Raw genomic sequence first — 57,671 nt, 5'->3', positions numbered from 1 at the left:
GGGTATGGGGTAGCACCACATCGCCATCAAGCTAAAAAATTGTATCCATAAAACGAAAAAAACGCTATTCTTTTTGTAGAAATATACAGAAAGGATAGCGTTTTTGATGAATCCTATCATTTCAAATGAACTGAATCTTTTCGCACAAGAGCTACAATACTTTTTATCTCCAGTATTCCTACAAGATATCGCCAAACAAGTTGGCTTTGTACAGCGATCTAGCAAGTATCAAGCCAACGAAATCATTGCCCTTTGCGTATGGATCAGCCAAGAAATTGCTAGCACATCACTTACACAATTGTGCAGTCAGTTAGAAGTTTTCACTGGGGTACTTATGAGCTCAGAAGGACTGAATCAACGCTTTAATCCAGCAGCTGTCGCATTTCTTCGAGAAGTCTTTACTTCTCTTCTCACACAAAAACTCTGTTCAAATCACTCACTTTCTGCACACGTGATCTCTACTTTCAATCGTATCCGTATTTTAGATGCAACAGTGTTTCAACTGCCTGACCATTTCGCCACTGACTATCAAGGTTCAGGTGGGAGTAGTAATACCGCAGGCGTGAAAATCCAATTGGAATATGATTTACTTAGTGGTCAATTTCTTAACGTGCAGCTTGGACCAGGAAAGAATAATGATAAAACATACGGTACTATCTGCCTTGAAACCGTAGAAGCGGGCGATTTGTGTTTACGTGATCTTGGTTACTTCGATTTAGGAGACTTACAAACCATTCATGATAAAAAGGCTTATTATATCTCGAGGTTGAAGTTGAATACACGCATTTATATCAAGAACCCTGAACCAGAATACTTCAACAATGGTACGTTAAAAAAGCAGACAGAATATATCCAACTTGATATGACACAAATGATGTCTGGTCTAATCCCTGGTGAAACGATAGAAATCCCCGAGGTATACATTGGCCAAAACCAGAAACTTCCAGTATATGTTATTATCCATCGTTTAACCGATGATCAAACGCAAACACGCCTGAAAAACCAAGCGATACGTGAAAAGAAGAAAGGCATTGTCATGAAGGATAAAAGTAAACGTTTAATGGGCATGAATGTATATATCACGAACACGTCGCTAGAAGAAGTACCGACGAACTACGTGCATTCATTATATTCACTTCGTTGGCAGATTGAAATTTTGTTTAAAACGTGGAAGTCATTCTTTGAAATTGATGAATGTAAAAATATTAAAAGAGAACGCCTAGAGTGCCATTTATATGGACAACTCATGGGCATTCTCCTCTGTTCTTCTACAATGTTTCAAATGCGACAGTTTCTGCTTGAAAAGAAAAAGCAGGAGCTGAGTGAATACAAAGCGATTTATATGATTAAAGATTACTTCCCTTTACTGTTTCAAGCGATAGCCGTTGGCACAGAAGAGCTTTTAAAAATTCTGCATCGCCTTTATCAGCTACTCAAAAAAAACGGTCGTAAATGTCATAGGTATAAGAAGATGACCGTCTTTGATATTCTAGGGATTGTGTATAAAACGACGGTGAAGCATAGACAAGCTGCCTAGCGAAAAAATCGCATTTTAATAGGCTTCTTTAGCATGCCTACTTTTTTATCACTTGCTAGTTTTGAAACAAGAATCATTTCGTATCTAGTAATTTACTTGGTTAGCTTGATGGGCATGTGGTGCTCCCCCATTATGTTGAAAAGGAAAAGAACATCTGTGGAACTAGTGGTGACAATAGAGTTGTTCCACAAATGAGACAGAAGAATAGTGTGCCCTATCTGAGAAAATTGGAATATTATGATTTTAGAAACTGTAGCTATTGAAAATAGAACAAATAAAAGCTAAATAACAATAATATAATCTCTTTTCTAGATATGCCTTTATCAAGAATCAAAAAACTTAATACCACTTAGTACAAAAGCATCAGAACTTGGGCTATAACCAACTAACTTTCTTGTTCCTTCAATATCAATTCGTTTAAACCTGTTGTTAGATACACCATGTAAAATTGAAAATGGAGGTAAGTTCTTTGCCGTCATCGACTTTAAGAGAAGGTCCATAAAATCTTCTGGGCTTAAGTATGCACTCATATCTCTAGCTGTTAGTGGTTTACCATATGGATTATAATCATCATATGCACCTATACGAATAGCAAGACTTTGTAACCCTTCTTCATAAGCAAAATAAGAAGCAACAGCCTCTGCAAAACACTTACTTACCCCGTACATATTTTTGGGTCTCGTGGGTGAATAAGCATGTGGTTGATAATCCAAAGGATAGCCTTCAATTGTTTGAGCACTGGAAGCAACTATCACTTTGGATACATTATTATCGCTAGCAGCTCTAAAAATATTATAGGTTCCCTTTATATGATTTTCTAATAAGGAGCCATAAAAATCAGCATTTGGCGAAGGATTACCTGCCAAGTGTATAACTATATCTATACCTTTCGTAAATTCTTGACAAGCAGCTAAATCAGAAACATCTAAATATACGATTTCATGATTTGTATCTTTAAAAGTTTCTAAAGCAGATAAGTTAATATCTGCTAGCCGTAACTGGTAATTCCCTTGCTTATCTAGGAATCTTGTAACATCTTGGCCAATTTTACCTGCAGCACCTGTAACTAAAATTTTTTGCATTTCACTTCATCCTTCCATAAAAAATACATCCCTTGTCAAGGGTCATATAATAGAGCATGCACTTATTGTATGTTGGTAATGGCATTAAATAAAACGAAGAAATATAATGGAGACATGAATAAAATTCATGAGGAGGACCATAGTGACTTTAACAAAATATGAAATATTTAACAAAGTGGCAGAACTCAATAGTTTTACAAAAGCTGCAGGAGTGTTAGGTTTCACCCAATCTGCTGTAAGTCATGCAATTAGCAGTTTGGAAAAAGAGTTTTCCTTTCCTTTATTTATTCGTAATCACTCTACTTTAACATTGACCAAAAATGCAGAGGAGCTTTTAATTACCGTTCGGAAAATTTTATACTATAACAACATGCTGAAGCAGGAAGTAGCCGCTATCAATGGGTTCCAAAAAGGAACAGTAAGAGTGGGGGTTTTTTCGAGTATTTCTAAAAACTGGATTCCTGGTATTCTTAAAAAAATGGAGGAAAAGTTTCCAAATATTGAAATCGAATTACTGGAAGGAAACTATGCTGAGGTTGAGAATTGGTTACAAAACGGGAGATTAGATTGTGGATTTATTAATAATGATACTTACTTTGAATCCTTTGAAAAATCCTTTGACATCGTACAATTGAAGAGGGATCGACTTTTATGTGTTGTATCTAACCAATCCCCATTATGTAAGGAAAACCAAGTATCAATGCAACAAATAGAAAATGTACCTTTTATTATGCCAACATATCAGTGTTATGATGATATTCAAAAAATATTTAGGGAGAATAAAGTTAGCCCCAATATTCGATTCGAAAATATGAATGAATACTCAGTGATCTCCATGGTGGAGAATAATCTAGGAATTAGTATATTGCCAGAAATGATTATACCGACATCAAAAATTTCTTTTGCAGCCATTCCACTTGAAAGTGATAGCTATCGAACTATTGGATTAGCTATAAGAAAACCAACCTCACTCGCGACTAAGAAATTTTCTGAGATTACTAAAAGGTGGGTATCATTTGAATCAATTTAATTTTGCCAAAATCTGAGTTATTTAAACTGATAGGGTTCTTCTTGAACGGAGCAGATTAGTTCAATAAGCAATGAGAAAAAGTTATATATTATGTGTTGATGTAGAACTATAATATAAAAAAATCAGGAGGTAATTATATGGTAATATATAAATTATACGACAGAATACCCTAATAACTTTGACTAATTACTAAACCTATATGAATCTTGATGGTGGAATTCACTTAAATTAACAAGTATTGATTTGGAACGAATGTGCAATCAAAGTTGATACGCCATTTACGCATTTGATGAAAAATAATTAGTGGGTATGGGGCGTGTTATTTCAGATGGTGTAATTACTGGAGTAGTTTGGGGAATATGCGTTCTACCAATCTATCTGTCCGAAGGAATCGCCGCCATGTAAAAATAGCGCTGGGCAATTGAATCATTTTTCCGCTGGATTTAGCTGAATTTGAACGTTTCCGTATTGTTTGGCACAACATCCAATGCGTTGTTCAATCAGTTATTCACAGCTATAATTAATTGCCTATGCTTTGCTGAAATTTCTTCGTGCACAAGGCCAAAAGACAAAATAAACGCTTGTCATTTGCAGGTTTCACACGCCTGTTTCTTTGTGAAGCCTTGTCAATTGAGTGGCAAATTAGTTTGAAAGAAACACTTGAATTCTACAGGTCGATAAATCAAGAAACTGTATTACTTTGGTTAATCAACATACGTGTTAATTTATAGTATAATGATTGCTTGAAATAATGCGGTGGAAAACAGGGGGAAGAGGGAACCGATGCCTACTATACTAGTTGCTGACGACGATGCGAACATTCGCGAGCTCGTCTGTTTATTTCTACGCAACGATGGATTCGCAACAGCTGAAGCAGCGGATGGCAAGGAAGCACTGGCCGTCTACATCTCAACGAATGTCGATCTTGTCGTACTTGACATTATGATGCCGATTATGGATGGTTGGACGTTAAGCAAGGAGCTCCGAAGAGCCAATCCTGATCTACCTTTACTTATGCTGACTGCGAGAGGAGAAACATGGGAGAAAGTGAAAGGTTTCGAACTTGGGACGGACGATTATTTAACCAAACCATTCGATCCGTTAGAGTTGACGGTTCGTGTTAGGGCACTACTCAAACGATACAAGATTGGCTCCACGCAGACGATCCATTTAGGGAACGTCATCCTTGATCGACAGACCTATAAGGTGATGAAAGGGACGGAGTCGCTTACGTTGCCGCTAAAGGAGTTCGAATTGCTGTATAAGCTCGCTGGAACACCCGGACAAGTCTATACGCGCGTGCAGTTGATCGATCAGATTTGGGGTATCGATTACGCCGGAGATGATCGAACGGTAGACGTACATATTAAACGGCTGCGTGAACGGTTCGCGACAACACCCGATTTTCGGATCGAAACGGTGCGCGGGCTTGGGTATCGGCTTGAGGTTTATGAATGATCAGATCCTTATATATACGTGTTGTCCTGACATTTTTAGTCTCCATCATCGGGGGCACGATCATTTCTTTTTTGGTGTCAACTTGGATATTCGAAGATAAATTGAACGAAAACGCTCAAATCAACTCACGTAACTTTGGCCAAGACATCGTCCGGATTTACAAGACCTTTCCGTTACGTGAAGCGGACTTGTTCGTAAGTGAAATGAAGCAGCTCGATTCTTATTATATTCGAATTTACGAAGCAACGGGTCAGTTCAAGTCTTACGGTAAACTTCACGGACACAAACCTGCGCCTGTGACGATGGAGCAACTAAAGAAAGTATTAGATGGAGGTGTTGTTCAGGACACTCCTAATGGTATTGCCACGGTCCTCTTAGGGTTGCCGTTGAAAACGGAAATGGGAACGAAAGCGATATTTTTGGAAGCGCTCGCCCCTCCTTCAGCCTCTTTTGTCACAAAGTGGGCATTGGTCTTTGCAACATGTTCGTTGATTGCAGGAAGCTTATTGATTCTAGTTGCCTCTGTATTCCTGGTAAGACCGATAAAAAAGCTGACAAAAGCGACCAGGCGGATAGCATCTGGAGATTTCAACGTCAAGTTGAATATTAAGCAAACGAGTGAGCTGGGTACTTTGGCTCGCAGCTTCGAAGAAATGATGCACGATCTGCAGCAACTTGAGCAAATGCGCAGGGAATTCGTAACGAACGTGTCGCACGAGGTTCAGTCTCCGCTCACTTCGATATCCGGCTATGCTCTAGTGCTTAAGCAAGTTGACCTTTCAGAATACGAACGAAGCCGTTATCTTGATATTATCATCGCTGAAGCGAAAAGGATGTCCAAAATGAGCGATAACCTGTTAAAGCTGAGTTTTCTTGAATCGCAGTCAAAGCAACTGCGGCTCGTCACGCTCAGCCTCGATGAACAAATCCGACGGATAATTGTGGCGCTCCAGCCACAATGGTCTGCTCGCGATATACATTTCGAGCTTGATTTACAGACAGTTAAAGTAACGGCTGATCATGACCTGTTAAATCAGGTATGGACGAATATCCTCAGAAATAGCATCAAATTTTCCGAGGATACCGGCGTGATTAACGTAAGCATCAAACAAGATATCAAAAACGTCACAATCCTAATATCCGACACTGGTATTGGTATTCACCTTGACGACCAGAAGCGTATATTCGAGCGTTTTTTTAAGGCCGATCGTTCCCACAGTCGTAAGTATGACGGAAGTGGTATGGGACTCGCTATCGTTAAACAGATCGTGTCGCTTCATCAAGGTGAGATCCGAGTGAAAAGTGAACTTGGTCAAGGAACGACCTTCATTGTCACCTTGCCAATCACTACACCAACAGATTAGTTAGATTCATTCTCTATGCTACGACTCATATGCAAGCTTACTTGTATATAGAGCCGTAGCATTTTTTTTGGCAGTTCATATTCAGTTCATATTGTCGTCATGGTGAGTACATCTTCATTGGTTAAGTTTTCATTACAGGCACATGAAGGAAGGCAAACAGATCAGGACAGGAGAAGATGACAGTGACACAACAAGAGGAAAAGAAAACGCTGAGTGGAATGAAAATAAAGAAAGTGCGAAACATCTTACTTAAAATCATAGGAGCAATCGTTCTAGCCATTGTACTTTTTTTAGGTATTGTTTATATCGTAAATGTGATGAGTAGTCATTCGGAGCAAAAACGAATAGTGCCCTACGGTCAGCACGTATCTGTAGACGGGAAAAACATGAATGTGTTAATTCAAGGCGAGGGCGAGGAAACGATCGTGCTCCTGCCTGGTTATGGAACAGCTACTCCAGGGCTTGATTTTAAGCTTCTTATCGATGAATTATCTCCATTTTACAAAGTTGTTGCGGTAGAGCCTTTCGGTTATGGATTAAGTGATGAAACTGTAAAAGAGCGAACCACGGAGAATATGGTAAGTGAAGTTCATGAAGCTCTACAGCAGCTTAATATTAACAGATACATGCTCATGGGCCACTCCATTACAGGTATTTATGGAATTGATTATGTGAACAAATATCCAAACGAGGTGACTGCATTTGTCGGAATCGATAGCAGTGTTGCAACACAACCGGGTATGGATATCAATTTTCCATTAAAAACGTTTGCATATCTCAAAAAATCAGGCCTCTTAAGATTGGCTATGAAAATCAGTGCTGACCCCTATGCTGGACTGGCATTTGATGAAAAAACCGTAGAGCAAATGAAAATGATTTCGAATAAAAACATGTATAATGACACAACCTTGAATGAGATGGACCATATTTCGTCTAATTTTAAAGGGGCTCAAGGTTTAATCTTCCCTAAATATCTTCCACTTCTTCTCTTTGTACAAGCGAATAGTGAAGATGTAGCAGGATGGATACCTCTGCATGAAGGGCAGATCAAAGACTCGGTACATGGAAAAGTAGTAACCATGGATGGATCACATTATTTACACCATACCAAATTCAAAGAAATCGCTGAAAACGTTAGACTATTTATGAAAGAAGTAAAGTAAGTGTTCAGAGAAATGTTCATCCGTTATTTTATGCATTTGTCTACAGTCTGCAAGACCATCATTTCGATGGTCTTTTTTATGTCCAAACAGTTGTATATTTCCAAACCAAGATTATACTTTCGCCTGAAAGACATTGGGTTTCATTTTCATATTAACTAACGAGGCAGGTGTGCGGCCAAGCCTAGGTCGTATCATATAACGGGTGGGATTCCCGTCGAGTAAGAACTAGCCATTCGCTCGTAGCGAGTCTTGGAGGGCTAAAGGTAACTTTAGTCTTTAAGCGTAGACAGTTAGGTGGCGGATTTGCTTTACTGATCGTTCTATTCATCCTGTTAATCATTATAGGATGTAGTTGTTGGGGCGGCGGTAGCGGCGGATTCGGTTACTAAAAAAAGGGGCACTCATAAGAGTGTCTTTTTTCTCAATATAAGAACTCTAAGAATATGATATTATTTTAATGCAAATTCCCTTTTGTGCAATGAGATAGTAATGCCCAACAAAAAACCCACCTATTTCCGTAGGTGGGCCTTATCTTTATTACACAATATCAAAGTATACTCTCTTTTTCTCGTAAATTTTATGTAATTATACATATTTGTAAAAATTACATAAAATAAATATTACATGTAGTAAAATATAAATTGTGGACACGTTCTATAAAGCTGATTCTCCGATTAGAAGGCGTAACACATCTCAACCATATAGGTGTGGCGTTGCTTTAATCTAGCCAAACAAACGATCTCGATTCTCTTGTATTTGTACACTAACAATCTGTTGAAAATAAATGATTCTGTTTTATAGGACGTGTTTACTTAATGTCCAATACATATTATTAAATTAAAGTGGTTCAAGTCGGAGGAAGGCACCGGCACCTTAGGGTGTCTTTTTTTTATGTAATAATGCATAGAATATTAAATTTAACAGATATTATGATATACTCTCAAGGTGTGATACATACTTTCTTTAAATTGGAAAACTAAACCTTATCTACCCAATTGTGGGGGACGCCTTATGGCGTCTTTTTTTTAGGACCTGCTCAATTCAGGCGTAAAAACATAAGGTAAAGTGAACCCGTTAAAATACATGGAATGAACCCTAGTTTCACCCTCTTATCTAAAGGAGGAAATATTATTATGGGATATGGTGGTAGTTGCGGCGAAGGCTGCGGTTTTGCTGGAGGATTTGCTTTACTTGTTGTATTATTTATTTTATTAATCATTATCGGATGCAGTTGCTTCTGCTAAAAAACTATTGGAAAAGACACTCTTATATGGGTGTCTTTTCTTTATGGGGTCTCACCACATCGCCATCAACTAAAAAAATATATAAAACCCCCAAAAAGGAATTTTATATATTTTCAATTTGAAGAGATCGATTTTCTCGTTTGAGGTATTTGTTTACCTTATCATGAGGACAATAAAGTGTTTTATGTTATATTTTTTGAAATATCAGTAAATTATTTGATGAATTAATAAGTTACTATTAATCTATAAATAGTAACAGTGCAGTAATCCAAAAGAAAAATGCTCAAATCGATAAATAGGGGAGGATTCTAGATGAAGGTAAATCAGAATATTGTTTTAAAAATTATTGGGTTAGAATTTTTATTAATGATTTTTTACACGCTTAACGGGGCCTATCAAATTATTACTAAGCCATCCAGTCCAGTATTACAATTTATTGGACTTGTTCCTTTAGCAGTGGGAATTTTAATATATTTAACAATAAAGAACAAGTGGAAATTCTATTTCTTTGATATTAAGTTAAATAATTCAATGAAGAATACCATTTTATTAAATTTCCCATTAGTGCTTGTTCTATTAGTAATACTACTTGGTAATAAAGGATTAAACACAACATCGGTATCTGACTTATTTTTTATGTTTATCATGCAATTTTTTGTTGTTGCATTTATTGAGGAAATCTTTTTTCGGGGATTTATGCTCAAAATGTTGTTTTCAAAGGGGATAAAAAAATCAGTTTTGATTTCAAGTTTTTTGTTTGGTATCACCCATTTATTACAACTAATTGGTGGGCAGTCTATTGAAGATACCATTTTACAAATCATATATGCATTTTTAGTTGGACTTGTTCTGTCCTTACTTATCGTAAATAAGCAATCAATTATTATCACCATTACTTTCCACACTTTTAATAATTTCTTTAATTTTATGGGGAATGTTCAAGCCTCGTCGCTTTTTGCATATGTTATTATTGCAATTTTATTCTTCTACACCATATATTTATGGAAACGTGCTAATAAAAAAGAGTGTATTCGACAGGAAATAAATATAGCAGTTTGAGTTGTGATATTACCTTTTCAGTATAGAGGGCAGCCTGGTACCGCAATATTACCTTTAAAGGGGCTTGCTGCATGCTCATCAACTTAAGAGATTAATTATTCCCCTAAAATGAAAAAATACGTTATTCTTTCTGTAGAATTATAGGAAAGGATGGCGTTTTTTTCATTCTAGGGGGCATTTCTTTTTATTAGCTTGATAGCGATGTGGCGGTACCCCATTAATAGAAAACTACTAAAAGAGTTATAGTTTTATGTTTTCATTTCCCTTTTTGCATTTATCTTTTAATCAGATGAATGCTTTTTTTAGTACATAATAAAAAAATAACCAGAAAAACTGTCACAAAATCCGTTTTTCTGGTTTCTCTATAATACAGGCATCAAATTGAAAGTGAGGTTTAAACTAACATGTTAACCATAGAAAATGAGGAAAGTCATGCTTCTGATATGCCTTTTGAAGATTTATTTAAGCAGTACTATGCTTATGCTGTGAAGCAGATTATATGGATTGTTAAAAATCAATCTATCGCTGAAGAGTTAGCACAAGAAGTGTTTTTACAATTATATCGTAGCGACTGGAAAGTAATTGAAAACATACCTGGATGGTTGATTAAATCTTCTACTTATGTAGCTTATAACCATTTGCGATCTGAAAAAAGGCAACAAGCGAAGATTGATAAAGAAATACAATACCATGAAGTACAAAATGTTTCATCATTAGACGATGATTGGATAAGAAAAGAAGAAATTACAAAGGTACAAACGATACTAAATAAAATGAATGATCGAGAACGAGCCCTTTTACTAATGAAATTCTCTGGTTTTCAATATAAAGAAATTGCAGAAATACTTCAAATTGAAATATCTTCTATTGGAACATTATTGGTCCGAGCCAAAATGAAATTTCGCAAGATTTATAAACAAATGGAGGAGGCATAACAAATGAAATGTTATGATATCGGATTTATTCAAACATATATTGATGGAGAACTTTCTCATGATATAAGAAAGGAATTCACAAAGCACCTAGATACATGTGAAGCATGCCAAGATTTATTAGTAGAAATCAGTAAATTAAATCAATGGGAAAACGTAATGCTAGATGAAGAATCTGCAAATTCACCACAAGAAATCAAAATTGATATAGAACAAGCATGGAAAACATTTGAAAGTCGTTCCAAGCTAGACAATGTTTCTAATATAAATCACAAAAAACAACAGAAGAAGGGACTCTTTACAAACATGAGTAAAAAATCAAAACGTTTCATGTATACAGCAGTAGCTGCAGCAGCACTGTTCACAACAACAATGATTCCACAAGTACAAGTAGCGGCTACAAATGTTGCCTCATATTTTTCTGATGCAATTACAAATGATAAAGTTGTAAATGAAGGAATACAAGATGAAAATGGTGTCACACAAGATATGATGAAGAATGGTGAATATATTCCTATTGATGAAAAAATTACAGATCAAGGTATTACTGTACATTTCAAAGAATTATATATCGCAGATTCACGTATATCAGTTCATTATAGAATGGAAAAAGCTGACGGAAGTTTAGTACCATTTGAATTTGATACATCAGGATTAGAGCTCGAAAGTGATGGTAAAATTAATGGGCAACAAGAGGAAAACCCTGAGATTAAACATGAAGGGAGACTATCATTTATCCATGATTCAGATGACCGTCTTCCTTTTGAACTTATGGCAGCAGGTAAAAAATTAAATGATGTAGGTATTCGTGATAATGATAAACCCGAAGGCGTTGCTACATTTGTTATAGTTTCTGAGGGAAAAGACGATTTTAAACAGCCCCTTACTTTAGATGTAAATATAAATAGAATTGGAAAAGTAATTGGATCTTGGAAAGGTGAAATTCAAATTGATACTTCACATCTGAAAAATAATACTAATTAAAATGAAAAAAAGAATAGAACAATATGTATCTAATGCTCAGTTTATATGTTTTCTTGTTTTCGTTACATTTATTTCTTATATAGTTTTTATTCTATCTTTTATTTATGATTTAAGTTTATAACCTTAAATCAATCATTTAAGACCATTACGAGAAAAACCTCCCTAAAAAAGTAGGGAAATAAATAACCGGTCCCTTAACGTATAAGGAATCGGTTATTTTGTATCTAAAATGTGTCTAAACTTACAATTTTCTTTTTTGATATGGTGCCCCTATAGAGAAAGAACTTTTTCGTTTAGGGGGTACTGCAAAACCTTAACTTGATGGCGATGGGGTCCCGCCAACATAACGCGAATTTCGTACGCTAAGGAACTTTTTATTTAAAAAACTTGGTTTTCCGTACATTAAGAGTGTTCCATAAACGGTATTTGATGTTTGATATAAAACTTTGTTTTTGGTCATGAGTTTTTGAACTGAATTTTAAACATATTTCAGTCAGTTTTGATAGATATAAAATACCTTAATAACATTGTAGAGCAAGATCATCGTTTTATTAAAAAGAGAGTTCGTTCAATGTTGGGATTGAAATCTTTTCGTACAGCTAAATCTATTCTTTCAGGAATAGAAGCTATGCATATCATTAAAAAAGGCCAACTTATTTTACGGGACAAGTCTGTCCAAAATGAAATGAAGTTTATTCATCATCTATATGCCTCTTTCAAATAGATGCAATCTTTGCACCAGAACCCTCTATCTTTATGCTGATGGGATACTCCCCCTAAACATTTGCCATGATTCATGTTTGGATGAATGCTTACTTCTGTTTAATAGGCAGTGCATAATAGCCAAAAGCCAAATCGAGCAAGGCGCTCGCTTCTTGACGCAGTAACAGATCCTTCGGACGGAAGGTAAAAGATCCGTCAGCATTGATGGTAGTATCAGGGTCTATGATTCCTTGTGAGGCAAGGGATTGAATGGACTGGACCGCCCAGGCATCCGCAGTGTCGAGCAATTTCACATGATTGGCTTGGTCAGGTTGAATCTGTTTCAAGTTTTGAATCATGGTTGCTGCAACTTGTCTGCTAATCGGAGTCGCGCGGTCATATCCTGGTATACCTGCTATACATTGCTTCTTAATCCCTTCGGCTTGACCCGGGAAAATGTTCCATCCATGTGCCAACAACAAGGCATCCGTAAATTCTCCTTGTGTCATCGTGCCCATCGGATCGAATAGATTATCCGCTTTAGCATCCATGATGTTTAAAGCATGAAGATTGTCGATATGGCTTCTATAGTTACTCTTTTGCGAGACGTCTGCAAAAGGTGGTTTGATATTGATTTTCTGAGATTGAGCAACAATGCCTAGGCCTTTAGGACTGGTGTAATAAAAATATGCGATTTCTCCGGCCGCATTTTTTTGGAAAGCAATCTTATTTCCTTCTGGATCCTCAAACAACAAAGGGTGAATCATTTTAAGGAGTTGTTTGCCAGCTGTTTCATCTTCCATGACCAACGTTCCATTCTCATAGGTAAAGTGGGTACGAATCGCAAACGCACGTGTGTTTTGGTACATGCCCAAGTATTTTTGGGCTTCTTTTTCCTCTAACGAGAGATATACTGTTTTCTCCGCCTTGGGAGCAGGGAAATAATGGTCCATGAACGCTTCATACACTTCTCGACTCATCATAGAATCATTATTGTAAGACATGAAGAATGCGGTTTTTTGTTCAGGTATCAAAACCATCAATGAAGAATGTCCTGGCATATTCCCGCCCTTTAATACGACATGTTGACCGTTGGCAAGATCATTGAAATATGTTTCAAATCCAACTGTCGCAATGGGAATCGTCTTATCTGCGAAAACTTGGTAGGCATGCATCATATCCATGCTTTTTTTACTTGCGATTTCTTTACCTTCAAACTTTCCATTCTGTAGCTGCATAATCATGTACTTTGACATGTCTTCCCCGGTGGACAAAATGCTTCCTTGTGGTCCATCTGTTGGAGCGTGCCCATTTGTTGGATGAGGATCGCCAGTGGGACCGTAATGTGTAGCCATTCTTTTGAGAAGGTCAGGCGTAAAGCGCACACTTGTAGACTTCATGCCTAATGGTTTGAAAATATTCTTTTCCATATATCGTGAGAAAGATGTACCTGTAACATTCTCCACTGCAAATCCTGCGAGTAAAAATGCAAAGTTGTCATACGTATAAGCTTCACCGGGCGGCCGTACCACTGTCGGCATATGTTTAGGTAGAAATTCCCTAATAGATATATTTTGATTTACATATTCAGGCCCGATTAGCGTGGTGATATCGGGCAGGTCTACGCCGCTGGTATAGGTCAACATATCAAACAGGGTGAGGGGTTTTCCTGTTTTATTGGGGATTTTCAATCCACCGAGATATTGTTGTACATCTTGATCTAGTTTAAGCTTTCCTCTATCAACTTGTTGCATCACGGCCAAGGCGGTAAAAGTTTTCGAGACTGAAGCGATTTGAAAGACCGTGTCCTTATTGACGGGAATTTTCTTTTCTTTATCTGCATAACCATACCCTTTATTGACGACGACCTTTCCATCATGAACGACGACAAAACTTGAACCGTTCACATTGTACTTCTTCATTTTTTCTTCGAATAACGGATCAGCAAAAAATTCTACTTCTTTTTTGTTATTAGGTGCTTTCGTCATTTTGATATTGGTTGCAAGTGTCGATGACTTTGATTTTCCAACTTCTAATGATTGTTGGGAACATGCAGAAATCATGCTTGTAGAAGTGAGCAGAATTGCGACGAGCCCCAGTTTATTGATTGCTTTTTTCATTTTTGTACACTCCTTTATGAGATTGAAGATTTCTTGTTTGCACAACGAGTTGTCAGCTCGTTAGTGTATGAACCGAGTGTAGCAAGTAGCAAGTCATAGTAACTAGTGACCTTTCGTCATATTCATGCATGACATAAAAAATAGAGCGGAGTACGGCTAGTTTTATACCCACGACCTACAAGTTATGACATTTTGACACTACTGTGTGTGACAGATGAAAAGTTAGAATCGAAGGGCGACTCATAGGGTATTAGCAAAGAAAAGAAAATGGAGGAGAGAATCTAATGACAAAAGAATCTGTTCAAAAAAGCTTGCAAGATTTCTACTTTTTGTTGTTTACCTTTGGATCTGGATTATTTTACTTTTTCTTTTATTTGGTCAGTATGACATTTGCATTGGTGCTGACGGTTATCTTCATAGGTATTCCTTTGTTGGCATGGGTGCTGCAAACAACTCACACGTTTGTCCAGTATGAACGCATTCAGACGAAAGTTTATACGGGTATATCGATAGAGCCAATCTTGCCAATGACAAAAAATGAAGGGGATAAATGGATTAAAGCGAGAGAGGCAATTCTTAATAGTAGCAATTGGAGAGCTATTTTTTGGCTCATGCAAAAATCTTTTGTTGGAGTGATTAGCCTTATATGTGCCGTTATATTGTACGTAGCTCCGTTTGCATTTACCTTAACACCATTGCTTTTTCAATATTTTGATTTATACTTATTGGGAATTGTTGTGAATTCATGGCAGAAGGCTATTTTTGTCATGATTGTTGGGTGTATTCTCATCTGGATATGTATTTGTATTGGAAACAGCTTAGTTCGAACAATTGGAATGTACACGCGTTCCATGTTTAAAGCTATTAAGGGGTGATAATTTGTTTAAGACCTTGAAACTATGGCTCTGGTATGATTGGGTATTACTTTGTATACGTTTTATCATTTGGCTATCATTGATGGTAACGACTATCCAACACCGAGACCATTTGACTATACCGCTTTGGATCATTATCCTTTGGGAAGTCACTTCATTTTCAATACCATGGATTTGTTTAATGTTCAGTTATCGCTATTATCTATTTACTGAGATAATTTTATTTGGCGGAGTATGCTTCTACTTAACTTTATTATTTCCGTCAGCGTACCTTGCTTTTTTAATGCCGACTTTTATGATTGCAGCAAATAGTGCTCATAAATCATACCGTTGGTCGGCTTCTATCACAATTGTTTTATTTCCGTTGCTCATTGCAATATTTTCCCATGGAATAGATGTATGGGTGATTATTCTACAAATCGGTCTGGCTTTTGCTGTGGGTTCTTCCTTTCGTTTACTAGTTGTCAATTACCGTCAAAGTGAAACGATTCGGAACCAAAAGCATGTATTGGAACAGTACGTATCTCAAGTTGAGCGGATTACTTTACTGGAGGAACGTGACAGGATCTCAAAAGATTTACATGATACGATGGGGCATTCTTATACCTCAATTATTATGGGGATGGAAACATTACGTACGGAATTAAAGACTAAAGAAGGAGAGCAAAAGCTCGACTCATTATTACAATTGGCCCGTAACAGTATGGAAGAAGTAAGAATGTATCTACATCAGATGGACTTACCACAAGAATCGCTTGCCTTAACTCTCACATTACAACAATTGACAGAGGAATTTGAGAAGCATGCAAAAGTAAATGTACGTACTCGAATAATAGGAGAAGAGTATACGGTCTCCAAGCAATCAAAACTGACAATGTATCGGAGCTTACAGGAATCATTAACAAATGCGGTTCGCCATGGACACTCCACCGAAATCATTGTGTCACTTCATTTTGAGCCGCAACAGATAAGATTGGATATGCAGGATAATGGCTGCGGGGTAGAGGAATGGAAGGATGGCTTCGGATTAACTGCGATGAAAGAGCGCGTGAGTCAGTTACAAGGGAGAGTTATTGTTTACTCCAAAAAAGGAGAAGGGACGTTAATTTCATGTGTGTTACCGAGACTTGTACAATTGTCCAATGAACCAATCCGCTTGTGTATCGTCGATGATCATTCTTTTATTCGAGAAAGTCTTCATACAATTTTGGATGGACAGGATGGCTTGCAAGTAGTGGGAATGGCTGAAGATGGAGAACAGGCTGTAGAATTGTGTGAAAGACTAAAACCAGATTTAGTATTAATGGATTTAGAGATGTCCAATCTGAATGGGATTCGTGCGACCAAAATAATTAAGGGGAAATGGCCAGACATTCGTGTCCTCATTCTTTCAACGTTTCAGGATACCAAAAGGGCGAAGGAAATCATACGAAATGGGGCTGACGGTTATTTGCTGAAATCCATAGATTCTCGTGAACTAGCTGAATCGATTCGCCTCATCTATCGGGGAGGCACGATGATTGACCAAGATTTGTTCCATAAGATGTGGGATGGAAATGATGAGGAAGAGTCAGTCGAATTGAAGTCAGATGGAAAAGAGTATGGCTTAACGAAACGCGAGTTAGAGGTTTTGAATCTTTTGTCTCAAGGAATCCGTTATAAAACAATTGCTTCGAAACTTTACTTATCAAATGGCACAGTTAGAAATTATGCTTCTACTCTTTATGACAAGCTAGAAGTTAAAAATCGGGAAGAAGCCGTGCAAAAAGCAAGAGATACAGGATTACTCTCGTAAGAGGGAGTACTGTCATCTGCTAGGGGTACGTGAATAATTCGGGGTTTCGGGGACCACACTTCAAAAAATGTAATTTGAATGTCTGTTATAGACAATTCTTTAGATTCTATAAATTCTATAAATAATGTTTAATTTTCGATAAAGACAATTATATAAAACCCAACATAATCGATCTTATGTCGGGTTTTATAGTGAACATTAGCTTTGTAACCCTTATACATGGAATTAATTTAAAGGATGGCCCCATACCTCGAATCGGTCACATACCTAAATAGGGTTCTGGTGCAAAAACTTAAGGATAATTGCAATGAATCTATAAATCTTGGACATACTGTTACTATTACTTTAGAAAGAGTGCGTGATTGGTATGGAAAAGGGAAATGTATTCAAATGGAAGCATTATCAACCAGACATCATCTTGTTAACGGTACAACCTTAGTTTTCGTGATTTGGTGGAAATGCTAGAAGAACGGGGTTTATCCATTTCTGATACGATTCCGTTAGGAATATATGTGCGTTATTCTACTGTATTTTATTTTTGCACCAGAACCACTTGTTTTACCGGACAAGTCTGTCTAAGGCGAGAAAGAATTTATTCATAAATTGTTTGGCTTAGCTTCATAAGATAGAAATGAAAAGGAAATTGCTACTCTATGTTTCTAACTAACATTTTTGCACCAAAACCATATAAAAAGAGGACGAATAGTTACATCTTCTTTTTATATGGTTATATTAGCTACAAAATAATATAACCATATAAATCTTCTATTATATTAGCAGGGGATAGTGATAGAAAAGTGTGTTCCTTTTCCTAGTTCACTTTCTATCTCTATATCTCCGTGTAATTCTTTAATAATACTGTACGCAATCATAGTACCAAGCCCAGTACCTTTTTCTGTTGTTGAATAAAATGGCAAGGCAATACGTTTTATTTGTTGGGAAGACATTCCTATTCCTGTATCAATAATATCAATTACAATATTATCTTTTATTTTTTGTATATTTATTTGTAATACGCCACCATTTTTCATAGCCTCAATTCCATTTTGTATGATGTTGGTTAGACATATTTTTAATTTTTCAGTATTAGCATTTATGTAAAGGGAATCTGTTGTAATATGCTGTTTTATTTCAACATTATATGAAAGAGCGAGTGGTGAAATATTATCTTTCACTTGATTTAATATGTAATTAATATCTAGTTCCTCTTTTATAATGTTTTGTGGTTTGGTTAAAGATAAATAGTTATTAATAGTAGATTGTATTTGCTGCATTTCAAGTAACATAATTTCTAAGTACTTATCTTGAGACATCTTAGCACTCTCATCTTCATTTAGTAATTGAGTGAATCCACGTACCGTGGTCAGTGGATTATGAATTTCATGCGCGATCGATGCAGCTAGTTCGCTAGCTATATAAAATTTTTCTGCTCTTTGCATTCTTTCTTTTATTTTATATTTCTCGATCATTCCTTCTATTAAATAAACTGATAATAATACTGTGAAAATATTTATGATTATATAATTGAATAAAAATTCAATGAGAGTAGAGTCAATTTTACCACCTGTATTTATTTGCGTTACAATACCGCAGATAGAAAGGGAAGTTGTACATATCAAAATAAGTAGAATACTTAATAATATCTTCTTTTCCTTGAAATAAGTAGGTGACAAGTAACGAAACATGATTGTAATAACAGAAATAACAGTAAAGATAATAAATGATGGGAAGACTCCGCTTCCACCTAAGTAAAATCTATAAGAAAGATATAAAACTCCAATACAAATAATGCTCTTTGTATTTCCATATAGAAAAACTAATATAATGGGAATGAAACGTAAATCATAAATGAACCCAGCGTGTAAATGAAAAGGAAAAGTCATACAAAAAATAATTGCAATGGAGGAAAGTACAGAAATTAATATATTATTACATGCCATTTTTTCTTTATGTTCTAGCCAAAATACTTGGTAACTAAGGATACAAATAATAATAATAAATGTATTTAATAATAGTGTAGGAATTCCCATAGTTTATACCTCTCTGAGAGTTTGTAAGTAGGATTATGTATGTGTTTAATCTAGGTGTTTGATTTTATTAGATTTTCTAGCTTTAAAAAAGAAAAGGAAGGGCACTTGAAAAAGTGCTTTTTTACCATTTATATTAAAATCGATGAGGAAGATAGAATAAAAAGTTACTTTTACTTATGAACAAAAAAATTGAAAGTAGCCCTTGTATAGGTAAAAGATGAAGCAAATTACTGAAATAGTTACGTTTCTCTGGAGTGAATATTCCGAAAAAACATTATGTATGGCGAAATCCATTTTATAACCTTCGCCATATTAACATGCAACTTATTAAATTACAAAGAAAAAATTAAAAATTATTATTTTTTTGTTATTTTAATTTATTTAAAAAAGTAAAAGTATTCAAGAGGTTACCATTGAGGTGCTAGGGTACTTAGACCAATATTCGAACTTAGTAATAACGTTGTTACTTTTATCCTAATATTCTTAATACTAATTTTAGTATAATTAATCGATTGAAAGTTCCGATAATTACCTACGTACCCCTTTTTTTATATCATTTTATATTAAATACAATGATATTTATTGTCACATAATAATGCAAATTTCTAGTAAACTAATAGAAAAAATCCTATAAAAACATAATTTACTATCTTTTATATAAACATTGCAGGTGTAAATGCAATAAAATTTCATTATTAATACATATATTCAATCTGAAAATATCTTTGTAGTGGTCCTTCATGCGAAGAATCGTTTCCGTACTCCAACTACCGTTATTCTAGTATTTTACCAAGTTTCTTATTTTGTTAAGGTATCCTAATATTGTTACTTTTGTGAAATTAAATGTTTTAATATTATAATTTATAGTGAATGTTGAGAAAATAAATAATTTGTAAAAATAATATAATATTTGTAACTTTATGTCTTATAATATGAAATATCTTCGTTGTGATTATTTTAAATATTTGAATAATACATCGGGTTCATTTTATCTAGGGAGGTTTTAAAATTGGGGAGAAGAGTTGTTAAAAGAGTTTTTGCATTATTATCAGTACTAGCATTATTCTTTAATGTGTTTCTACCGAAGGCAAATGCGGAGGTTATGACGCATGAAAAGTATTCAATGAACTGGAGTTATAGTAACAGTTTAGGTAAGTACATTCGAACTGAAATTATTAAAAATTCAAGCGGTCAAATTGCTTATTGTTTAACTCTTGGCTTAAAATCACCAAATGGTGAAGATCTTCCTGAAATGGGGAAAACAGATAATGTAGTATATAGGGTTCTATTAAATGGTTTCCCACAAAAAAGTATAGAACAACTGGGAGTAGCTAATAAGAATGAAGCACATTATGCAACTCAGCTTGCGGTTTGGAATGCATTAGGTCAACTTGATGTAAATGAATTAAAGCATGAAAATAAAAATGTTGAAAAAGCGGCTAAGACAATTATTAATGCTGCAAATACAAGTGAAGATACTCAAGATATTTTTATGAATGTGATTCCTGCTGAAAAGCAAAAGGCAGAATTAAAGGGTGAGTTTTTTGAAACAAACCTATACACAGTACAAACAAATGCTAAGAGTGGTTCTTATAAAGTAGTAGCGAAAAATGCACCTAATGGAGTTAAAATTGTTAGTGAAAATGGAGAAGTGAAAGATCAGCTTTCACTTGGGGAAAAATTCCGTATCCAAATTCCTAAAGATACAAAAACGGGTGAATTTAATCTAAGTGTTGCTGCAAATGTAACTAAAGTTCAAGCAATTGCTTATCGCGGTACTGATACTGTTCAGAATGCTACAGTGCTACTAGAAAGAAATGAGGAAAAGCTTAGTAGTGACCTTGCAGTAAATTGGGAAGCTGCTGGTTCTTTAAAAATTAAAAAGGTTGGGGAAAATGGAGAAATATTAGCTGGTGCAGTATTTGAAGTCTTTAATGCAAATAATGAATCAGTTGGAAAAATCACGACGGGTGCTGATGGTACTGCAGAATTAAATAACCTACCAATTGGTACCTACACAGTAAAAGAAATTAAAGCACCAACAGGTTATGTTTCAGGTGATAAACCACAAACTATTGAAGTTAAGACAGGGGAAATAGGAGCTGTTCAAGTAGTAAACAACAAAGTAAAAGGTAACATCGAAATAAAAAAACTTAGTGATTCAGGTAAGATGTTACCTAATGTTGAATTCACGCTCTTTACTGAAGATGGAAAAGAAGTGAAAAAAGTAGTAACAAAAGAAAATGGAATTGCAAATGTTGATGGTCTTACGTATGGTAAATATTATTTCTTAGAGACAAAAACACCTAATGGATATATTGGAAATAAAACAAAGTATCCTTTTGAAATTAAAGAGCACAATAAAACACTTACTTTTACAGTGGAAAATACAGAAGTGAAAGGTAGTGTGAAATTACTAAAAGTAGATAATGAAGATATCAGTAAAAAATTAGAAGGTGCAGTATTCGAGCTAAAAGATGCAAGCGGGAAAGTAATTGGGGAATATAAGACAGATAAAAATGGTGAAGTTAACGTCAAAGATTTAGCGTATGGTAAATATTCATTTGTAGAAAAGGCTTCTCCAAATGGTTACGTTCTTATTACAGAACCAATTGTGTTCGAAATAAAGGAACACGGAAAAATTATTGAGCTATTAGCAGTTAATCATCTTATCAAAGGTGATCTAGAAATTACAAAAGTTGATGTAGCTGATGGAAACAATAAGCTTCCGAATGCAGAGTTTACTATTTATAATGAAGCAGGAAAAGAAGTAGTTAAAGGGAAAACAGACGATAAAGGTATCGCGAAGTTTGAAAAGTTACCATTTGGAAAATACACATATAAAGAAACTGTTGCACCAAAAGGTTATGTATTGAATGAAGAAATATTCTCTTTTGAGATCAAAGAGAATGGTCAAATCATTAAACATATTGTCAAAGATGAAAAGATTCCATCAGTAAAAACAACAGCTACTGATAAAACCGATGGTACAAAAGAAATGCACACTTCTAAGTCTGTAACAATCCAAGATAAAGTGGAATACAAAGACTTACAAGTAGGTAAAGAGTACACTTTAAAAGGTAAATTAATGGATAAAGAGACTAATAAACCATTAGTTGTAAATGGTAAAGAAGTAACTGCTGAAACTAAGTTTACACCAAAAGAAGCAAACGGTTCTATTACACTAGATTTCACTTTTGATGCAACTGGTTTAGAAGAAAAAGAAGTAGTAGTATTCGAAGAGTTACTGAAAGACGGAAAAGTTGTTACTACACATGCTGATATCAATGATAAAGGTCAAACAGTTAAGTTCGTTAAGCCATCAGTAAAAACAACTGCTACAAACAAAGCTGATGGTGGAAAAGAGATTCATTCAAAGGATTCTATCACTATTCAAGATAAAGTAGAGTATACTAACTTAGTTGTTGGTAAAGAGTACACTGTAAAAGGTAAATTAATGAACAAAGCTATTAACAAACCATTATTAATTGATGGTAAAGAAATAACAGCAGAGACTAAGTTCATTGCAAAAGAAAAGAATGGTTTTGTAACATTAGACTTTACTTTCGTTGGTGCTGAACAGCAAGGAAGAGAAGTAGTTGTGTTTGAAGACTTATTGCATGAAGGTCAAGTAATTGCAACTCACGCTGACATTAACGATGTAGGTCAAACAGTTCGATTTGTAGAGCCTTCCATTAAAACAACAGCTACAAACAAAGCTGATGGTTCTAAAGAGTTAGACGCTTCTAAATCTGTAACAATCCAAGATAAAGTGGAATACAAAGACTTAATCGTGGGTAAAGAGTACGTTGTAAAAGGCAAACTAATGGATAAAGCAACAAAAAAACCATTATTAGTTGATGATAAAGAAGTAACAGTAGAATCTAAGTTTACTGCAAAAGAAAAAAATGGTTCTATCACACTCGATTTCACATTTAATGCATCTGCATTACAAGGTAAAGAAGTGGTAGTGTTTGAAGAATTGTATCAAGATAATGTCTTGGTTGCTATTCATGTTGACATCGAAGATAAGGGTCAAACGGTGAAATTTAAAGAGGTAAAACCGGAACAACCTAAACCAGAACAGCCGAATCAAGATAAAAATACTCCAACATCAGAGCAACCTAAAGAGCAAGTAAAAGAGCAACCACAACCTAAGAAAGAAATTCAATCTAAAATTGGATGGTTACCCCAAACAGGTGCTGACCTTACAAGCTGGATCTCTATGGCTGCAGGTGCATTATTGTTAATTGTTGGTGGAGTGATTTTCCTAAAACGTAAAAATGCATAAAAATTAAAAAATAAGCACATCTGTTTTTTTACAAGATGTGCTTATTTTTATGTTAATAATTTAGTCCTAGTTACAGTATTTTAATCTATTTGCTTATTTTTGAGTTGTTGTAATAATTCCAGGACAGCAAAACAGTCAGCAGCTGCTCGGTGTTTAATCGTTAATTTCGTTGCATCACTTAATGAAATCCATCTTTTTGAATCTACATAATCGGCGTACATTTCCATAATACATGTGGATTTAAAATTCTTAAATTCTACATTTAATTGATTCATAATTACTTGGTGTTCGTAACAGCTAGGGCAGAGACCTAGACGTAGTTTAGCTTTACTTTGAATGACATGGCCACACTGTTTACAAGTCCGTTGCTCCAAGCCAAGTTTTCTACCATACAAAAAGCTGGGGCATCACTTCATAAACAAGCAGTAATGGCTGATGGACTAATTAATAGTGTCTCAACGCATGTTGTAGAAGCTCAACAAGCATTCCCAACCTTGCATACAGATATCATGTCTGGATTAGATGCTGCCAATAACATTATGGACTCTGCTAATAAGATTTCAGGCTATAAAATAGATACGTCTAATATAGCTAAAAATGTTGGAAACATGGATGGTTTATCTACTCGCCTCAAAGATTTTGGTGTACCACCTGAAAAAATGGAAGAGTTTTTGGCAGAACAGAAGCGTACAAATGAACTTGGATCGATGTCACTTGATTTCATGCCAGTTATTGGGCAAATCAAACAAGGGCTACAACTCATTAACGGCAAAGAATATTTCACTGATAGAGAGTATGACAAAAATGACTATGTATGGGGAACCTTTTCTACTGTTTTTGGTGGGGCTCCTAAAGTTATTGGACGTGTATTCGGTAAATATGGTGAGTTAGAACAAAAAGCGAAGGATTTAGGAAAAGTATCAAAGGTAACTGAAGAGAGTGGATGGAGTATGCCAAGAGGCGGAGGGTCATTGATGGGCGTAAGTATACTGAACATGCTCTTGAAAGAATGGCACCTGATACAATTCAGGTTCGGGCAGAACTTACGAAGCGTGCACGTGAAAGAGCTGAAAGGAATGGTTACACATTCGGATCAAAAGAATATATGGAGGAATTAAAAAAAGTTGATCCGCGAGGTGTAACACCAAGCGTAGTAGAAGAAACAATTAAGCATGCTACTAAAAAACCAGGAAATAAACCTGGTCTATGGTAATACGATGGGAAAGATGTTAGAGTCGTATTGAATGATAATGGCGATGTTGTTTCCGTTGTACCTAATAAATCGTGAATATTATAAATAAAGTAGATTAAGCCCATTCACAAAAGGAGTTGTTAAAATGAATATTCAATATGATGAATACGAATTATTAGAAATATTCGAGAGTGAACCAGAAGATTATTTTATTCCTGGTGCAGGTGCATATAGATATAATAAAATAGATAAATTAGGATTTGAATTAGTAATGATTATGTGTTATTACGAGGAAACTGTTGAATTAAAATTGTATTACAAAAATAAACGCATATTTGAAACCAAGATACATTCGGCGAAACGAATCTATACCCGTAATGACTCATTATATGTCCAAGGCGGCGTAGAAAACAAAACAATCGAAGTAAAATTCAAGCCACATTTTACAGTTCAAATAGAGAAGTTCTAGATAGATGAAATAAGAAAACACCTTATGCATATAAGGTGTTTTCTTATACAAAAAGCGCCTACATAGACGCTTTTTGTGCCACTTAAAAGGATTTAAGATACGTTTACTTGAGTTCTTTAGGTAGCTAGGGTTTGAAATACTAACTTAAAAGAAAAATGTTGAGCAGTTCATCTTTATTATTAATATATCTGAATTAAAGATGCAATTTTGCATCCCAATTTCTGCGGCACCAATTACATGCTACCCTCACAAATATAGAAAAAGGTGCGAAGTCAATTCTATGACTTTGCACCTTTTTATTTCACTTGAACTTTGTTTAAGCGCGTTTATCTACTCATTGTTACGCGTGAATTGCGTTTAAAATCGACACTTTATTCGTAGTAAATAATACATAATTTTGTTTTACAGTTCTAATTAATATACGATCAGTTGTCCCATATGCTGTTCCGATACGGATTGCACTTGGTTCTTCAACACCCGCATAGGTAGCATCTTCGGTAACCTCAATCACATCACGTAATGGAATCGTGACCTCCGCAAATTGCCATGAAATAATTAACTCTTCTTTTGTTTTTTTGACATCAATACCTAGCATTATACCAAGACCTTTCTATAATAGAATGCTGCACTTCTTATCTTATTATACAAATTTTTAGATTGTTTTTCTACATGTATGAATAGAGCTGATATTTTAAGGGTGCCAAAAGAAAGGGAAGATATACTATCAATCTATTAAGGAATACGTTATGAAGAAAAGTTCACAGGGAATTAATATGGATTTGATATGGTTGAAGTATGATGAATGAGTAACAGTAGGAGTTGCAGGAAGGAAATGAATGATGAGACTTAAATTAGTAGGAACCTTAACTTGTATAGTAGTAATGTTAGGTATCTTTATCATTTACACCAATATATCTATTGGTAAAGAACCATATAAGACAAACCATGAAACTAGTGAAAACTCCATAAATAAAGAAAAAAATAGTAAGCAAAATGGGACTTCAAATAAAATAGCAAGTTCCTTTGCTAGTATACAGGCTGTAGTAAATAAGGAATATGGTTTACCCGAAGACTATATGCCAGAGGATTTAGTTGTACCAAATGTACCGTTCTCATTTAGTGGAACGGTAGAAAAGAGTCATCTTCGTAAAGAAGCAGCGGAAGCGTTAGAAAAACTATTCCTTTTAGCTAAGCAAGATGGGATCCAGTTGAATGCTGTTTCAGGATTTCGTTCCTATGGGTATCAAAAAGGTCTGTATGCCAACAATGTTAAAAAGAAAGGGCAAGAGCATACGGATCGCTTCTCTGCAAAGCCAGGGCATAGCGAACATCAAACAGGGTTAACGATGGATGTTTCTTCTAAAAGTGCGAACAATGAACTAGAGCTATCCTTTGCGAATACGAAGGAAGGAAAATGGCTGAAAGAAAACGCGCATCGTGCAGGGTTTATCATTCGTTATCCTAAGGGGAAGGAAAGTATTACGGGTTATGCATATGAACCTTGGCATATTCGCTATGTAGGAGATATTGCTGAAAATATATATAAGGAAAAATTGACTTTAGAAGAATATATGAATCTGTGAAAATAGAATTGAAGAGTTAAACTGTATTCATTATTTATGAATGCTACTTTTTCTATTAAAAAGCCTAATTTCTCAATGTTTTGTAGAGAAATTAGGTTTTTTTCATCACTTCATTAGAGTTTTTTAGGCTTCGTTCGTTGGTATACTTCACACAATATTATAAAGGAAATAGAACTTACTGAAGATAACATATGAATGTTTTATAAATGTATCAAAAAAGTGAACAAAATTGTTATTTTGCACAACAAGGTAGTCAGCGTAATGAAATAACTGCTTGTAAAAAAAGAAGCCCTATAGGAAATATTACAGGGCTTCGCCAAGTTGAGTTATGTCGTATTCAAAAGGGATTTTAACATGATATTTGTGTTGAATAAACTGGTAAATGTGTCCAAGTAATTTGGAGCTATTTTATAAAAAAAGAGAAGCGCTTAATCAGGACGCTCCTCTTAATGCCAATACACAATAACTATCCCATTATACTGTATAAGCGTAAAATATTTAACAATTACCTTCATGGTAAATATTTCATTTTGTCTTAGTACCTTTAAATCACGAAAAAAAGGTTCCGCTGTTTCCAACAGAACCTTTCCTAAAATGGCAAAGAGTAACTCTTACCTTACTCTTTGTTTATATACTACAGGAGTTTTAATGAAAATCCAAGGCTCCTTATATTGAGAAATAAAGAAGAATCATTATAAAAAATTTTATCTTTTTTCATAAATAAAAGAGCAGCTAGCAAAAACTAACTGCTCAATACAAGGAGATACAGAGAAAACCAAATGGATTTTGGCATACAGCCTATCAACATTATGGACATAATATTGATTTTTATTCGAAGGAATTCATGTTTTACAAATCAGATTATGATAGTCGATATTCTCCATATTGACCAGAAAAGAACCAAGAATTCTAGTGAAATTCCAAGTGTTCTTTTCCTAGTTTTTTGAAATTCTTTTACTAAATAGCCAATAGCGCTAATTGCTAGAAGAATGAAAAGAATAAGTTCTAGTGTAACTGGCATTTGATCTACTCCTAATCTTTTATTTTAATTTAGTATATAACGATTATAAGATATTTTTGTGGTTAGTGGTGAGAAATTAAACAAAACCATCTCTTTACGAAAAAAGGTCTTGTTGTTTCCAACAGAACCTTTCCTAAAATGGCAAAGAGTAACTCTTACCTTACTCTTTGTTCATATACTACAGGAGTTTTAATGAAAATCCAAGGCTCCTTATATTGAGAAATAAAGAAGAATCATTCTAAAGAATCTCATCTCCAAGGGGGAACAAGGAGAAAAATCTAATGTCATCTATATTATTGACGGAATATTGAGTTTTACTCATAAAAAACTACGTTTAACTTAATGCATAACCCACAATCAAAGTTAGTGTTAAAAACACTGATAATAACAATGTTAGTAAGACTGTTGCTACACTCCTAAGCATCGCAATCCAATTATTCATCTTAGAAAATCCTATAATGCCAGCAAAAAAAGTTCCTATTGTTAAAACTAGTAATATAAATAAAGGGTGAATGTGTAATGAATCCGTGAAAAATTTGAATAATTCAAGTGGAATTTCAAAATATAAACGGAATAGTCCAACGCAAATCAAAGAGCATATAAAGGACCATAGATTGAGGTTATGTTTCATAGCTTTCTCCTATGTTATCAAAATAGTTTTACTCAATTTTAATGGGAAATAAAAGAAAAAGATAGAGGTTATAAATTAGAATCAATTTTTTAACAAAATAATCCTTTTAATAGAAAGAGAGGAATAACAATGGGACTCGGAAACCGTGGGATGGCATTTGAAATGCTTATCAATCTAGCGAATGAAATGTATCATAGAAACAATTAAAGAAAAAGGCGCTTCTATTAAGTCGTTAAAAGACAATTGGCTTGATACTACAAGCGATAATCCATACAGCACTTTCCTACTCACTGTAATGGCTGGTGTTAATCAGTTAGAACGTGACCTAATTCGAATGCGGCAACGAGAAGGTATTGAACTAGCTAAAGAGCGTGGTGTTTATAAAGGGCGCCCTAAGAAGTACGATGATGATAATCCTAATATGGAACATGCTTTAGATCTGCTTGCAAACCGAAAGGAAAACAAGTTTACAGTAAAGAAGATATGTGAAGTTACAGGTGTAAGCCGCACGGTTCTTTATGAGAGAGCAAAAGAAAAGGGAAGTATGTAGATTTTAAAGTAGCGAATGCGCTGCTTTTTTATTTTATCAAATAAATTGTTCTTGAGTAGAAATGAAAATAGGGGTTTGCCTTAAACATTTATTATTAATCAAGAATATGAGTATAGAAACAGGTCTAAATTCTGTAATGGTGGAGGGGATTGTTATGGACATAACTCAAAGTGTGGTAAGAATAGTGGTTAATGGGAAAGACCTTCCGTTCACTTCAGTTCAAACCTCTGCATGGAATCATGGACCTGTAAATGATTTAATCGTTTCGACGAATCAGAGAGTGAATGAGCTTTATCAATTCATGTGGTCACAAGTACCAGTTACGATCTCGGTGTATTTTCTTCAAGGGGCGGACTTAATGAGATTCGCTAGGATCGCTGGAATTAATGAACGTGTAACGGGAGAATATATATATCATTTCATTTGGGGATAAGAAGAATTCAAAGTAGCTTAACAGCTGCTTTTTTATTTTGCATAGAAAAAGGAACCATAATAGGCTCCTTAATTTGATTCAGAAGTTGTGTAGTTTTCCTTGATGATATCTTTTATGTTGATAATTAAGGATATAAGGAATCCAGCAGCTAGGATACCGTTTACCCAGTAATATGTATTCCCGGATGTAAATTTATTATAAAAGGAATCGATATTATAATACACTAAGCCTGCTGAAATGACGGTAGAGATTATTAACGTACCAAACTTTTCATGACGATGCCCTAATATTCTGAAATTTTAGACTTTTAATGCAATTATACATTTAAATAAAGAGGTTTACAAAGGAATTACCATAAGGAGGAGTTATAACGAGTTTCTTCCAATTGATGGTTTTTATTTTTGAAAAAATAACTATTTTATAAAAAATATTTTTTTGACCCCCATAAAATTATTTGTTCCTTCGAATATATATAAGTAGAAGAAAACAGTAGAAGAAAAAGCTAAAATTACCAAAAATATAGCGAAGAGTTATTCAAAGATTGCAGCTAAAATAGAAAAGAGCAAGAAGAACAAGTGGTATTGCAAAAGAAAACAAGAAAGTAATACAAAATACAGACTTCACTTTAGTACAAGTGGAAAAAATAGTCATATAAAAAATCGGCCTCGAAAAATATGAGCAATAGCAAGTAGACAAGCCCAAAGAAAAGTACTAAGAAAATGTGGTTAAATGGTCACTTGTTTAGTGACCATTTTGCTATTTGAAGCAGAAGGAGGCAGGGAGATTACTAGTGTTGAGTTTAGTAATGAAAATCTTAAAAAAAACGAAAATAGAAGATATCGTATTTAACATACAAAACAACGGTGGAGATAAGGAAGCTTTTATCGTACAGTATCAGCCGTTTATTAGAAAATCAATATCGTCTGTCTGCCGCAGGTACATTACAGAGCAGGATGATGAATATAGCATTGGGTTATTTGCATTTAACGAAGCAATTGAACAGTATTCATATAAAAAAGGAAAATCTTTTCTAGCGTTTGCTGATCTTCTTATAAAAAGAGATGTAATTGACTATATACGCAAGGAGTCTAAGCATAATCTTGTCTTTTTAAAAGAAGATAAGCAAGAGGAAATGTTAGAAATGCAAGTGTCGCTTACGGAGTATATGAAAGAGATGGAAAATAGTAACCGTAAGGAGGAAATTCTTCATTTTCAAAGTGTACTAGCTGAGTTTAAAATCACATTTTCAGAGCTTGCTAAGGAATCCCCTAAGCATCGTGATACGCGTGAGCACTTAATAGAAATTGTAAAGATTATTATAAAAGACGAGAAAATGATGGAAGAGCTGTTCCGAAAGAAAAAATTACCCCTTAAACATATTGAACCACGTGTTAGGGTAAGTCGTAAAACGTTGGAGCGACATCGAAAATACATTATTGCGATGTGTATTATCTTTGCAAACAACTATACATATATTCTGGATTATATAAGAGGGGAGAAGCATGATGAATAAAGGAATTGTGATGGATATAAAGAAACATAACGTAGTTGTTTTAACTCCAAATGGAGAGTTTATTACGTTTAAAAGAAAAGTACACTCTTACATGATTGGAGAGGAAATCTCGTTTAACGAACAAGAGCAAAGAGCACCACGTTTTTCAATGCCACCTTTCTTAAAGCCTACAACAGTAATTGTTGCTGGTTTTCTATGCGTATTGCTGTTTTTTTACAATCAACCAGAAGAAAAAGTGTTTGCTTATGTCTCAGTTGATATAAATCCAAGTTTAGAGGCGAGCGTAACGGAAGATCTTCGTGTTATAGATTTGCGGGCTTGTAATGATGACGGAAGGCGTATTTTAAAAGAAATGAAAGGGTGGGAAAATAAGCATCTGCAAGATGTGATACGCACTATTATAAAGCAGAGTCAAGAGGATAAGTACTTAACGAATGATAAGCAAGTTATGCTAACAGCTGTTGCAAAGGACAAGTCGCTAGAACCACAGTTGGAAAAGGTTATGCAGGAATTAAAGAAAGAGTATGAGATAAAACATATTACAGTTGAATATCAAAGCAGTACGATGCAAATGCGGGAGGATGCCAAGAAAGCAGGGGTTGGAACGGGCGTTTATATAAAACAAGAGAATGAGAAGCAAAAATCGCTTACTCCACCTGCACCTCCGTCTAATCAAGAACAACAAAAGTCATCTTCTGATGCATCATCGGACGCATCTCCTGTAAAAGAAGAAAGCAACGAGAAGAAAGAGCATATAGAACAAAAGCAATCTAATGAACAACAACCGAAGCAAATAAAAGAAAATAATGGGAATCAGCAAGAGAACAACGGAAGAGGATCACAAGGAAATAATGGAAATGGGCAAAGAAACAACGGCAGAGGGTCACAAGGAAATAATGGAAATGGGCAAGGAAACAACGGCAGAGGGTCACAAGGAAATAATGGAAATGGGCAAGGAAACCACGGAAGAGAGTCACAAGGAAATAATGGAAATGGGCAAGGAAACAACGGAAGAGGGTCCCAAGGGAATAATGGGCATCAGCAAGGGAACAACGGAAGAGAATCGCAAGGGAATAATGGAAATGGTCAAGGGAACAACGGAAGAGAATCGCAAGGGAATAATGGCAATGGGCAAGGTAACAACGGAAGAGAATCGCAAGGGAATAATGGGAATGGTCAAGGGAACAACGGAAGAGAATCGCAAGGGAATAATGGGAATCAGCAAGGGAACAACGGCAGAGGGTCCCAAGGAAATAATGGGAATCAGCAAGAGAACAACGGTAGAGGGTCCCAAGGGAATAATGGACATCAGCAAGAGAACAATGGCAGAGGGTCTCAGTAAGGAAAGCTCCTACCACATAATATTTAGTGAAAGAAAAATCTATAGAATATTGAACGGAGGGGAGATTCCTTCTATCTGAAGATATTTTTTAACATTTTTTTAAAATGACGGACATAAAATCGTATATCCTTTCGAATTATATATATGGATATCATTAATGTTTATATAAAAGGGGAGAAAAAATATGAAAGAAATGTATGAAGAAATCACTGAAGTATTGAAGGTATTAGCACATCCTGTCCGTTTATCATTAGTAAAAATAATGCTTGCAAAAGGTCCTATTAACGTAACGACAATGTATGAAACATTACAAATGCCTCAAAGTACAATTAGTCAACATTTATCTAAACTAAAAGCTACAAAGGTCGTTACAGGTACTCGGAAAGGGTTAGAAATTTATTATGAAGTAACAGATAATCGTACAAAAGCGATATTATTAAGCTTGGCTTAAAGGGTAACTGTTTAGATTTCAAAATTAAGTAAGCAATTCAGCGACTATAATTTTCTTATTAACATTAGTCGTATGTGTTGTTGTTTTTAATTTGTTTAATACATTTCTTTATTAGGGTCTTGCCGTATCACTATCAAGCTAAAGTTTAAATGGATTATAAAAATGAAAGTTTTCTTATTAGGGTCTTTTTGTTAGCTTGATAGTGATGTGCCATTCCCACTAGTATGTAAAGAATTTGGTAGTTTTTTTAGTCATGTAATCTTTTGATCTGATGGTCTTTTCCCCATTCAAATAGTTCATCCATAATTTGCATTAAAGATTTTCCATGTTCGCTTATTGTGTACTCAACCTTTGGTGGTACTTCTTGATATACAGTACGATGGATAATCCCATCAGCCTCAAGTTGCCGAAGTTGCTGTGTGAGAACTTTTTGTGTAATGTTTGGAATTTCTCGTTTTATTTCATTTGTTCGCATTTTTCCATCCGCCAAAACACATAAAATATGAATTTTCCATTTTCCACCGATCACGTCGAGTGTCGTTGCGATTGGGCAATTATCATTTTGATTCATATAACACCTCCAAAGGTACCTTAAGGTTCCTATAGCACTTTAAAGTACGTACTTTTCAATTATATGTGACTCATTCATACTAATACTAAAGCGTTTGAATTATTTATAAGGGGGAAGAAAATATATGAAAACACTTGTAATTGTAGCACATCCTGATATTGAAAAGTCTCGAATTAATAAAAGATGGGTAGAAGAACTTGAGAAATATCCAGATGAAATAACGGTGCATGAATTATATAAAGTGGCACCAAATTGGGAATTTAATATTGAAGAAGAACAAAAGCTGTTAGTAGAGCACGACCGATATATATTCCAATTTCCACTCTACTGGTATAGCTCACCACCATTATTAAAAAAATGGTTCGATGATGTATTAACATATGGATTTGCCTACGGATCAAAAGGGGATAAAGTGAAGGGGAAAGAATTTGGTGTAGCTATTTCTATAGGTGGGTTAGAAAAAGACTATAAAAATAGCGGAATTACAATGTATGAATTAACGAAACCATTCCACGCTACGAGCTTATATACAGGAATGGAATTTATACCATCATTTTATTTATATGGTGCGGAATATGAAATCAGTGATGAAGAGATTGACAAAAGTGCACCTGAGTATGTGAAATATGTGATGAATAAGGAGTTTTCTAATATATAAGGAGAAATAGCCATTTACTTGTTAAGTAGATGGCTATTTTTGTTTATCCCGCATTAACCGCCCGTAAGGTGTGGACTAATAATCAGTCGGGATGAACACCTCACATCGACTAAAGATTCACTTCATTTAAATTCACTAAGTTTAATCTTTAGTAAATTAATAGTTAATCTGGTAAAATAAAATCCTAACATATATAAAGGGGAGTTTTACTTGAGAACGATGCGACAATTATTACAAAAAAGAGCAATGCAGTCACCAAATTTGGAAGCGCTTATCGGTGGAGAGAAAAGGTATTCGTTTCAGCAGTATAATGAACGAGTAAATCAGCTTGCACATTATTTGTTACATACCGGTGTGAAAAGAGGGGATCGTATAGGAATTCTATGCAAAAATAATCATCCGTTTCCAAGCGTTATGATGGCAAGCTTAAAAATTGGAGCGGTATTTATTCCGCTTAATCATCAGCTTACTGCTTATGAATTAGAATCGATTGTAAAAGAAGCGGGATTAAAAGTATTAGTTATTGATGATGAATTTAGTGAAGTTGTATTAAAGATTAATGGAGTTAAAGAAATTCCTTATGTAATTGAGACGACAAAAGAAGGGTTTGGCTTATTTGAATTAAAATTAAAGGAACAGCCAATAACAGAGCCGAATGTGGAAGTTCATGAAGATGATGATGCCATTTACTTATTTACTTCAGGAACGACTGGACAGGCAAAAGCATGTGTAATTGGTCATAAAAACTTACACCATTATTTTACTGAAATTGCGGGGCAAAGAGAAATTCCAGCAGGTGAACGCTTTTTATCAGTGCACCCATTGTTTCATATGAGTGGTGTGCTTTCTATTTTAAATTGTATTTATCATGGCGTTACGATGGTCTTTTTAGCTGATTCGAATCCTACTCTTATTTGGGATAAGATTGAAGAAGAGAAAATCACTACAATGCTTGCGTTCCCAGCTGTTTATAGTTACATGCTTGATGAATTAGATAATAAAGAGCGCAACATTTCGGCCTTTAAAGTAGCGCAAAGTGGTGGTACAAAAGTGCCAGAAACACTCATTCAAAAATATATGGAAAAAGGCATTTATATGGTGCAAGGTTATGGGAGTACAGAAGGTTGGGTAGTAACTTCTTGGCATCCAAATATGGGAAAAGAAAAAATGTCTTCTGTAGGGAAAACTTTGAAACATGTAGAGCTGAAAATTGTTCATCCAGAAACAGGTGATGAGCTAACAACAAATGAAGTTGGAGAAATTCATGTGAAAAGCCCGTACATGTTTAAAGGATATTGGAATAATGAAGAGGCAACAAAGAAGGTAGTAAAAGATAATTGGTTTAACATGGGTGATGCCGGTATGATAGATGATGATGGATTTCTACATATTATGGGAAGATATAAAGACGTTATCGTACGCGGTGGTGACAACGTATATCCAGATCAAGTAGAAGATGTAATTCATGAAATAAATGGCGTTTTAGAAGTTGCAGTAGTTGGGATTCCAAATGACTTTTGGGGGGAGGTCCCAACAGCTTACATTGTAAAGGACATTCAAACGTCTTTAACAGAAGAAGAGATTATTCAGCATTGTAAAGAAAAACTAGCAAGCTATAAAATACCAGAAGTTGTATTTATGGACGAATTACCGAAAAACGCTTTAGGGAAAGTGTTGAAGAGGGAATTAAGGGATGTTTTTCTTGTGAAATAAAAGGTTATTAAATAATGAAGAATCCAGTTATGTAAAAAGCATAACTGGATTTTTGTTTATAAAGAACATAATGATTTACTAGATTTTGTATTTTGTGTAAGATAATAAAGAATATTCAATTAACAATTAAAGGAAGAGATATAAATGAAGCTGCCACTATTACAAGTAGAGACAGAGAGACTGATTATTCGTCCATTTAAAAAAGAGGATTATGAAAGTTGGTTAGATGGATTCAATAAGAGGTTACCATCTCAATATAAATACGATGATGGCTATCATGACATGTCGTCTTCAACGAAAGAGTGGTTTACGGAATGGATAAGAGGATTTGATGAGGCGGCACGACGGGATGAAATGTATGTGTTAGGTATTTTTCAGAAAGAAGATGGCGCCAATATTGGAAAGCTAGAACTTATAAAAATTTTACGTATGGACTATCAATGGGCAATGATGGGTTACTCTATTCATAATCAACATTGGAAAAATGGATACGGAGCAGAAAGTGTAATAGCTGCGCTGCCGTTATTTTTTAATGGCCTTCAATTTCATAGAATCGAATTACATATACATATCGATAATGAGCCATCTATTCGTCTTGCAGAAAGAGCTGGTTTTTCATTTGAATGTACGAGAGAGGCATTTTCTATGGGGAATGGTAAGTGGGCAGATTTTCTTATTTATTATAAAAATAATGAAACGAACAAATAAGGGGATAAAAAATGAAGACTATAAACGTATTTCATTACGACGCATTTACGAATAAACCAAATATGGGAAATCCAGCAGGTATTGTATTAGAGGCGGATGGATTAACGGAAGAGGACATGCAGCGTATTGCTGAAAAAGTTGGATTTAACGAAACATCTTTCGTTCTTTCTTCAGAAGTAGCAGATATAAGAATGCGCTATTTTACACCAGGGTTTGAAATGGATTTATGTGGTCATGGGACAGTTGGAACTATATATGCCTTGCTTGAAAGAGGTTTATTAGAAGAAAAAACAAACCTTACGATTGAAACGAAGGCAGGTATTTTACCAATACAAATAGGTGCAAATGAAAATGGAGAAACCTTTATTAAAATGAGGCAGGCAGCACCTCAGTTTAAAGATTTTGCAGGTTCAAAAGAAGAATTAGCTCATAGTATCGGGTTAGAAGTAACTGATTTAGATGCAAGTGTACCAATTGTATATGGAAGTACGGGGAACTGGACTGTAATTGTACCGATTAAAAATCTAGATGCATGTGAAAGAATGAAACCTAAAAATGAGGCGTTTCCATCGGTATTAAAAGAAATACCTAAGGCTTCTATCCATCCAGTTTGTCTAGAAACTTATGATGAACAGGTGCAAATGCACGGTCGTCATTTTTCATCACCTTATTCTGGAACGATTGAAGATCCAGTGACAGGAACAGCTTCAGGTGTAATGGGAGCGTATTATGCGACGTATTTGGAGAAAGATTTTGACCATGAATTGGAGTTAATCGTTGAGCAAGGACAGGAAATAAATAAAGATGGTCGTGTAATGGTTTATGTAACGAAAGATGTAGAGAATGAAAAGTTACAAATAGATATTGCAGGAACAGCGGTGTATGTGAAAGAGTTTGAAGTTTCAATATAAAGTGAAACTTTAATCAGTGGGGGTTTTGTTCATCCCCAACCTAACTTCTTTGCTTCCGCTGAATTTTGAGGTGGAGGTCTTACTGCACGGCAAATAGCGGGATAAAAAAAGAAAGCCCGGAATACATCCAGACCTTCATTATCTATTCAACACTTCAATATACGAAGCATCTCCAGTTGTTCTTAAAGCAGAGCGGAAATTATTGTTTTCTAACGTTTCAGCAACTTGTTTTAATTGCTGTGCATCATCGTGATGAATGAGTAAACTATCTGCACCACTTTCTTCTATATGAATATGCTCAACATTTCCAATCGCTTCATGTATAGCTTTTAAAAATTCAGGTTTCATATTGTCCTCCTATATGTATGTAACGTTGTTGTTAGTATTTCCTTATTTTTGAAATATAAAAGTAAATGATTTTTTGTTATATTAAGATTTTGGAAGGGGTTTCCTATTCGTTTGTCAAATAATAGTAAAGTTGTCTTTTTAATTGAGGGAATCTTCGGAATTAAAGGGTGAGAGAATGGACATTTCAATAATTGCTGCACAACTAGTTAAGGAGAAAGTTATTTCACATGATCCAAATAGCGTAAAAGCGTTGAACGGAGGAACGACAAGTACTGTATATTTGTTGGACGAAAAATATGTAGTAAAGCTGAATGAAGCGGAAGTAATACGTGAAGAAGCTAATTTTCTCTCATTTTATGAGGAGAATAGTTTATTTTCAAAGCTTTTGTATAAGGAACCTTTACATACATATTTCGTGTATTCTTTCCTTGAAGGTAATACTTCGTGTAAACAAGGATATAAACGAAGTACGCTTCGTACACTTGTAAAAGAAGTTATCAATAAGTATAAAATGGTTCCAGGGGCAGAAGGCTGGGGATGGAAAGAAAGTCCGGTTCAATCTTGGAATGAATTTTTAACGGCAAATGTGATGGAAGCTTATGAAAATGTAAGACGTTACATAAGTGAGGAAGATTATAGAATTGTTCTTAAACTAGCAAATAGGGAAGCCGGAGTAAATCAGCCATTTTTATTACATGGCGATTTCGGATTTCATAATTTTATATTCCAAGAGAATGAGCTGTATGGAGTAATTGATCCATTACCAGTGCTAGGAGATCCTATATATGATTTAATTTATGCATTTTGTTCAACTCCGGAAGATTTAACGAAAGAAACGATTGATTATGTGATGAAACAATGTGTATTTCATAAAAAAGAACGAGATTTATATGAGGAAATAGTCATAGGTTTATATTTGCGTATAGATACATGTTTGAGACACCACCCAAAAGATTTAGAAGATTACTTAGTAGCTTGGCGTTATTGGATGAACGAAATTGATCCGGCTTTATAGTACAAATAGTTTGGGGGAGATAGTGAAATGAACATAACAGAAGCAAAACGAGATTTAGCACAAAGAACGAAGAGGGGAATTCCTGTTATAGTAGCTGGTATTTTGTTTTGGATTGTAGCGAGTGTAACGGGTATTCTTCTTTCAGAAAAACAAGTTGTGTGGGTGTATTTAATTGGTATGGGTTGTGTATTTCCTTGTGGCTTAATGATAGCTGCTATATTGAAAATTGATATGTTTGCGAAAGGAAATCCGCTAGGGACTTTAGCTGGAATAATTGGTGGGATAAATGTATTGAATATCCCGTTTGTATTACTTGCATATTTTCAATTTCCGGAGTGGTTACCTTTTGTAGTAGCGATGTTAATAGGTGTTCATTTTTTACCATATGTATGGATTTATGAAAGTAAAAGTTATGGTTTTTTATCAATAGGAACTGTATTAGTAACGTCAGTATGTGGGATTCTTTTTGCGGAAAAAGGATTTATTGTAATTCCTATGGCGGTTACAGTTGTCTACTTTATTACTCTTATAAGCGTATCACTTGAAAATAAAAAAGCAGAAAACGATCAACAAATATCAGCTTAATAAAAAATTAAAGGGATAGGGGAATAACTATGAATAATTTCGTTTGTACAACGTGTGGAGTACAGTATGCAGCGAGTGTGGAAGAACCGGTAAGTTGTGTTATTTGTGATGAGGAGAGACAATATGTTAATCCGAAAGGGCAGTCATGGACAACTTTAGAAAACTTGCAAACGAGTGATACATATAAAAATGAAATTATAGAAGAAGAAAATGGGCTTTATAGTATTACGACAAAACCAGAATTTGCGATCGGTCAGACGGCATTTGTAGTAAAAACAGAGTCATATCGTTTGCTGTGGGATTGTATTACTTATTTAGATGAAACGACGATTGAGAAGATAAAAGAGTGGGGCGGATTAGATGCGATTGCACTGTCGCATCCGCATTATTATTCAACGCAAGTAGAATGGGCAGAAACGTTCGATGTACCAATTTATATACATGAAGACGATAAAGAGTGGGGTATGCGCCCGAGTAGTCGTATTATTTATTGGACTGGTGAGTCTTTACAATTAGCAGATGGAATTACTGTGCATCGTCTCGGAGGGCATTTTAGTGGCGGTTCTGTATTACATTGGGAAGAAGGAAATGATGGGAAAGGTATATTATTAACAGGTGATATTATTCAAGTTGTAGCGGACCAACAGTGGGTGAGTTTCATGTATAGTTATCCGAACTTAATTCCACTACCAGCAAGGAAAGTGGAAGAGATGGCGAATCGAGTGAAGCCGTTACAATTTAATCGTCTATATAACGCCTTTCACCGAGTAGTAAAAGAAAATGCAAATGAGGCAGTTGAACGTTCTGCGGAAAGATATGTGAAAGCGATAGAAGGAAAGCTGTTTCATACGTAAAAGGAGTGCTAGATTAATGAAAACGTTAGTATGCTTTGGCGATAGTATTACAGCTGATGAAACATTTTTTGATGGAACGCCGAGGTTAACACCACGTTTGCAAGAGATGTTTCCAAATTGGAAAGTGGTTAATGCAGGTGTTCCGGGTGATAATACGCTCGATGCACTACAAAGGATTGAAGAGGATGTTTTATCGCATGAACCAGACTTTGTAACAGTTTTTATCGGTACGAATGATTCGGTGTTATTTGATCCAGTGCCATTACAATCTTACAAAGAAAATTTAGAGGAAATTGTAAGTACGATTTCATCAGAAAAAGTATTACTTATTAGTCCTGCACCGGTTGATGAAGCAAGGCAACATAATAGAACGAATGAAGTACTCGGTCAATATGCAAATGTGGTTGAGGAAGTGGCGAAAGAAACAGGAAGTCATTTTCTAAATTTGTACGCTGAAATGATTCAAGAAAAGGATTATAAGAGATTTGTAGAAGATGATGAAAAAGACGGTTTACACTTCGGACCACAAGGTTATGAATATTTAGCGAAGTTAATTTGTGAAAAGTTAAAAGAGATTCTGTAAGAAGCAAAGCGTGAGCGCTTTGCTTTTTTTGTATTCACATAAGTAAAATATAGTATCTTTTCGCAAGAGCATTGTAGCACTGCAAAAATGCAACCAACTTAATATATTTTAATTAATCACAGAAGTAGACGGTTCCTGTACTAAATGTTTAGTACCTGTAGCACTTTAAAGTACATACATTTTTAAAGTGTTAAATATAATTCATAATAGCACCATTAAGAAGCAAACAAGCGTTACAGTACTATAGAGTCTGGTAATTCTAAAAAGTGCCAATGTGGTATAAGACAATTAGGGAGGTTAAAGATATGAGTACTTCAAATTTGAGTGAAATAAGTAAACAAATATTAATAGAGGAGGAAACACTTCAATTTTCCTCTTTTACAAATGAAGATGCCTTGCAATTAGGTTTATTTATCGTTGAAACAGCAAAGCGAGAGGGGAAATTGATTGCTGTTGATATAGCAAAAAATGGTGTGCAATTATTTCATTTCAAGATGACAGGGACAACTGAGGAAAATACGAAATGGATTGAGCGTAAAAAACGGGTCGTTTCCCTGCATAATCATAGCTCGTATTATATGCAGATAGAAAGTGAGATAAGCGGAGTTCCATATCATGAAAAATACCGTTTAGATGGCTCGGAATATGCTGCGTTTGGTGGATGCTTTCCTATCCAAATAAAAAATGTAGGGGTTATTGGGATGATAACAGTCTCAGGATTACCACCAGAAGTAGATCATGAATTGGTTATAAGAGCAGTTAAAAATCATTTAAATCAATAATAGAAGTAATTTTAAAGGTTAAATAAAAAGGCGAAAATGAACATATTCCTGTTCGTTTTTGCCTTTTTATTATTTATTTAAGGAAATGGACAGGGAGATGATATCCCTAAAAAGTACAAAGAGAATGTAGCGTGGATTCTAAGGGGCAACGTTTTCCTAGTAAACAACCATTTAAAGATATTATGAAATAAAAAATCTTCAATTCGAAACACTTTGCTTGACGATTATAATCTATGTAGTTAATATGATACACATAAAATAACTTAATTACTTTTAATAATTAAGTTATTTTATATAAGTTACGGTAGGTAAGTAGAATGTGGTAAAAATGCTTTGAATTGCCACTATTAATATTGGGGACAATTAGAAAGCGACAACTATAAAAAATTAGAAGTTAAGAAATAAGATTGGATCAACAATAATAGTAGCTTCTGTACAATGCATTTTTACTATAGTGACAATGACTATACATCACGAGGGGGGACTGAAATTGGAATCAATGACCTTTGTTTTATTTGGAGCAACAGGGGATTTAGCTAAAAGAAAAATTTACCCCGCGCTATATAACTTATATAGAGATCAAAAGCTTCCAAAGCGAATATCCGTTATTGGGCTTGGAAGGCGTGAAGTATCTCATTTAGATTTTCAAAAAAGAATAAAAGAATCCATAGAAACTTTTTCTCGTCGCAGAGAAGAAGGTACTCCGAAAATAGAAGATTTTTTAGAGTATTTTCGTTATTGTCCGTTAGATGTGAATAAGCCAGAAGATTATAAAAGGTTATTACAAGTAGTTCGTGAAAGGGAAGAAGAACAAAATATACAAGGGAATAGAATGTTCTACCTTTCAGTTACTCCGGACTTCTTTGAGACAATTGCTTTAAATATTAAAGAAAGTGGACTTGATAAAACGGATGGATGGAAGCGCCTGATGATTGAAAAACCGTTTGGTCATGACCTTAAATCTGCCCGAGAGCTGAATGATAAGCTTAGCCGAACGTTTGAAGAAGACGAAATATACCGTATTGATCATTATTTAGGTAAACCGATGATTCAAAATATTGAAGCACTTGAATTTGCAAATCCTGTTCTCCAATCGATTTGGAATAAAGAACATATTGCGAATGTACAAATAACAGCTAGTGAAACGGTTGGGGTAGAAGAAAGGGCAGGATATTATGATCATGCAGGAGCCATTCGCGATATGGTTCAAAATCATATGTTGCAAATATTAATGATGACTGCTATGAATTTGCCGGAAAAAATTAATGCATGTGAAATTCGTGAGGAAAAACGAAAAGTGATGGAGACTCTTCGTAAAGTGAAAAAAGAAGACGTTCAGAACCATATCGTTCGCGGGCAATATGCTTCAGGGGAGATAAAAGGACAACAAGTTGTAGCGTATAGGGAGGAGCCAGGAGTAAATCCTTCTTCTCAAACAGATACATTTGTTGCGGCTCGCCTATGGATCGATAACCCATTTTGGACTGACGTTCCCTTTTATATACGAACAGGAAAAAGAATGAAAGAAAAGTCTACTCGTATTGTAATTGAGTTTAAAAATACATTAAAACAGCAATATCAAGATAGTAATCCAAATGCAGAGCCTAATTTGTTAATCATTGAAATTAGCCCAAATGAAAATGTTTCACTCCAATTAAATAGTAAAAATCCATTGAACAATGGAGAGCTTGAACCGATCCGTATTCATTTTACTTGTGAGCAAACAGGAGTGGGAATACCTGAAGCCTACGAAAGGCTTATCTATGATGCTGTATGCGGAGATTCTACATTCTTTGCACATTGGAGAGAAGTTGAGTTGTCGTGGGAGTGGGTGCAGCCAATACTTGAAGCATTCGAAGAAAATTTGTTACCTCTTCATGAATATGAGTCTGGCTCGTATGGTCCGGATGCTGCTCATGCTCTATTACAAGAAAGTGAATTTAAATGGTGGTTAGATGAAGGATTGAAAAAATAAGTACATTCTTATAAGTAAAGCAATATGAAAAAAGATATTCATCATTTTATTAACATGTATTTATGATGAAAGGTAATTCAAGGAGGAATTATATTATGAGAGTAGGATTAATTGGTTTAGGTAAAATGGGATTAAATTTAGGGAAGAATTTAATGGATCATAAACATGAAGTAGCTGCATTCGATTTAAATACGAGTGCGGTGGAAGAAATGAAAGAGTATGGTGCTACAGGTGTATCTAGTTTAAGCGAACTCGTTCAATCATTGGAATCACCAAGAATTCTTTGGGTAATGGTTCCGCACGCTGTTGTTGATTCTGTTATTAATGAGGTTACACCGTTGTTATCAAAAGGAGATATTTTAATTGAAGCTGGGAATTCACATTATAAAGAGTCTATTCGCCGATATGAGCAACTAAAGACAGATGGCATTCACTTTATGGATGCAGGAACTTCTGGCGGAATGGAAGGTGCTCGAAATGGTGCTTGTTACATGATCGGAGGAGACCAAGAAGCTTGGGACATCGTTGAACCTATCTTCCGAGATACAGCTGTAGAAAATGGATACTTATATGCTGGCAAAGCTGGTAGTGGTCACTTTTTAAAAATGATTCACAACGGAATTGAATACGGAATGATGGCTGCTATTGGTGAAGGATTTGAGGTTTTAGAGAAGAGTGAATTTGACTACGATTATGAAAAAGTATCAAAAGTATGGAACAACGGTTCAGTCATTCGCTCTTGGTTAATGGAATTAACTGAAAATGCATTTTCTAAAGATGCAAAACTGGATGAAATTAAGGGCGTTATGCATTCTTCTGGTGAAGGGAAATGGACAGTAGAAACAGCATTAGACCTTCAAACAGCAACTCCTGTTATCGCGATGTCTTTATTAATGCGCTACCGCTCATTAGACAATGATACGTTTACAGGAAAAGTTGTAGCAGCTCTGCGCAATGAATTTGGCGGACATGCAGTAGAAAAGAAATAAACATTTTAAAATTATAACTCGTTAGCGTTTAAAAAATGGAGGGAATGAATCATGAAGTTTTTTATCGATACTGCAAATCTTGAGGACATAAAAAAGGCATATAAACTAGGGGTTTTAGCTGGCGTTACAACGAATCCTTCTTTAGTAGCGAAAGAGGGCATTAAGTTTGAAGACCGTATTGCAGAAATTTGTCAGGCAGTACCTAACGTTGAATCTGTTTCGGCAGAAGTAACTCCAGATGTTGTTGCAGCTGAAGAAATGATCTCCCAAGCAGAAGAACTAATTAAAATTAACGGTGGCGATAAAAACATCACGATAAAACTTCCGATGACATTAGCAGGATTAGAAGCTTGTCGCTATCTTACAGAAAAAGGTGTGAAAACGAACGTTACACTTATTTTCACTGTGAACCAAGCTCTTTTAGCTGCCCGAGCAGGTGCAACGTACGTTTCTCCATTTTTAGGTCGCTTAGATGATATTTCTGAAGATGGCGTATTATTAGTTGCTAAAATTGCTGAATTATTCGATGTTCATCAATTAGATACACAAATTATTGCGGCTTCTGTCAGACACCCAGACCATGTCACTCGTGTAGCGATGGCAGGTGCTCACATTGCAACAATTCCTTATAAAGTCATTGAACAACTTGCTATGCATCCACTAACAGATCAAGGTATTGAAAAGTTTGCTGCGGATTGGGCGAAAGCGCCTAAGTTATAATGAAATGAAGATTTCACTTTTCAAAATAGCACTATAGTTATGAAAAGGACCTCCTTATGAGAGAGAAGCTTATTAAAACGTAGCTCTCATAAGGGAGCGTCTTTTTTGTATACATCATGGTGCTCTTTTGTTATAGGAATAATTTGAAAGGGGTTACATAGTGAGCTCGAAATATATGATTGGTGTAGATATTGGGACAACTAGTACAAAATCAGTTTTGTTTTCGATTGATGGATCAGTTATTGCAAGTCATGGGATTGAATATCCTTTATATTCTCCCGCACCAGAAACAGCAGAACAAGATCCAGAAGAGATTTTTCAAGCGGTCATACATACGATTAAAGAAACTATACAATCAAGTAATGTGCAGCCAGTTGATATTCTTTGTGTTTCTTTTAGTTCGGCAATGCATAGTGTCATTGCTGTAGACGAAGCAGGGAAGCCGTTAACGAGATGTATCACTTGGGTAGATAATAGAAGCGCCAGCTGGGCAGAAAAAATAAAGAATGATATGAATGGTCATGAAATTTACCTTCGTACTGGAACACCACTCCATCCTATGTCACCACTTTCGAAATTAGTTTGGCTTAAGAATGAATATGATGAGTTGTTTGCAAAAAGCTATAAATTCATCTCTATTAAAGAGTATGTTTTCTATAAGTTATTTAAGGAATATGTAATTGATTATTCTATTGCATCAGCAACAGGAATGTTCAATTTGAAATCTTTAAAATGGGATGAGGAAGCTCTTCGTGTTGCAGGAATTACCGATGAAAAGTTATCTACAGTTGTTCCAACGACGCACAGTTTAATAGGGATAAATGAAGAACTTGCAAGAGAGATGAATGTACTTGTTGCTACTCCTTTTATAATCGGTGCGAGTGATGGGGTACTATCGAATTTAGGTGTAAATGCAATAGAACCTGGAGTAGTTGCTATTACAATTGGTACGAGCGGTGCAGTGCGAGTTGTCACAAATCATCCTGTAACGGATCCGAAAGGTAGGACTTTTTGTTATGCGTTAACTGAGGACCTTTGGGTAATTGGTGGACCGGTTAATAATGGTGGTATGATTTTTAGGTGGGTTCGCGACCAATTATGTACGTTAGAAGTTGAGCATGGGAAGCGTTTAGGAAAAGATCCATATGAAGTGCTTACGGAAATAGCGGCAAAAGTGAATCCTGGATCTGACGGTTTATTATTTCATCCATATTTAGCAGGCGAAAGAGCTCCTTTATGGAATGCGAATGCGCGGGGATCTTTCTTTGGGCTTGGACTACATCATAAGAAAGAGCATCTTATACGTGCTGTTTTAGAGGGGATCATTTATAACTTGTATACAGTTCTTCTTGCGTTAAAAGAACTAATTGGCGAACCGAAAAAAATTCAAGCGACAGGTGGTTTTGCAAGGTCAGAACTTTGGAGACAGATGATGGCGGATATTTTTCATCAAGACGTATACGTTCCTGAAAGTTTCGAAAGTTCTTGCCTAGGAGCGGCAATCCTCGGTTTATATAGCTTAGGTGAAGTAGATACATTACATGTAGTTTCTAATATGGTAGGTGCCAATTTTTATCATGAGCCAAACATGGAAAGTGTGGAGAAATATAAAGATTTAACACCGATCTATATTCGTTTGGCCCGTCACTTGGAAGAAGAATATGAAAGTATAGCAACTTTTCAGAAAAAGTGGGTTTAGAGGCTATTTGGCAGAAAAATATGGTAGCGTATAAAGAGGTACTCTGATTTTTTAGGATACTCTTTCAATGAATAATAGTTTTAGGTTGCTTAGTAAGAAGTGTGATGAACAAAAACTATAGGGAGAGGGTTATGAAAATGACGGATAACAAAGAGTTTATTGGATATGTTGGAACTTACACGAAAGAAAATAGTGAAGGAATATATACTTTTACTTTAAATACGGAAGCGCAAAAAGTTAGTAATGTAACACTTGCGGCTAAGCTGGATAACCCTACATATGTAACGATTAGCAAAAGTAATCAATATCTCTATTCTGTTGTAAAGGAAGGAGAAGCTGGTGGTGTAGCTGCTTATTCGATTAATAGTCATACTGGAGAGCTAGAGGAACAAAATAGACAAGTAGTAGTAGGGGCTTCTCCTTGTCATATTAGTGTGGATAGTGGAAACCATACGGTAGTTACAGCAAATTACCATAAAGGAACGATTGAGTCTTTTGAAGTAGATGAAGAAAATGGAACTGTAAATCCTACTGCATCTATTATGGCACATGAAGGTTCAGGTCCAAATAAAGAAAGACAAGAAAAACCACATGCACATTACGCGGGGTATACTCCTGATGAAAAATATGTGGTAGGTGTTGATTTAGGGATTGATAAAATAATTACGTATGGAATAAAAGATAGTACATTAAAAGAAGTGAATAGCTTGTCTGTGAACCCAGGAAGCGGTCCAAGGCATATTACTTTTCACCCGGACGGAAAGTACGCTTATGTGATGACTGAACTTAGTTCGGAAGTCATTGTGTTAACATATCATCCGGAAGAAGGGTCTTTTACAGAGTTGCAGTATATTTCTACTGTTCCAGAAGAGATTGATGGAAATAGTCAAGGAAGTGCTATTCATATTTCTTCTGATGGCCGTTTTGTATATGTAGCGAATCGTGGTCATAATAGTATTGCTGTTTTCAGTGTGGATCAAAATTCAGGTCGGCTTACATTTGTGGAACATACATCTACAGAAGGAAATTGGCCGAGGGACTTTGTGTTAGATCCTACTGGAAAATTTCTTATTGCTACAAATGAAAAGTCACATAATCTTGTGCTATTTTCAAGAAATGAAACGACAGGGAAGTTAACACTGTTACAATCTGATGTTGTTGTACCAGAGCCTATTTGTGTTAAGTTTTTAAATGTTTAATTTATGATTGGTAGAATTTCTATATACCCCAAAAACAGAAAAAAGCAAAGCGATATCGCTTTGCTTTTTTCTATTTCTTCTTCGGCCTACGTACTAGTTCGCCGCCACAATTCGGGCAAACGTTTTGTCTTTCCTCTGTACATGGTGCACAAAATGTACATTCATACACGCATATGTATGCTTCAGAATCGGGCTGAAGGGAATGATCGCAAATTTGACAGTTTGTTTTCATTTCTAATGCCATCGTAATCCTCCTTATTATTTGAAAGTTCGTAATTTAATTATAATTACTATTGTAGTGGGTGTCCTTTTTAAATGAAAAGAAATAGATGTATTATGTTGTTGTTTGCAATGAAATAGGTCCATTTGTTTTTAAATTGATTATTTAGTGCAGTTGGAATATTATGAAATAGTCAAAAGACGACAGGGGGTATATATTTTGACTAATAATAACGACTATTTTCGTGTAGAAGAGGATGTAAATTACAGTAGTTTAAAAGCGGATTGTGAAAAATGTTTTGGATTATGTTGTGTGGCATTACCGTTTGCGGCATCAGTAGATTTTGCGGTGAATAAAGATGGTGGTAAACCTTGTACAAATTTACAATCAGATTATAAATGTAGTATACATAGAGATCTTAGAGGAAAAGGGTATAAAGGTTGTACAGTATTTGAATGTTTCGGTGCTGGACAAAAGATTTCTCAAGTTACGTTTAAAGGAATTGATTGGCGGAAAGATGCCGAGCATGCGAGAGAAATGTATGATGCTTTTCCGGTTATGCATCAGCTTCATGAAATGCTGTGGTATTTGAATGAGGCTATTCTATTAAAGGCGACGCAGACAATTCATAAAGAGCTGAAGGAAGCAATTGAAGAGACTGAGCGTCTTTCTAATTTAAGTCCAGATGAGTTAATGGAAGTAAATGTGCCATTACACCGTGCAGAAGTGAACATTCTCCTTTTAGAGACGAGTGAATTAGTTTGGAAAGAAATGAATGATGCACGTAAAAAACGAATCAGTCACCGCGGAGCAGACCTTATGGGAGCGAATCTGAAAAAGAAAGATTTACAAGGAGCAAATTTAAGAGGGGTGTATCTTATTGCGGCTAATTTACGAGATGCAAATTTAAGGGGAGCCGATCTCATCGGAGCAGATTTGCGAGATGCAGATATTCGCGGGGCAGATTTTACAAATAGTATTTTTCTTACGCAAGTTCAAATTAATGCGGCGAAAGGGGACAAACATACGAAATTACCGAAAGTGTTGTCTCGTCCAGCACATTGGACTGTGTAAAGTGTAGGGAGTTGTAATAGTGTGGATATTTTTCAGTATTTAGAGGAAATGCAGGAAGATGTATTTTTGTTATCAGTATCTCAAATAGAATTGAAGTATTATGATATTTGTCGCACACTAGCGTCAAGTGAGGATGCGGAGCGCATTAAATTGATTCCATTAGATTCATACAAGGAAAGTATGAGGATAGGTTTGAAAGAAGCGTTAGAAATTGCTGAAAGTGAAGAAGCAAAGGCGATTTATTTTGAGTATGATCTTGATAATGAGTGGGATAGTCAGTTTTATATTTGTGACGATTATATGTTTTTTGAAGAAGAAGATGAGGATTGGGCAAGTGATTGGACGGATGAAATAGAAGGACCATCTTTAGGAGAGTTAGCTGATATTTATGGTGAAAATGGCTTTGATTCAGATAAAAAGGCTGTAGGTATTACTTTATATTTAATCGCAAGAACGGTGTGTAGTTTTATAAGTGCATGCAGTGGATTACAAAGTAATATACCAATTTGCATCGGTTTTCACGACCAAGACCCAATTATGCGAACAGGCAGAGACTAAGTTTCTGCCTGTTTTTTTTTATACTATTTTTGCTTTTCAAAAGTAGTAATTATAACACTGCATATAATAAGGATACCACCAATGAAAAAGTTACTGTTTAACGTCTCATTTAACAGGAGCCAGCCAAGTAATGATCCTACGATCGGTTGAAAGAAGAAAAATAATGAACCGATGCTAGCATCCATTAATTCTAACCCTTTATTCCAAAGAAAAAATGCACCTGCGGTTGAGAAGATTCCTAAATAGAGTACGCCTAATACTACATACATGTTCATATGTTCAATAGGGTTTGTTTGGAATTCCCATACCATAAAAGGTGTAATGAAAAAGAGTGAAAAAAATATTGCGTACGTTGTAATAATTAAAGATGAAAATCGAGCTGAAGCGATTTTTACATAAATGGACAGTAAAGCCCACGTAATAGCGGCCCCAACTAAAATGATTGTACCGATAAAATAGGAGCCGATTTCAATATCCCATCCGATAACGATAATGACACCGATTGTCGCTATTATAGTTGATAAAAGTCTACGAGTAGTTAGTTTCTCTTTTAAAATGAACGCTGCAAATATAACCATAAATGCAGGTGTAGCTGATGTCACTAAGGAGCCTGTATGAGCATCGGATAATTTCGTTCCGATAAATTGACATGTGATTGAAATGAAATACCCGATGAATCCAATCCAAGCAAATAATAGCCAATCTTTTTTGTGAATGGGTACTTTTTTCTTTTGCTTTTTTTCAGTTGTTTTCAAAATCACATATAAAACAACAAAAGCGATAATAAAACGTAGCCAAACGAGTGTAAGTGGCGGAATAAAGTCGAGTACGTATTTACTAACGACGTACATACCGCCCCAAATACTTGCTGCTAGTGATAAACATATAGCTCCTAAAATGGTTTGTTTCATTTGAATGACCTCCGTCTATTTTTAGGGTTATGATTTATTCCCTAAGACGAGGCATTGTGCACTTGTTATATGAATGCCCGTCTTAGATTATAGACGGCCTACAGGTTGATCGTTTTCGAATGAAGTGTTGTAGTACATGAGCGCATTCCTCCTTCATAATTTTATAATGATATTATAACTTAATTTTCAGTTTATTTGGATGTTAATTGTACGGAGTTGATTCTTTAGAAAATGGTGGTTGTCGAAGAAAGCATAGTATATGGTAGAAAAACATATTTTAAAAATAAAAGAAACCAATTACATAACTGATAAGTATATTAAGAGTAGGATGAAAAAGTAGATTAATAGAGAAAGAGGAGGAGATTTACATTACTACAACCGTTATTTCCCATTTTTATAACGAAGAGTATTTATTGCCGTGGTGGCTTGTGCATCATACGAAACTGTTTGATCATGGTATTTTAATTAATAAAGGTTCTACAGATCGTTCGGTTGAAATTTGTAAAAAATTCGCACCGCATTGGGAAGTGCGAGATTCTACAAATCCAGAGTTTGATGCAATAGCGACAGATCATGAAGTGATGAGGGCGGAACAAGAAGTAGAAGGTTGGAAAATGATTTTAAATACGACTGAGTTTCTTTGTGTGCAAGATAAGAATCAGTTTTGGAAATCACTAAATGAATTGGGAGGGAGGATGTATTGGCTGGAAGGGCTTATTATGGTCGATAATCTTAACTATAATTATCCGGACCTTAACTTTGGAATACCTTTAATGAAACAGCGATTTCACGGTTATTTACCAGAAGATTGGGCGTTATGGAGAAGAGGTAGATTTATTCATAATCATGAACACGGAAGTTATACGGTTGGAAGACATTTATCCGCGCATGAATCTATGATTTATCCGCCTCTTGCTTGCATATTATGGTTTGGATTTAGTCCGTGGAACGATGCGATGAGAAAGAGAAAATTACAAATTGGTCCGACTCTTTCTGAAGCTAGTAAGCATGGGGGAATGGGAACGCATCATATTATTACACCTGAAAAATTAGAAGCATGGTATAGAGAACTAGCGGGAGGAGCAAAGGATCTGCGTTTTAGTAGTGCGTATCGTTATGCTTTTTTATAAATGATTCCCACCATAAAATTGTTTCTTCGATCCCAGTATTTAGATCGTATGTTGGTTTCCAGTTTACTTCAGTTTTTAAACGCTCTACATTAACGCCGACGAATAAAGGTTCATATTTAGAGAAAGGAATCGCACCTAGTTTAATTAAATGTTCTTTTCCTAACTTTTTAGCAATAATAGAAGCTAATTCTTTAATTTGTATAGATTGACCAGAAGCGATATTGATTGTGCCTGTAACATTGCGTTCTAATACTGTTACGAGAGCATCAGCGACGTCACCCACATGGAGGAAATCTCTTGATTGTTTTCCATGTGTACATAGTGCTTCCTCATTTTTTAATAAAGAAGTGATAATGTTAGAAACGAGCCGATTTTCTTGTTCGTGAGGGCCATACATATGAAAAATTCGTCCCCAACATACGCTGAGGCTGGTTTGCCCAGCGTATGATTGTAGCCAGGAATGTAGTGTGTTTTTACATAATGAATACGGGGTTTTATAGGAAAGAAGCGGTGAATCTTCAAATAATACGCCGTTAAACCATTCATACTCTGCGCCAGTACCTGCAACAATGACTCGCTTTCCACCGCATGATGTGAAGTGTTGAATCAATGAGATACTGCACGTAAGCCAATAGTAATTATTAATAGATACATAACACGCTGGCGGCACTGCTTCCCAAGCTAAATGAATGAGATGACTAGGTTTAATGTCGTAAATGAGTTTTTTTACTTCTTCATCGCAAAGTAAGTTTACTTTATGCCAATGGCAAGAAAGGTGAGAAGGCTTATTTGTATTGTAAGTGGCGTGCACCTCATAGCCCTTTTGTATAAGAGAATTTACAACATATTTACCAATCCATCCACTACCGCCTGTTACAAGGATTTTTTTCATGGCTCAAGTACCTCAACTTCTGGAATTGTTACTAAAAATTTGCCCCCCCATTCACGAATGAAAGAGCATTCTTTCATAATTTCATCTTTCAAATTCCAAGGGAATATGAGAATGTAATCAGGTTTTGTACGTTTAATTTCTTCTGGAGATTTTATTGGTATGCGGGTTCCTGGTAGAAGGAGGTTTTGTTTGTGAGGGTTTTTATCTACTGTATAAGCTAGAAATTCTTTGCCTATCCCGCAATAATTTAAAAGGGTGTTTCCTTTAGCTGGAGCACCGTAACCGATAATTTGTTTGTTTAAAGCTTTTGCTTCGATACAAAACTTTAAAATATTTATTTTCAATTGTTCGATGCGTTTAGAAAAAAGGAGATAGCAATCTAATGTATCTAGCCCGTAATCTACTTCTTTTTGGATTAAGTTTGTAACACTAGAATGAATAGTGGATGAGTCACTATGATGGTTTACAAAAACACGCAAGGAACCACCGTGCGTTGAAAGTTCTTCTACATCGACAATTTGTAAATGATGATAAGCTAAAACTTTTTGAAGACTTATAAGTGAGAAATAGGAGAAGTGCTCATGGTAAATAGTATCAAACTGTTTAAAGGATATGAGGTTTAATAAGTGCGGGAATTCAATTGTTATCGTGCCATCTTGTTTTAATAACGTTTTTAAACCGGCAACAAAATCATGCAAGTTCGGTACGTGTGCTAATACGTTATTTGCGACGATTAAATCTGCTTGCGGTAATTTTTTTGCTAAGTCATTGCTGAAAAAATTCACTTCAGTAGGGATTCCTTTTTTGATAGCGATTTCCGCCACATTTTTTGCTGGCTCAATTCCTAACGTTTCGATTTGTTCTTTTTGAAAGTATTGTAATAAGTATCCGTCGTTACTTGCGATTTCAATTACTTTCGAATGGTTTGTTAAGTTGAAACGCTTAATTGCCATTTCAACATATTGTTTGGCGTGAAGTAGCCAACTCGAGGAGTAAGAGCTGAAGTATAAATAGTCATGAAAAATGTTGTGCGGAGATTCAAATTCATCTAATTGTACAAGTAAACAAGAGTTACAAACAAATGTATGCAGTGGATAAAAAGGTTCCATTTTATATGAGTTTTCTGGAGCTACAAATGAGTTAGCGAGAGGGGAAACACCTAAATCTATAAAAGTATCTTTTAACAATGAGTGGCAAAAACGGCATTTTTTTTGTTCCATTTTATAGCCTCCTTATAAATTTTTGAATGCATCGATTTGTTGTCGTGTGAATGATTCTATATTTTCACCGGATGCATATTTTTCGTACCATTCAACGGTCCAAGCGATAGCATTTTCTGTGGATAGCTTAGGAGTCCAGTCCAGTTTATTTACTGCTTTTGTACTATCGAGTGTTAAAATAGGTGATTCATAAGGAGTATTTATAGTGGGAGAAAGTATTGTTAATGGTTTATTCCATAATTTTATTACAGATTGAATGACATCATGGACGGTTCTGTTAGCCTCGTTAATTGGTCCGAAATTCCATGCTTCTGCATACTCTTTATGCTTCCAAAGTTTCTCAGCTAAAAGGATATATCCATGTAAAGGATCCAAAACATGTTGCCACGGTCGGATAGCATTTTTGTTTCGAATACTTAAAGGACGGTCTTGTAAATATGCACGAATGATATCTGGGAATAAGCGATTTTCTGCCCAATCACCACCACCGATGACATTGCCTGCTCTTACTGAGGCGAGTGAAAGGGTGTTCGTGTGAAAAAAATATTTTTGATATGATGCTGCAACTAGTTCAGCACAAGCTTTACTAGCACTATAAGGGTCGAAACCTCCTAGTCGATCAGTTTCCGCGAATGCCCGGTTACCGCTCCCGTCATTTTCATAGCATTTATCACTTGTAACATTAATGATGCCACGTATACTTTCTATATGCTTTGCCGCTTCTAATACGTGAACAGTACCTAAAACATTCGTTTTAAATGTTTCGATAGGATTTTTGTATGAAGTGGTGACGATTGGCTGAGCTGCTAAATGAAATAGTATGTCAGGGTTATGTTGTTTCAGGGCATGGGATAAAGAATCGTAATCTGTAATATCGCCTTTAATTGTTATGCACTCTTTTGATACGTTACATTGTTCAAAAAGGTTAGGGATGGATGGGGGGTGAGAAGAATAGCCAACTACTTCTGCACCTAATGAAGTTAAAAAAAGGGTAAGCCATGAGCCTTTAAAGCCAGTATGTCCTGTAATAAATACTTTTTTCTTATTCCAAAAAGATGATGAAGCCATATTACCAAACCTTCCACGGAGCGTTATTACTTTCCCATAGCTCGACTAATTTATTTTTATCGCGCACTGTATCCATTGGATGCCAAAAACCAGTATGTTGATATGCGGCCAATTCGTTTTTGTTTACTAACTGAACTAAAGTGTCTGTTTCAAAAACAGACTTATCTCCACTAATGTAATTGAAAATATCAGGATTTAAAACGAAAAATCCACCGTTAACCCATCCGCCATCCCCGAGTGGCTTCTCTTGAAAGGATGTTACAGACTGTTTATCTAATACGAGAGAACCAAATCTGCCTGGAGGTTGTACGGCAGTAACAGTAGCTATTTTGCTGTGTTTTTTATGAAATGCCATGAGTTCTTTTATATTTATATTACTTAATCCATCGCCATAAGTGAGGCAGAAAGGTTCGTCCCCGACGAAATTTTGTATTTTCTTAACTCGTCCACCTGTTTCGGTATTTAGACCGGTATCAATCAGTGTAATTGTCCATGGTTCTATACGATGAGAATGGTTAGTAATTGTATTGTCGCTTAAATGTATCGTGAAATCGGACATGTGTAAGTTGTAATTTAGAAAGAATTCTTTAATTGCATATCCTTTATAGCCTAAGCAAATAATAAACTCAGTAATGCCGTAATGACTATACAAACTCATAATGTGCCATAGAATAGGCTTTGTTCCAATTTCAATCATAGGTTTTGGTTTTAAATGAGTTTCTTCCCCAATCCTTGTTCCGTATCCACCTGCAAGAATAACAGCTTTCATTTTTTCCTCCTAATTATAAAAAGAATTTGATATCGATGTTATTATGATATGTACTTAAATTAGAAAGGAACGGGAAATTTCATAGTTATATTTCGTTCGTTTTGGTTTTTTGAATTTAAGTATTTTATTATATAATTAAATTAATAGATTGGATTGTATAAGATGAGACGATAAATTTTGTATAAATTATGAATAACAAACCGTCACGTTTGACTGTACAGTTTATGTATTGTATGATGGTAGTAATATAAACAAGGGGGGAAGATCGTTGGGAAGGTGTATCGAATCGGACAGTTGGCTCTCATGGCTCACGTGTCGAAACGAACGATTGATTATTATACGAATCTAGGTATCTTAAAAGCGGAGCGATCTCAATCTAATTATCGCTATTACGACGAAACAGCATTTGAGACATTACAATTTATTGAGAAGTGCAAAGAAATGCATATGCCGCTTTGTGAGATTAAAGAGAAGATCGAGGAGAAGAAGAAGCTGCTCGGTATCAATGAACACGTTTCGAAACAAGTGAATGAAGTGACAGACCATATTCATAGATTAGAAGCAGAACTAACAGAGTTAAAGCCTCTTTTAGATGAATTGACTGATTCACAACGTGAAAAAATATCGAAATCTTTATCTGGTCAAACGACAGCTTTAATACAGACACTTGCTCTATTATTATAGAATAAGTGAAATCCGACCTCTTTAATTTTTGTATCGGGCTATGTTTTCTAACGAACAAATAAGAAAACATTATAGTATACAGGAGGTGGACACCTTAGTTTTTTAACTAAGGGGATTCATTGGAAATATTTAATTTAGTCATGGTTGCGATTTTAATCGCATTTACTGGATTTTTCGTAGCAGCAGAGTTTGCGATTGTTAAGGTACGTTCAAGTCGCATTGATCAGCTTGTTGCGGAAGGGAAACGCGGCGCATTAGCAGCGAAAAAGGTAACAACAAATTTAGATGAATATTTATCTGCTTGTCAATTAGGTATTACAGTTACAGCGATGGGATTAGGTTGGTTAGGTGAACCGACAATCGAAAAGTTATTACACCCGTTATTTGAGAAATGGAACATAAATCCTTCTATTTCATCAGTATTAACTTTTGGTCTTGCTTTTATGCTAATGACATATTTACACGTTGTAGTAGGGGAATTAGCTCCGAAAACGCTGGCAATTCAAAAGGCTGAAAAAGTAACGTTGTTATTGGCAACTCCGTTAATGATGTTCTATAAAATCATGTATCCATTTATTTGGGTATTGAACGGTTCAGCTCGTGTTATAACTGGTTTATTCGGTTTGAAACCAGCTTCTGAACATGAAGTAGCTCATACAGAAGAAGAATTACGTCTTATTCTTTCAGATAGCTATGAAAGTGGCGAAATTAATCAAGCTGAATACAAGTATGTAAATAATATCTTTGAATTTGATAATCGCATCGCGAAAGAGATAATGGTACCGCGTACAGAAATCGTTGGTTTCTATCTTGAAGATTCAGTAGAAGAACACATGAAAGTAATCCAAAATGAACGATACACACGTTATCCGATTTTTGGAGAAGATAAAGATGATATTATCGGTATGGTCAACGTAAAAGATTTCTTTATTCGATATATGAACAACGATCAAGAAGATTTATCATCGATTCGCACGTATATGC

At 35.3% G+C, this 57,671-nt stretch carries 53 protein-coding genes and 7 pseudogenes (1 of these 60 only partly in view); 45 read left to right on the top strand and 15 right to left on the bottom strand.

Annotated elements, in window-relative coordinates:
* Positions 1-106 precede the first annotated feature (106 nt).
* Complete coding sequence (locus MR066_RS04415; RefSeq protein ID WP_242246084.1) at positions 107-1,537, top strand: IS4 family transposase; 1,431 nt, start codon at positions 107-109, stop codon at positions 1,535-1,537.
* 323 nt (positions 1,538-1,860) lie between these two features.
* Here the strand turns inward: MR066_RS04415 and MR066_RS04410 are convergent, their stop codons facing one another.
* Positions 1,861-2,619, bottom strand: coding sequence for an NAD-dependent epimerase/dehydratase family protein (locus MR066_RS04410; protein WP_061675664.1), 759 nt, complete (start codon positions 2,617-2,619; stop codon positions 1,861-1,863).
* Between the two features lie 142 nt (positions 2,620-2,761).
* Between MR066_RS04410 and MR066_RS04405 the strand changes: the two genes are divergently transcribed.
* The 11 genes and pseudogenes from MR066_RS04405 to MR066_RS04355 form a co-directional block, all read left to right on the top strand.
* Entirely contained in the window at positions 2,762-3,649 is an 888-nt protein-coding gene (locus tag MR066_RS04405) for a LysR substrate-binding domain-containing protein (protein WP_242246083.1), read from the top strand.
* Between the two features lie 147 nt (positions 3,650-3,796).
* A pseudogene (locus MR066_RS04400) lies at positions 3,797-4,042 on the top strand (GNAT family N-acetyltransferase); the annotation flags it as partial.
* A gap of 390 nt (positions 4,043-4,432) precedes the next feature.
* Positions 4,433-5,107: a response regulator transcription factor gene (locus MR066_RS04395; protein WP_001142154.1), complete on the top strand. Its 675-nt coding sequence runs from the start codon at positions 4,433-4,435 to the stop codon at positions 5,105-5,107.
* On the top strand, positions 5,104-6,471 hold the full coding sequence (locus MR066_RS04390; RefSeq protein WP_061689656.1) for a sensor histidine kinase: 1,368 nt from the start codon (positions 5,104-5,106) through the stop codon (positions 6,469-6,471). Before MR066_RS04395 ends, MR066_RS04390 begins: the two co-directional genes overlap by 4 nt.
* A gap of 182 nt (positions 6,472-6,653) precedes the next feature.
* Positions 6,654-7,634 carry an alpha/beta hydrolase gene (locus MR066_RS04385; RefSeq protein WP_016100944.1) on the top strand — a complete coding sequence of 327 codons (981 nt, stop codon included), beginning with the start codon at positions 6,654-6,656 and terminating at the stop codon, positions 7,632-7,634.
* A gap of 293 nt (positions 7,635-7,927) precedes the next feature.
* Positions 7,928-8,023: pseudogene (locus MR066_RS04380) on the top strand (YjcZ family sporulation protein); the annotation flags it as partial.
* A gap of 744 nt (positions 8,024-8,767) precedes the next feature.
* Positions 8,768-8,878, top strand: coding sequence for a YjcZ family sporulation protein (locus MR066_RS04375; protein ID WP_000540371.1), 111 nt, complete (start codon positions 8,768-8,770; stop codon positions 8,876-8,878).
* Positions 8,879-9,190: 312 nt separating this feature from the next.
* Positions 9,191-9,937 carry a CPBP family intramembrane glutamic endopeptidase gene (locus MR066_RS04370; protein ID WP_242246082.1) on the top strand — a complete coding sequence of 249 codons (747 nt, stop codon included), beginning with the start codon at positions 9,191-9,193 and terminating at the stop codon, positions 9,935-9,937.
* Between the two features lie 404 nt (positions 9,938-10,341).
* A complete protein-coding gene (locus MR066_RS04365) occupies positions 10,342-10,872 on the top strand; it encodes an RNA polymerase sigma factor SigX (protein ID WP_242246081.1) in 531 nt (176 codons plus the stop codon).
* Between the two features lie 3 nt (positions 10,873-10,875).
* Positions 10,876-11,853 carry a DUF4179 domain-containing protein gene (locus MR066_RS04360; protein ID WP_242246080.1) on the top strand — a complete coding sequence of 326 codons (978 nt, stop codon included), beginning with the start codon at positions 10,876-10,878 and terminating at the stop codon, positions 11,851-11,853.
* A 508-nt stretch (positions 11,854-12,361) separates the two neighbouring features.
* Positions 12,362-12,577 (top strand): annotated as a pseudogene (locus tag MR066_RS04355) (DDE-type integrase/transposase/recombinase); the annotation flags it as partial.
* A gap of 88 nt (positions 12,578-12,665) precedes the next feature.
* Here MR066_RS04355 and MR066_RS04350 read toward each other — a convergent pair.
* The gene (locus MR066_RS04350) at positions 12,666-14,675 is read right to left on the bottom strand and encodes a serine hydrolase domain-containing protein (RefSeq protein ID WP_242246079.1); all 2,010 of its coding nucleotides are present in this window, start codon (positions 14,673-14,675) and stop codon (positions 12,666-12,668) included.
* 284 nt (positions 14,676-14,959) lie between these two features.
* Between MR066_RS04350 and MR066_RS04345 the strand changes: the two genes are divergently transcribed.
* The 3 genes and pseudogenes from MR066_RS04345 to MR066_RS04335 form a co-directional block, all read left to right on the top strand.
* A complete protein-coding gene (locus MR066_RS04345; RefSeq protein ID WP_016100947.1) occupies positions 14,960-15,550 on the top strand; it encodes a sensor domain-containing protein in 591 nt (196 codons plus the stop codon).
* A gap of 4 nt (positions 15,551-15,554) precedes the next feature.
* On the top strand, positions 15,555-17,345 hold the full coding sequence (locus MR066_RS04340; RefSeq protein WP_242246078.1) for a helix-turn-helix transcriptional regulator: 1,791 nt from the start codon (positions 15,555-15,557) through the stop codon (positions 17,343-17,345).
* A 367-nt stretch (positions 17,346-17,712) separates the two neighbouring features.
* A pseudogene (locus MR066_RS04335) lies at positions 17,713-17,839 on the top strand (IS6 family transposase); the annotation flags it as partial.
* Between the two features lie 279 nt (positions 17,840-18,118).
* On the opposite strand, the gene MR066_RS04330 reads toward MR066_RS04335, so the two are convergent.
* Entirely contained in the window at positions 18,119-19,375 is a 1,257-nt protein-coding gene (locus MR066_RS04330) for an ATP-binding protein (RefSeq protein WP_242246077.1), read from the bottom strand.
* Positions 19,376-20,384: 1,009 nt separating this feature from the next.
* Here MR066_RS04330 and MR066_RS04325 point away from each other — a divergent pair.
* Positions 20,385-23,666, top strand: a complete 3,282-nt coding sequence (locus MR066_RS04325; RefSeq protein WP_242246076.1) for a VaFE repeat-containing surface-anchored protein — start codon at positions 20,385-20,387, stop codon at positions 23,664-23,666.
* An 80-nt stretch (positions 23,667-23,746) separates the two neighbouring features.
* Here the strand turns inward: MR066_RS04325 and MR066_RS04320 are convergent.
* Positions 23,747-24,055, bottom strand: a pseudogene (locus tag MR066_RS04320) (hypothetical protein); the annotation flags it as partial.
* A gap of 39 nt (positions 24,056-24,094) precedes the next feature.
* On the opposite strand from MR066_RS04320, the gene MR066_RS04315 reads away from it, so the two are divergent.
* Together MR066_RS04315 and MR066_RS04310 are read left to right on the top strand one after the other, a co-directional pair.
* Positions 24,095-24,784: a hypothetical protein gene (locus tag MR066_RS04315; protein ID WP_242246075.1), complete on the top strand. Its 690-nt coding sequence runs from the start codon at positions 24,095-24,097 to the stop codon at positions 24,782-24,784.
* A gap of 219 nt (positions 24,785-25,003) precedes the next feature.
* The gene (locus tag MR066_RS04310; RefSeq protein WP_098636504.1) at positions 25,004-25,327 is read left to right on the top strand and encodes a hypothetical protein; all 324 of its coding nucleotides are present in this window, start codon (positions 25,004-25,006) and stop codon (positions 25,325-25,327) included.
* Between the two features lie 340 nt (positions 25,328-25,667).
* Here MR066_RS04310 and MR066_RS04305 read toward each other — a convergent pair whose 3' ends face one another.
* Positions 25,668-25,922 (bottom strand): SunI/YnzG family protein, encoded by a 255-nt coding sequence (locus MR066_RS04305; RefSeq protein WP_002035246.1) that lies wholly within the window; start codon positions 25,920-25,922, stop codon positions 25,668-25,670.
* 244 nt (positions 25,923-26,166) lie between these two features.
* Here MR066_RS04305 and MR066_RS04300 point away from each other — a divergent pair, with 244 nt between their 5' ends.
* Positions 26,167-26,910, top strand: coding sequence for a M15 family metallopeptidase (locus MR066_RS04300; RefSeq protein ID WP_181777895.1), 744 nt, complete (start codon positions 26,167-26,169; stop codon positions 26,908-26,910).
* Positions 26,911-27,116: 206 nt separating this feature from the next.
* Positions 27,117-27,263, top strand: a complete 147-nt coding sequence (locus MR066_RS04295) for a hypothetical protein (protein WP_216636953.1) — start codon at positions 27,117-27,119, stop codon at positions 27,261-27,263.
* A 1,002-nt stretch (positions 27,264-28,265) separates the two neighbouring features.
* Here the strand turns inward: MR066_RS04295 and MR066_RS04290 are convergent.
* On the bottom strand, positions 28,266-28,562 hold the full coding sequence (locus MR066_RS04290; protein WP_002142559.1) for a hypothetical protein: 297 nt from the start codon (positions 28,560-28,562) through the stop codon (positions 28,266-28,268).
* 129 nt (positions 28,563-28,691) lie between these two features.
* Between MR066_RS04290 and MR066_RS04285 the strand changes: the two are divergent.
* From MR066_RS04285 to MR066_RS04275, 3 genes and pseudogenes are all read left to right on the top strand, one after another.
* Positions 28,692-28,760: pseudogene (locus tag MR066_RS04285) on the top strand (Holliday junction resolvase RecU); the annotation flags it as partial.
* A pseudogene (locus MR066_RS04280) lies at positions 28,753-29,112 on the top strand (recombinase family protein); the annotation flags it as partial. The pseudogenes MR066_RS04285 and MR066_RS04280, both read left to right, overlap by 8 nt.
* A gap of 154 nt (positions 29,113-29,266) precedes the next feature.
* Positions 29,267-29,545: a hypothetical protein gene (locus MR066_RS04275; RefSeq protein WP_033709650.1), complete on the top strand. Its 279-nt coding sequence runs from the start codon at positions 29,267-29,269 to the stop codon at positions 29,543-29,545.
* 68 nt (positions 29,546-29,613) lie between these two features.
* Here MR066_RS04275 and MR066_RS04270 read toward each other — a convergent pair whose 3' ends face one another.
* Positions 29,614-29,835: a hypothetical protein gene (locus MR066_RS04270; RefSeq protein WP_396022270.1), complete on the bottom strand. Its 222-nt coding sequence runs from the start codon at positions 29,833-29,835 to the stop codon at positions 29,614-29,616.
* Between the two features lie 500 nt (positions 29,836-30,335).
* Here MR066_RS04270 and sigI point away from each other — a divergent pair, with 500 nt between their 5' ends.
* The 3 genes from sigI to MR066_RS04255 all read left to right on the top strand — a co-directional run bounded on the left by sigI (position 30,336) and on the right by MR066_RS04255 (position 32,851).
* A complete protein-coding gene (sigI, locus tag MR066_RS04265) occupies positions 30,336-31,058 on the top strand; it encodes an RNA polymerase sigma factor SigI (protein WP_002099727.1) in 723 nt (240 codons plus the stop codon).
* The gene (locus MR066_RS04260; RefSeq protein WP_277928926.1) at positions 31,051-32,400 is read left to right on the top strand and encodes an anti-sigma factor domain-containing protein; all 1,350 of its coding nucleotides are present in this window, start codon (positions 31,051-31,053) and stop codon (positions 32,398-32,400) included. The genes sigI and MR066_RS04260 overlap by 8 nt, the downstream gene beginning before the upstream one ends.
* Positions 32,401-32,584: 184 nt before the next feature.
* Positions 32,585-32,851, top strand: coding sequence for an ArsR/SmtB family transcription factor (locus tag MR066_RS04255; RefSeq protein WP_000661861.1), 267 nt, complete (start codon positions 32,585-32,587; stop codon positions 32,849-32,851).
* Positions 32,852-33,098: 247 nt separating this feature from the next.
* On the opposite strand, the gene MR066_RS04250 is transcribed toward MR066_RS04255, so the two are convergent.
* A complete protein-coding gene (locus MR066_RS04250) occupies positions 33,099-33,422 on the bottom strand; it encodes a winged helix-turn-helix transcriptional regulator (RefSeq protein WP_002033301.1) in 324 nt (107 codons plus the stop codon).
* Between the two features lie 124 nt (positions 33,423-33,546).
* On the opposite strand from MR066_RS04250, the gene MR066_RS04245 reads away from it, so the two are divergent.
* From MR066_RS04245 to MR066_RS04230, 4 genes are all read left to right on the top strand, one after another.
* The gene (locus MR066_RS04245; RefSeq protein ID WP_242246073.1) at positions 33,547-34,080 is read left to right on the top strand and encodes an NAD(P)H-dependent oxidoreductase; all 534 of its coding nucleotides are present in this window, start codon (positions 33,547-33,549) and stop codon (positions 34,078-34,080) included.
* A gap of 210 nt (positions 34,081-34,290) precedes the next feature.
* A complete protein-coding gene (locus MR066_RS04240; protein ID WP_242246072.1) occupies positions 34,291-35,793 on the top strand; it encodes a class I adenylate-forming enzyme family protein in 1,503 nt (500 codons plus the stop codon).
* 144 nt (positions 35,794-35,937) lie between these two features.
* Positions 35,938-36,501: a GNAT family N-acetyltransferase gene (locus MR066_RS04235; protein WP_242246071.1), complete on the top strand. Its 564-nt coding sequence runs from the start codon at positions 35,938-35,940 to the stop codon at positions 36,499-36,501.
* Positions 36,502-36,512: 11 nt separating this feature from the next.
* A complete protein-coding gene (locus MR066_RS04230; protein ID WP_242246070.1) occupies positions 36,513-37,412 on the top strand; it encodes a PhzF family phenazine biosynthesis isomerase in 900 nt (299 codons plus the stop codon).
* A gap of 138 nt (positions 37,413-37,550) precedes the next feature.
* On the opposite strand, the gene MR066_RS04225 is transcribed toward MR066_RS04230, so the two are convergent.
* A complete protein-coding gene (locus MR066_RS04225; RefSeq protein WP_242246069.1) occupies positions 37,551-37,760 on the bottom strand; it encodes a hypothetical protein in 210 nt (69 codons plus the stop codon).
* Between the two features lie 175 nt (positions 37,761-37,935).
* Between MR066_RS04225 and MR066_RS04220 the strand changes: the two genes are divergently transcribed.
* From MR066_RS04220 to MR066_RS04175, 10 genes are all read left to right on the top strand, one after another.
* On the top strand, positions 37,936-38,775 hold the full coding sequence (locus tag MR066_RS04220; RefSeq protein WP_242246068.1) for a phosphotransferase: 840 nt from the start codon (positions 37,936-37,938) through the stop codon (positions 38,773-38,775).
* A gap of 27 nt (positions 38,776-38,802) precedes the next feature.
* The gene (locus MR066_RS04215) at positions 38,803-39,360 is read left to right on the top strand and encodes a DUF7010 family protein (RefSeq protein ID WP_242246067.1); all 558 of its coding nucleotides are present in this window, start codon (positions 38,803-38,805) and stop codon (positions 39,358-39,360) included.
* Positions 39,361-39,389: 29 nt separating this feature from the next.
* Positions 39,390-40,214 (top strand): MBL fold metallo-hydrolase, encoded by an 825-nt coding sequence (locus MR066_RS04210; protein ID WP_242246066.1) that lies wholly within the window; start codon positions 39,390-39,392, stop codon positions 40,212-40,214.
* 16 nt (positions 40,215-40,230) lie between these two features.
* Entirely contained in the window at positions 40,231-40,797 is a 567-nt protein-coding gene (locus tag MR066_RS04205; protein ID WP_242246065.1) for an SGNH/GDSL hydrolase family protein, read from the top strand.
* Positions 40,798-41,102: 305 nt separating this feature from the next.
* Entirely contained in the window at positions 41,103-41,579 is a 477-nt protein-coding gene (locus tag MR066_RS04200; RefSeq protein ID WP_002199830.1) for a heme-degrading domain-containing protein, read from the top strand.
* 490 nt (positions 41,580-42,069) lie between these two features.
* Positions 42,070-43,554: a glucose-6-phosphate dehydrogenase gene (gene zwf, locus MR066_RS04195; RefSeq protein WP_242246064.1), complete on the top strand. Its 1,485-nt coding sequence runs from the start codon at positions 42,070-42,072 to the stop codon at positions 43,552-43,554.
* Positions 43,555-43,649: 95 nt separating this feature from the next.
* Complete coding sequence (gnd, locus tag MR066_RS04190; RefSeq protein WP_002033317.1) at positions 43,650-44,543, top strand: phosphogluconate dehydrogenase (NAD(+)-dependent, decarboxylating); 894 nt, start codon at positions 43,650-43,652, stop codon at positions 44,541-44,543.
* A gap of 51 nt (positions 44,544-44,594) precedes the next feature.
* The gene (gene fsa / locus MR066_RS04185) at positions 44,595-45,263 is read left to right on the top strand and encodes a fructose-6-phosphate aldolase (RefSeq protein WP_000667685.1); all 669 of its coding nucleotides are present in this window, start codon (positions 44,595-44,597) and stop codon (positions 45,261-45,263) included.
* A 157-nt stretch (positions 45,264-45,420) separates the two neighbouring features.
* Positions 45,421-46,962 carry a gluconokinase gene (gene gntK / locus MR066_RS04180; protein WP_242246103.1) on the top strand — a complete coding sequence of 514 codons (1,542 nt, stop codon included), beginning with the start codon at positions 45,421-45,423 and terminating at the stop codon, positions 46,960-46,962.
* A 137-nt stretch (positions 46,963-47,099) separates the two neighbouring features.
* The gene (locus MR066_RS04175) at positions 47,100-48,161 is read left to right on the top strand and encodes a lactonase family protein (protein WP_242246102.1); all 1,062 of its coding nucleotides are present in this window, start codon (positions 47,100-47,102) and stop codon (positions 48,159-48,161) included.
* Positions 48,162-48,231: 70 nt separating this feature from the next.
* On the opposite strand, the gene MR066_RS04170 is transcribed toward MR066_RS04175, so the two are convergent.
* Positions 48,232-48,405: a DUF1272 domain-containing protein gene (locus MR066_RS04170; RefSeq protein ID WP_001162783.1), complete on the bottom strand. Its 174-nt coding sequence runs from the start codon at positions 48,403-48,405 to the stop codon at positions 48,232-48,234.
* A gap of 195 nt (positions 48,406-48,600) precedes the next feature.
* Here MR066_RS04170 and MR066_RS04165 point away from each other — a divergent pair, with 195 nt between their 5' ends.
* Both MR066_RS04165 and MR066_RS04160 read left to right on the top strand, forming a co-directional pair.
* Positions 48,601-49,455: a pentapeptide repeat-containing protein gene (locus tag MR066_RS04165; protein ID WP_242246063.1), complete on the top strand. Its 855-nt coding sequence runs from the start codon at positions 48,601-48,603 to the stop codon at positions 49,453-49,455.
* Positions 49,456-49,476: 21 nt separating this feature from the next.
* Positions 49,477-50,013 carry a hypothetical protein gene (locus MR066_RS04160; protein ID WP_242246062.1) on the top strand — a complete coding sequence of 179 codons (537 nt, stop codon included), beginning with the start codon at positions 49,477-49,479 and terminating at the stop codon, positions 50,011-50,013.
* A gap of 23 nt (positions 50,014-50,036) precedes the next feature.
* Here MR066_RS04160 and MR066_RS04155 read toward each other — a convergent pair whose 3' ends face one another.
* A complete protein-coding gene (locus MR066_RS04155; protein WP_242246061.1) occupies positions 50,037-50,924 on the bottom strand; it encodes a DMT family transporter in 888 nt (295 codons plus the stop codon).
* Between the two features lie 344 nt (positions 50,925-51,268).
* Between MR066_RS04155 and MR066_RS04150 the strand changes: the two genes are divergently transcribed.
* Complete coding sequence (locus MR066_RS04150) at positions 51,269-52,054, top strand: glycosyltransferase family 2 protein (protein ID WP_242246101.1); 786 nt, start codon at positions 51,269-51,271, stop codon at positions 52,052-52,054.
* Here the strand turns inward: MR066_RS04150 and MR066_RS04145 are convergent.
* The 4 genes from MR066_RS04145 to rfbF are packed head-to-tail and all read right to left on the bottom strand — an operon-like array spanning position 52,023 to position 56,003.
* Positions 52,023-52,946, bottom strand: coding sequence for an NAD-dependent epimerase/dehydratase family protein (locus tag MR066_RS04145; RefSeq protein ID WP_242246060.1), 924 nt, complete (start codon positions 52,944-52,946; stop codon positions 52,023-52,025). The genes MR066_RS04150 and MR066_RS04145 overlap by 32 nt on opposite strands.
* Positions 52,943-54,166, bottom strand: coding sequence for a class I SAM-dependent methyltransferase (locus tag MR066_RS04140; RefSeq protein ID WP_242246059.1), 1,224 nt, complete (start codon positions 54,164-54,166; stop codon positions 52,943-52,945). Before MR066_RS04140 ends, MR066_RS04145 begins: the two co-directional genes overlap by 4 nt.
* 12 nt (positions 54,167-54,178) lie before the next feature.
* Entirely contained in the window at positions 54,179-55,234 is a 1,056-nt protein-coding gene (rfbG, locus tag MR066_RS04135; protein ID WP_242246058.1) for a CDP-glucose 4,6-dehydratase, read from the bottom strand.
* A 1-nt stretch (position 55,235) separates the two neighbouring features.
* Positions 55,236-56,003 carry a glucose-1-phosphate cytidylyltransferase gene (gene rfbF, locus MR066_RS04130; protein WP_219303175.1) on the bottom strand — a complete coding sequence of 256 codons (768 nt, stop codon included), beginning with the start codon at positions 56,001-56,003 and terminating at the stop codon, positions 55,236-55,238.
* Positions 56,004-56,279: 276 nt separating this feature from the next.
* Here rfbF and MR066_RS04125 point away from each other — a divergent pair, with 276 nt between their 5' ends.
* Together MR066_RS04125 and MR066_RS04120 are read left to right on the top strand one after the other, a co-directional pair.
* A complete protein-coding gene (locus tag MR066_RS04125; protein ID WP_025149265.1) occupies positions 56,280-56,687 on the top strand; it encodes a MerR family transcriptional regulator in 408 nt (135 codons plus the stop codon).
* A gap of 119 nt (positions 56,688-56,806) precedes the next feature.
* Positions 56,807-57,671: the 5' portion of a hemolysin family protein gene (locus MR066_RS04120; RefSeq protein ID WP_016091821.1), read on the top strand. The gene runs 464 nt beyond the window's last position; only the first 865 of its 1,329 coding nucleotides appear in the window; the start codon lies at positions 56,807-56,809; its stop codon lies beyond the right edge, outside the window.

The sequence above is a fragment of the Bacillus cereus group sp. BfR-BA-01523 genome (assembly GCF_022662615.1).
GTDB lineage: Bacteria > Bacillota > Bacilli > Bacillales > Bacillaceae_G > Bacillus_A > Bacillus_A mycoides.
Note: the sequence above shows the minus strand (reverse complement) of the source record. Positions and strands in the feature narration are given on the sequence as shown.

Bases quoted from the DNA above. Each gene is read 5' to 3' on its own strand.
- MR066_RS04220 (WP_242246068.1), top strand. From the start codon at position 37,936: ATGGACATTTCAATAATTGCTGCACAACTAGTTAAGGAGAAAGTTATT.
- MR066_RS04370 (WP_242246082.1), top strand. From the start codon at position 9,191: ATGAAGGTAAATCAGAATATTGTTTTAAAAATTATTGGGTTAGAATTT.
- MR066_RS04275 (WP_033709650.1), top strand. From the start codon at position 29,267: ATGGACATAACTCAAAGTGTGGTAAGAATAGTGGTTAATGGGAAAGAC.
- MR066_RS04140 (WP_242246059.1), bottom strand. From the start codon at position 54,166: ATGGAACAAAAAAAATGCCGTTTTTGCCACTCATTGTTAAAAGATACT.
- gnd (WP_002033317.1), top strand. From the start codon at position 43,650: ATGAGAGTAGGATTAATTGGTTTAGGTAAAATGGGATTAAATTTAGGG.
- MR066_RS04300 (WP_181777895.1), top strand. From the start codon at position 26,167: ATGAGACTTAAATTAGTAGGAACCTTAACTTGTATAGTAGTAATGTTA.
- MR066_RS04225 (WP_242246069.1), bottom strand. From the start codon at position 37,760: ATGAAACCTGAATTTTTAAAAGCTATACATGAAGCGATTGGAAATGTT.
- MR066_RS04290 (WP_002142559.1), bottom strand. From the start codon at position 28,562: ATGAAACATAACCTCAATCTATGGTCCTTTATATGCTCTTTGATTTGC.
- MR066_RS04365 (WP_242246081.1), top strand. From the start codon at position 10,342: ATGTTAACCATAGAAAATGAGGAAAGTCATGCTTCTGATATGCCTTTT.
- MR066_RS04315 (WP_242246075.1), top strand. From the start codon at position 24,095: ATGGCTGATGGACTAATTAATAGTGTCTCAACGCATGTTGTAGAAGCT.
- MR066_RS04155 (WP_242246061.1), bottom strand. From the start codon at position 50,924: ATGAAACAAACCATTTTAGGAGCTATATGTTTATCACTAGCAGCAAGT.
- MR066_RS04375 (WP_000540371.1), top strand. From the start codon at position 8,768: ATGGGATATGGTGGTAGTTGCGGCGAAGGCTGCGGTTTTGCTGGAGGA.
- MR066_RS04395 (WP_001142154.1), top strand. From the start codon at position 4,433: ATGCCTACTATACTAGTTGCTGACGACGATGCGAACATTCGCGAGCTC.
- MR066_RS04360 (WP_242246080.1), top strand. From the start codon at position 10,876: ATGAAATGTTATGATATCGGATTTATTCAAACATATATTGATGGAGAA.
- fsa (WP_000667685.1), top strand. From the start codon at position 44,595: ATGAAGTTTTTTATCGATACTGCAAATCTTGAGGACATAAAAAAGGCA.
- MR066_RS04145 (WP_242246060.1), bottom strand. From the start codon at position 52,946: ATGAAAAAAATCCTTGTAACAGGCGGTAGTGGATGGATTGGTAAATAT.
- MR066_RS04210 (WP_242246066.1), top strand. From the start codon at position 39,390: ATGAATAATTTCGTTTGTACAACGTGTGGAGTACAGTATGCAGCGAGT.
- MR066_RS04345 (WP_016100947.1), top strand. From the start codon at position 14,960: ATGACAAAAGAATCTGTTCAAAAAAGCTTGCAAGATTTCTACTTTTTG.
- MR066_RS04200 (WP_002199830.1), top strand. From the start codon at position 41,103: ATGAGTACTTCAAATTTGAGTGAAATAAGTAAACAAATATTAATAGAG.
- MR066_RS04250 (WP_002033301.1), bottom strand. From the start codon at position 33,422: ATGAATCAAAATGATAATTGCCCAATCGCAACGACACTCGACGTGATC.
- MR066_RS04415 (WP_242246084.1), top strand. From the start codon at position 107: ATGAATCCTATCATTTCAAATGAACTGAATCTTTTCGCACAAGAGCTA.
- MR066_RS04310 (WP_098636504.1), top strand. From the start codon at position 25,004: ATGAATATTCAATATGATGAATACGAATTATTAGAAATATTCGAGAGT.
- MR066_RS04255 (WP_000661861.1), top strand. From the start codon at position 32,585: ATGAAAGAAATGTATGAAGAAATCACTGAAGTATTGAAGGTATTAGCA.
- MR066_RS04245 (WP_242246073.1), top strand. From the start codon at position 33,547: ATGAAAACACTTGTAATTGTAGCACATCCTGATATTGAAAAGTCTCGA.
- MR066_RS04215 (WP_242246067.1), top strand. From the start codon at position 38,803: ATGAACATAACAGAAGCAAAACGAGATTTAGCACAAAGAACGAAGAGG.
- MR066_RS04390 (WP_061689656.1), top strand. From the start codon at position 5,104: ATGATCAGATCCTTATATATACGTGTTGTCCTGACATTTTTAGTCTCC.
- MR066_RS04330 (WP_242246077.1), bottom strand. From the start codon at position 19,375: ATGGGAATTCCTACACTATTATTAAATACATTTATTATTATTATTTGT.
- MR066_RS04175 (WP_242246102.1), top strand. From the start codon at position 47,100: ATGACGGATAACAAAGAGTTTATTGGATATGTTGGAACTTACACGAAA.
- MR066_RS04305 (WP_002035246.1), bottom strand. From the start codon at position 25,922: ATGCTAGGTATTGATGTCAAAAAAACAAAAGAAGAGTTAATTATTTCA.
- MR066_RS04235 (WP_242246071.1), top strand. From the start codon at position 35,938: ATGAAGCTGCCACTATTACAAGTAGAGACAGAGAGACTGATTATTCGT.
- MR066_RS04230 (WP_242246070.1), top strand. From the start codon at position 36,513: ATGAAGACTATAAACGTATTTCATTACGACGCATTTACGAATAAACCA.
- MR066_RS04170 (WP_001162783.1), bottom strand. From the start codon at position 48,405: ATGGCATTAGAAATGAAAACAAACTGTCAAATTTGCGATCATTCCCTT.
- MR066_RS04410 (WP_061675664.1), bottom strand. From the start codon at position 2,619: ATGCAAAAAATTTTAGTTACAGGTGCTGCAGGTAAAATTGGCCAAGAT.
- MR066_RS04260 (WP_277928926.1), top strand. From the start codon at position 31,051: ATGAATAAAGGAATTGTGATGGATATAAAGAAACATAACGTAGTTGTT.
- rfbF (WP_219303175.1), bottom strand. From the start codon at position 56,003: ATGAAAGCTGTTATTCTTGCAGGTGGATACGGAACAAGGATTGGGGAA.
- MR066_RS04295 (WP_216636953.1), top strand. From the start codon at position 27,117: ATGTATCAAAAAAGTGAACAAAATTGTTATTTTGCACAACAAGGTAGT.
- MR066_RS04205 (WP_242246065.1), top strand. From the start codon at position 40,231: ATGAAAACGTTAGTATGCTTTGGCGATAGTATTACAGCTGATGAAACA.
- rfbG (WP_242246058.1), bottom strand. From the start codon at position 55,234: ATGGCTTCATCATCTTTTTGGAATAAGAAAAAAGTATTTATTACAGGA.
- MR066_RS04350 (WP_242246079.1), bottom strand. From the start codon at position 14,675: ATGAAAAAAGCAATCAATAAACTGGGGCTCGTCGCAATTCTGCTCACT.